Origin of the sequence: Streptomyces sp. NPDC006134 (genome assembly GCF_040628835.1) — a bacterium.
Lineage (GTDB): Bacteria > Actinomycetota > Actinomycetes > Streptomycetales > Streptomycetaceae > Streptomyces.
Genome location: NZ_JBEXTV010000058.1, coordinates 1 through 41,280, shown reverse-complemented (window position 1 = coordinate 41,280; position 41,280 = coordinate 1). Strand labels below are relative to the sequence as shown.

27 protein-coding genes and 1 pseudogene are annotated in these 41,280 nt (G+C 73.6%); 12 read left to right on the top strand and 16 right to left on the bottom strand.

Annotation, left to right across the window (positions count from 1 at the left end; genetic code table 11):
* Nucleotides 1–207 precede the first annotated feature (207 nt).
* Both ABZ340_RS29665 and ABZ340_RS29660 read left to right on the top strand, forming a co-directional pair.
* Nucleotides 208–1,092 carry a hypothetical protein gene (locus ABZ340_RS29665; RefSeq protein WP_358784926.1) on the top strand — a complete coding sequence of 295 codons (885 nt, stop codon included), beginning with the start codon at nucleotides 208–210 and terminating at the stop codon, nucleotides 1,090–1,092.
* A gap of 86 nt (nucleotides 1,093–1,178) precedes the next feature.
* Entirely contained in the window at nucleotides 1,179–5,816 is a 4,638-nt protein-coding gene (locus tag ABZ340_RS29660; RefSeq protein ID WP_358784925.1) for a hypothetical protein, read from the top strand.
* 35 nt (nucleotides 5,817–5,851) lie between these two features.
* Here ABZ340_RS29660 and ABZ340_RS29655 read toward each other — a convergent pair whose 3' ends face one another.
* The 9 genes from ABZ340_RS29655 to ABZ340_RS29615 form a co-directional block, all read right to left on the bottom strand.
* On the bottom strand, nucleotides 5,852–7,420 hold the full coding sequence (locus tag ABZ340_RS29655) for a GMC oxidoreductase (RefSeq protein ID WP_358784924.1): 1,569 nt from the start codon (nucleotides 7,418–7,420) through the stop codon (nucleotides 5,852–5,854).
* A gap of 16 nt (nucleotides 7,421–7,436) precedes the next feature.
* On the bottom strand, nucleotides 7,437–9,173 hold the full coding sequence (locus ABZ340_RS29650; protein ID WP_358784923.1) for an amino acid permease: 1,737 nt from the start codon (nucleotides 9,171–9,173) through the stop codon (nucleotides 7,437–7,439).
* Between the two features lie 81 nt (nucleotides 9,174–9,254).
* Nucleotides 9,255–10,721, bottom strand: coding sequence for an aldehyde dehydrogenase family protein (locus tag ABZ340_RS29645; protein WP_358784922.1), 1,467 nt, complete (start codon nucleotides 10,719–10,721; stop codon nucleotides 9,255–9,257).
* The gene (locus ABZ340_RS29640) at nucleotides 10,714–11,868 is read right to left on the bottom strand and encodes an aromatic ring-hydroxylating dioxygenase subunit alpha (protein ID WP_358784921.1); all 1,155 of its coding nucleotides are present in this window, start codon (nucleotides 11,866–11,868) and stop codon (nucleotides 10,714–10,716) included. Before ABZ340_RS29640 ends, ABZ340_RS29645 begins: the two co-directional genes overlap by 8 nt.
* An 83-nt stretch (nucleotides 11,869–11,951) precedes the next feature.
* On the bottom strand, nucleotides 11,952–13,106 hold the full coding sequence (gene solA, locus ABZ340_RS29635; protein WP_358784920.1) for an N-methyl-L-tryptophan oxidase: 1,155 nt from the start codon (nucleotides 13,104–13,106) through the stop codon (nucleotides 11,952–11,954).
* A 10-nt stretch (nucleotides 13,107–13,116) separates the two neighbouring features.
* Nucleotides 13,117–15,600 carry an FAD-dependent oxidoreductase gene (locus tag ABZ340_RS29630; protein WP_358784919.1) on the bottom strand — a complete coding sequence of 828 codons (2,484 nt, stop codon included), beginning with the start codon at nucleotides 15,598–15,600 and terminating at the stop codon, nucleotides 13,117–13,119.
* A gap of 56 nt (nucleotides 15,601–15,656) precedes the next feature.
* The gene (locus tag ABZ340_RS29625; RefSeq protein WP_358784918.1) at nucleotides 15,657–16,130 is read right to left on the bottom strand and encodes an MBL fold metallo-hydrolase; all 474 of its coding nucleotides are present in this window, start codon (nucleotides 16,128–16,130) and stop codon (nucleotides 15,657–15,659) included.
* Nucleotides 16,127–17,212 carry an S-(hydroxymethyl)mycothiol dehydrogenase gene (locus ABZ340_RS29620; RefSeq protein ID WP_358784917.1) on the bottom strand — a complete coding sequence of 362 codons (1,086 nt, stop codon included), beginning with the start codon at nucleotides 17,210–17,212 and terminating at the stop codon, nucleotides 16,127–16,129. Before ABZ340_RS29620 ends, ABZ340_RS29625 begins: the two co-directional genes overlap by 4 nt.
* 468 nt (nucleotides 17,213–17,680) lie before the next feature.
* The gene (locus ABZ340_RS29615; RefSeq protein ID WP_358784916.1) at nucleotides 17,681–18,514 is read right to left on the bottom strand and encodes an IclR family transcriptional regulator; all 834 of its coding nucleotides are present in this window, start codon (nucleotides 18,512–18,514) and stop codon (nucleotides 17,681–17,683) included.
* 377 nt (nucleotides 18,515–18,891) lie between these two features.
* On the opposite strand from ABZ340_RS29615, the gene ABZ340_RS29610 reads away from it, so the two are divergent.
* Nucleotides 18,892–19,215, top strand: a complete 324-nt coding sequence (locus ABZ340_RS29610) for a bifunctional 3-phenylpropionate/cinnamic acid dioxygenase ferredoxin subunit (protein WP_358784915.1) — start codon at nucleotides 18,892–18,894, stop codon at nucleotides 19,213–19,215.
* Between the two features lie 109 nt (nucleotides 19,216–19,324).
* On the top strand, nucleotides 19,325–20,509 hold the full coding sequence (locus tag ABZ340_RS29605; protein ID WP_358784914.1) for an FAD-dependent oxidoreductase: 1,185 nt from the start codon (nucleotides 19,325–19,327) through the stop codon (nucleotides 20,507–20,509).
* Between the two features lie 218 nt (nucleotides 20,510–20,727).
* Here ABZ340_RS29605 and ABZ340_RS29600 read toward each other — a convergent pair whose 3' ends face one another.
* Nucleotides 20,728–21,354, bottom strand: a complete 627-nt coding sequence (locus ABZ340_RS29600) for a hypothetical protein (protein ID WP_358784913.1) — start codon at nucleotides 21,352–21,354, stop codon at nucleotides 20,728–20,730.
* Between the two features lie 463 nt (nucleotides 21,355–21,817).
* Between ABZ340_RS29600 and ABZ340_RS29595 the strand changes: the two genes are divergently transcribed.
* From ABZ340_RS29595 to ABZ340_RS29580, 4 genes are all read left to right on the top strand, one after another.
* On the top strand, nucleotides 21,818–24,562 hold the full coding sequence (locus ABZ340_RS29595; RefSeq protein WP_358784912.1) for a nitrate- and nitrite sensing domain-containing protein: 2,745 nt from the start codon (nucleotides 21,818–21,820) through the stop codon (nucleotides 24,560–24,562).
* The gene (locus tag ABZ340_RS29590; RefSeq protein ID WP_358784911.1) at nucleotides 24,559–24,993 is read left to right on the top strand and encodes a roadblock/LC7 domain-containing protein; all 435 of its coding nucleotides are present in this window, start codon (nucleotides 24,559–24,561) and stop codon (nucleotides 24,991–24,993) included. The genes ABZ340_RS29595 and ABZ340_RS29590 overlap by 4 nt, the downstream gene beginning before the upstream one ends.
* A 9-nt stretch (nucleotides 24,994–25,002) precedes the next feature.
* Complete coding sequence (locus tag ABZ340_RS29585; RefSeq protein ID WP_358784910.1) at nucleotides 25,003–25,398, top strand: DUF742 domain-containing protein; 396 nt, start codon at nucleotides 25,003–25,005, stop codon at nucleotides 25,396–25,398.
* Between the two features lie 280 nt (nucleotides 25,399–25,678).
* Nucleotides 25,679–26,284: an ATP/GTP-binding protein gene (locus ABZ340_RS29580; protein ID WP_358784909.1), complete on the top strand. Its 606-nt coding sequence runs from the start codon at nucleotides 25,679–25,681 to the stop codon at nucleotides 26,282–26,284.
* A gap of 144 nt (nucleotides 26,285–26,428) precedes the next feature.
* On the opposite strand, the gene glpK is transcribed toward ABZ340_RS29580, so the two are convergent.
* From glpK to ABZ340_RS29565, 3 genes and pseudogenes are all read right to left on the bottom strand, one after another.
* Nucleotides 26,429–27,931, bottom strand: coding sequence for a glycerol kinase GlpK (gene glpK / locus ABZ340_RS29575; protein WP_358784908.1), 1,503 nt, complete (start codon nucleotides 27,929–27,931; stop codon nucleotides 26,429–26,431).
* Nucleotides 27,932–28,045: 114 nt separating this feature from the next.
* Nucleotides 28,046–28,821: pseudogene (locus tag ABZ340_RS29570) on the bottom strand (MIP/aquaporin family protein).
* Between the two features lie 464 nt (nucleotides 28,822–29,285).
* Nucleotides 29,286–31,076, bottom strand: coding sequence for an EAL domain-containing protein (locus tag ABZ340_RS29565; RefSeq protein WP_358784907.1), 1,791 nt, complete (start codon nucleotides 31,074–31,076; stop codon nucleotides 29,286–29,288).
* 148 nt (nucleotides 31,077–31,224) lie between these two features.
* Between ABZ340_RS29565 and ABZ340_RS29560 the strand changes: the two genes are divergently transcribed.
* Complete coding sequence (locus ABZ340_RS29560; RefSeq protein ID WP_358784906.1) at nucleotides 31,225–32,127, top strand: M15 family metallopeptidase; 903 nt, start codon at nucleotides 31,225–31,227, stop codon at nucleotides 32,125–32,127.
* 182 nt (nucleotides 32,128–32,309) lie between these two features.
* On the top strand, nucleotides 32,310–32,858 hold the full coding sequence (locus tag ABZ340_RS29555) for an NUDIX domain-containing protein (RefSeq protein ID WP_358784905.1): 549 nt from the start codon (nucleotides 32,310–32,312) through the stop codon (nucleotides 32,856–32,858).
* Here ABZ340_RS29555 and ABZ340_RS29550 read toward each other — a convergent pair.
* The gene (locus ABZ340_RS29550; RefSeq protein WP_358784904.1) at nucleotides 32,849–35,263 is read right to left on the bottom strand and encodes a TIM-barrel domain-containing protein; all 2,415 of its coding nucleotides are present in this window, start codon (nucleotides 35,261–35,263) and stop codon (nucleotides 32,849–32,851) included. The genes ABZ340_RS29555 and ABZ340_RS29550 overlap by 10 nt on opposite strands.
* Nucleotides 35,264–35,475: 212 nt before the next feature.
* Between ABZ340_RS29550 and ABZ340_RS29545 the strand changes: the two genes are divergently transcribed.
* On the top strand, nucleotides 35,476–37,452 hold the full coding sequence (locus ABZ340_RS29545; protein ID WP_358784903.1) for an acetoacetate--CoA ligase: 1,977 nt from the start codon (nucleotides 35,476–35,478) through the stop codon (nucleotides 37,450–37,452).
* Between the two features lie 121 nt (nucleotides 37,453–37,573).
* Nucleotides 37,574–38,470 (top strand): hypothetical protein, encoded by an 897-nt coding sequence (locus ABZ340_RS29540; RefSeq protein WP_358784902.1) that lies wholly within the window; start codon nucleotides 37,574–37,576, stop codon nucleotides 38,468–38,470.
* A gap of 91 nt (nucleotides 38,471–38,561) precedes the next feature.
* Here ABZ340_RS29540 and ptsP read toward each other — a convergent pair whose 3' ends face one another.
* Together ptsP and ABZ340_RS29530 are read right to left on the bottom strand one after the other, a co-directional pair.
* The gene (ptsP, locus tag ABZ340_RS29535; protein ID WP_358784937.1) at nucleotides 38,562–40,232 is read right to left on the bottom strand and encodes a phosphoenolpyruvate--protein phosphotransferase; all 1,671 of its coding nucleotides are present in this window, start codon (nucleotides 40,230–40,232) and stop codon (nucleotides 38,562–38,564) included.
* Between the two features lie 77 nt (nucleotides 40,233–40,309).
* Nucleotides 40,310–40,759, bottom strand: a complete 450-nt coding sequence (locus tag ABZ340_RS29530) for a PTS glucose transporter subunit IIA (protein WP_358784901.1) — start codon at nucleotides 40,757–40,759, stop codon at nucleotides 40,310–40,312.
* Nucleotides 40,760–41,280 lie beyond the last annotated feature (521 nt).

Genomic DNA, 41,280 nt, shown 5'->3' with positions numbered 1-41,280 from the left:
GGCCGGAACACACCCGCGTCCCCCGCACCGGGCCGGAACACACCCGCGTCCCCCGCACCGGGCCGGAACACACCCGCGTCCCCCGCACCGGGCCGGAACACACCCGCGTCCCCCGCACCGGGCCGGGGCGCACCCGCGTCCCCCGTACCGGGCCGGGGCGCATCCGCACCACCCGCACGAGCACCACCGCAGCAAGGAGCACCGACCGTGACCGAGCACGTCGACCGGAGCGAGCCGGAGACCGGTGCCGCCGCACCGGCGTCCGCGGCGGTCACGCCCGCCGACGCCGCCGACGCGGCCCGGCTCGTCGCCTTCGGCCTCCAGCCCAAGTTGCTGCCCGCCCGCGACCAGGAGTACGCCGACCTGCTGCGCCGCTACCGCGAGGACCCGCCCTTCGCCCGCCTCGCCGACGCCGTGGCCGCCGGCCTCGGGCTGGTCGTGCTGGAGGTGTCCCCGCGCGCGGGCATGGCGGTGACCGCCGCCGAGGACTCGGTGTTCGCCGTCCGCATGGGCGACTACGCGCGTCGCGCCGCCGCCGACTCCGGCGACCGCTTCCTGCACGGACTGGCCCATCTCGCCGTCGCCGCCCTGGCGTTCCCCCGCCCCGAGGACCTCGCCGACGACGGCTACATCGGGCGCGTCACCGTCAACGGCGTCGACGCCTTCGTGCGCCAGGCGTGCCGGCGTCTGGAGGAGCGGGCCGCGGAGCAGGGCGAGAACACCGACCCGGCCACCGACGCGCCGGGACTGGAGGCCGCCTGGCGGATCTGGGCCAGACGCAGCGCGACCGGCGCCACCAAGGACGCCCGCAGACTCCCGGGCTCCACCACCGGCATCGTCGGCAAGGCCGTCGCCTTCCTCACCGACTCCGGGTTCCTCCAGCGCACCGGCGACGACAACGGCGGCACGTACCGCACCACGGCCCGCTACCAGCTCCAGGTGCGCGACATGGCGGGCAGCGCCGCCATGGCCGAGCTGCTGGAGCTGGGCGTCGTCCCGGTCACCGACGGTACGCCGACGCTGCTGCCCGCCGAGGAGAGCGACGACCTGGAGCTGGTGGCCGACGCCGGGCTGCCGTTCCACTCGTCCTGAGCCGCCGGCCCGTTGCGAACCACCTGGTCGCCGGCCCTTTACGAACCACCTGACTGAGCACGACCGAAGACTGACGAGAGTCCGCCATGTACGAGCTGTCCCGGGTCCGCCTCTACTCCATCGGGCCCGCCGGTGCGCGCTACGCCGACACCGTGCTTGACCTGCGGGGCGTGGGAGAGCCCGTGCCCGACCCCGCGCCCACGCAGGCGGAGTTCTTCGAGGAGGAGCCCGTCGGCCCGCCGCGCAGGCCCGCGCCCGCCGGCGTGCTCTTCCTGGAGAACGGCGGCGGCAAGTCCGTCCTGCTGAAGCTGATCTTCTCCGTGATGCTGCCGGGCCACCGCAACACCCTCGGCGGCGCCAGCTCCGGCGTGCTGCGCAAGTTCCTGCTCGCCGACGACTGCGGGCACGTCGCGCTGGAGTGGCAGCATGTGCAGACCGGCGAGTGCGTCGTCGTCGGCAAGGTCAGCGAGTGGCGCGGACGCCAGGTCTCCAACGACCCGCGGAAGTTCGCCGAGGCCTGGTACTCCTTCCGGCCCGGCCCCGGACTCACCCTGGACAACCTGCCCGTCGCCGAGTCCACCGCCGTACGGCCGCCCGTGGAGGGCCAGTCGGGGGCGCAGGGGCGACGGCGCACCATGAAGGGCTTCCGGGACGCCCTGACGGAGGCCGGGAAGGCGTACCCGCACCTGGAGGTGCACTGGGAGGAGATCCACGAGCGCTGGACCGAGCACCTCGGCGAGCTCGGCCTGGACCCCGAACTCTTCCGCTACCAGCGGGAGATGAACGCCGACGAGGGCGAGGCCGCGGGCCTGTTCGCGGTGAAGAAGGACTCCGACTTCACCGACCTGCTGCTGCGCGCCGTCACCGACACCCGTGACACCGACGGGCTCGCCGACCTGGTCAGCGGCTTCGGCAACAAGCTGGGCCGGCGCGCCGAGCTGATCGCCGAGCGGGACTTCACCGCCGGGTCCGTGGACCTGCTCGGCCGGATCGTCGAGGCCGCCGACGCCCGCACGCGCGCGCGGGACGTCCACACCGCCGCCGAGCGCCGCACGCGGACCCTGGCCCGCCGGCTCTCCGCGCGCGGGGTGCGGGAGCGGGCCCGGGCCGCCGACCTCGCCCAGCGGGTCACCGCCGCCGCGTACGCCGTCACCCACGCCGAGTCGGCCCGCGAGCGCAGCGCGCTGATCGCCGCCGAACTCGCCTACCGGCACGCCTCCCTGGCGCTCACCGCCGCCGAGAAGGCCGCCGCCGCGCAGAAGCGCGAACTCGCCGACGCCCGTACGCTGCACGCCGCCTGGCAGGCCGCCGAGGCGGTCCTGCGCCACCGCGCCGCCGCCGACCGCGTCGCCCGCGTGTCCGCCGCGATCCGCGAGGCCGAGCGGGACGCCGCCCCCGCGCTCGCCGCACGCGCCCAGGCCGCCGTCGACCTCGTGCGCGCCCTGCACGCGGCGGCCGGGAAGGCCGAGACGCAGGCCAACGAGGAGGAGGAGCGCTCTGCGGCCCTCCAGGAGGCCGGCGACGCCGCCTACCGCGACTCCACCGCCGCCGCCACCGAGGCGCAGCGGGCCCGCAGCGAGGCCGGGCACCTGCGGCAGCGGCTGGCGGAGGTCGAGCAGGAGACCGCCGAGGCCGTGCGCGCCGGCTGGCTGGACGACAGCGCGCCCGACGCCGACCCGGCCCGCGCCGCCCTCGCCGCCAGCGACGCCGAGAAGAGCACCGTCGAAGCCTGGGACACGGCCCGCGAGGCGGCCCGCCGGGCCACCGAGCACGCGCGCGAGGCCGCCGCCGCCGAGACCCGCGCCGAACTGACGGCCGCCCGCGCGGCCGACGCGGCCACCGCCGCCGCCCGCGCCCTGGAGGCCGAGCGGCGCACCGCCGAGGCGCTGGCGGCGGAGGAGCGGATCGCCGACCTGCTCGGCCTGGCCTCCGGCACCCGCCCGGGCATCCCGCAGCCCCGGCGGGGCCGGGACGGGGACGGCACGGCGGCCGCGGCGCCGGGGCCCGGCGCCGCCGCCCTCACCGCCGAGGAACTCGACCGGTTCGCCGACGAGCTGCGCGAACTGCTCGACGACGCCGTCTCCTCCGCCGAGCGGCAGCTGTTCGACCTGCGCACCGCCGCCGCCGACGACGCCCGCATCCTCGGCGCGCTCGGCGACGGCGGGCTGCTGCCGCCCGGTCCCGACGTGCTGGCCACCGTGGAGTTCCTCGGCGAGCACGGCATCCCCGCGCTGCCCGGCTGGCGCTACCTCGCCCAGTCCGTCGACCCCGCCGACCACGCGCGCGTGCTGGCCGCCCGCCCGGAGCTGGTCGACGGCGTCATCATCACCGACCCCGACTCGCACGCCCGCGCCCGCGAGGCCCTCGGCGACGCGGCCCTGCTGCCCCGCTCGGCCGTCGCCGTCGGCACGGCCGCCGCGCTGCTGGCTCCCACCCCGGCCCCCGGCGCCGACACCGGCGAGGTGTTCCTCGTCCCGCCGAACCCCGCCATGCACGACGAGCACGCCGCCGACGAGGAGCGGCAGGCGCTGCGCGCGCGGGCGACCCGCCGCGACGAGGAGATCCGCACCCTCGCCGCACGGCTCGGCAAGGACCGGGAGCTGGCCGCCCGGCTCGCCTCCTGGCGCGCCGGATGCCCCGCCGGACGCCTCGCCGAGCTGGCCCGGGCGGCCGAGGAGGCACGGGCCTTCGCCGAGGAGACCGAGGCCGAGCTGGCCGAGGCACGGACCGCGCGGGCCGAGGCGGAGGAGGCCGCCGCCGAGGCCGTGCGGGTGCGCGACGAACGGCAGGAGGCCGCGCAGAAGGCCCGCCGCGCCGCCGACGCCCTCGCCGGGCTCGCCTTCCGGCTGCGGGAGCGGGCCGGCTGGCAGGCCCGGCTGCGCGAGCTCGCCGACGAGGCGGCCGAGGCGGAGGCCCGCGCCCAGGTCTGCCTGGAGCGGGCCCGCGCCGCCGACGAGGACCGCCGCGCCGCCCAGCGCGCCGCCGACGACGCCCGCCGCACCGCGCGTGCGCTGCGCGCCGAGCGCTCCGAGATCGCGGGCGCCCCCGACGACGTACCCGAGGACGGCACCGAGGCGCCGAAGGCGTCCCTGCCCGCGCTCCGCGAGGCGTACCGGGCCGCGTCCCAGGTGTACGAGAAGGTCGGCGTCGGCGCCGATCTGCGCGCCGAGCAGGCCCGCGCGGAGAGCGACGAGAGCGCGGCCCGCGCGGAGCTGGACCGGCTCAGCAACAAGGTCCGCACCCGCGCGGAACAGCTCCTGGAGTCCCCCGACGGCTCCGACGGGCCCAGCCGGCAGGCCGCCGCCGCCCGCGCGGAGGAGCTGGTGCAGCTGCTGGAGACGCGGATGTCCAGCGCGAGCGAGCAGCTCGGGCGGCTGCGCGGCGAGGCCGAGCGGCACGCGCCCGAGGACGGCGAGGCGCACACCGAGCTGCCCGAGGAGCTGGTCCCGCGCGACGCCGAGCACGCCCAGGCCCTGCTGCGCACCGCGACGGCCGAACTGGCCTCCCGCACCGAGGCGCTGGCCCAGGCCCGCGAGGCCCACGCCGAACTGCTGGAGGCCCACCGCGCCGCCGAGGACGCGGCGGGCGGCTTCGACGAGATCGCCGCCATGCTCCGCGACCTGCTGCGCGAACAGGCCGCCGAGGAGGAGCAGGAGGAGCCCGAGCCCTACCCGGGCACCCTGGAGGAGGCCCGGCAGTCCGCCGCCGAGGCCCGCCGGTCGCTGCGCGGCTGCGCCGCCGACCTGTCCGCCGCCGACGCCGCCGTCCGCGAGGCCAGCGACGTCCTGGTCCGGCACGCCAACTCCACGCGCTACGAGCAGGTCCGCACCCCGGCCCGGCAGCAGATCCGCGAACTGCCCGCCTCCGCGCTGCCCGAGCACGCCCGCAAGTGGGCCGACGCCTTCGCGCCCCGCCTCAGGGTCCTCACCGACGAGCTGGCGCAGCTGGAGCGGAACCGGGACTCGATCGTGGACCGCCTGCGCGGGCTGGTCGAGTCGGCGCTCGCCACCCTGCGGTCCGCGCAGCGGCTCTCCCGCCTGCCCGAAGGGCTCGGGGAGTGGTCGGGGCAGGAGTTCCTGCGCATCCGCTTCGAGGAACCCGACCAGGCCACGCTGACCGAGCGGCTCGGCGAGGTCGTCGACGAGGCGACCCGCGCGGCCGTGAAGAAGAACTCCGACCTGCGGCGCGACGGCATGTCCCTGCTGCTGCGCGGCGTGGCGGCGGCCTTGCAGCCCAAGGGTGTCGCCGTGGAGATCCTCAAGCCGGACGCCGTGCTGCGCGCCGAGCGCGTGCCCGTCGGGCAGATGGGCGACGTGTTCTCCGGCGGCCAGCTGCTCACCGCGGCCATCGCCCTGTACTGCACGATGGCCGCCCTGCGCTCCAACGACCGGGGCCGGGACAAGCACCGGCACGCCGGCACGCTGTTCCTCGACAACCCCATCGGCCGCGCCAACGCGACGTACCTGCTGGAGCTCCAGCGGGCCGTCTCCGACGCGCTCGGCGTGCAGCTGCTGTACACCACCGGCCTGTTCGACACCACCGCGCTCGCCGAGTTCCCGCTCGTCATCCGGCTGCGCAACGACGCCGACCTCCGGGCCGGCCTGAAGTACATCAGCGTGGAGGAACACCTCCGGCCGGGACTGCCGCAGCAGACCCCGGCCGGGGAGGGGGACGCCGTGCACAGCGAGATCACGGCGACGCGCATGTTCAAACGGCCCGCCTAGAAGGTCTTCATCGATCTTCTAGCGGACGGCCGGGATCAGCCCGCCCGGCGCTCCGCCCGGATCAGGTCCGCGCACTTCTCGCCGATCGCCATGGTGGTGATGCACGGGTTGACGGTGACCAGATCCGGCATCACCGACCCGTCGGCGACCCTGAGTCCCTCGACCCCCTTGACCCGCAGCCGCGCGTCGAGCGGGGCCGAGGGGTCGTCGTCCGCGCCCATCTTCACCGTGCAGGCCGGGTGGTAGACGGTGTTGTGGGTCTTGCGGACGTAGTCGAGCAGTTCGTCGTCGCCCCGCACGTCCGGGCCCGGCGCCAGCTCGGCGCCCGCCCAGCCGCTCAGCGCGGGCTGCGCGGCGATCCGGCGGGCCAGCCGCAGCCCGTACGTCATCACCCGCACGTCGTGCTCGTGGGTGAAGTACCGCGGGTCCACCTTCGGCTTGTCCCGGTGGTCCCGGGTGCGCAGCCGCACCGTGCCGCGGGACTTGGCGCGGGTCACGTTCGGCGTGAGGCAGAAGGCGTTCTCGGAGGTGGGGTAGCCGTGCCGGACGGTGTTCATGTCGAACGGCACCGACCCGTAGTGGAACATCAGGTCCGGCCGGTCCAGGCCCGGCTCGGTGTCGTAGAAGACGCCCGCCTCCCACCACTGGCTGGACGTGGTGGTCATCGGCTGCTTCGCCTCCCACATGACGACGCCCTCGGGGTGGTCCTGGAGGTTCCCGCCCACGCCGGGGGAGTCGACGGCCACCTCGACGCCGACCTCCCGAAGGTGCGCCGCCGGGCCGATGCCGGACAGCATCAGCAGCTTCGGCGAGTCGATCGCGCCGCACGAGACGATCACCTCGCGCCGGGCCCGTACCGTCCGGGCGCGGATCAGGCCGGGGCCCAGGTACTCGGCGCCCGCGCAGCGCCGCCCCTCCAGGACGAGCCGCTTGGCCCGCACCCCGGTCCGCACCTCCAGGTTGGGCCGCTTGCCCAGCACCGGGTGCAGGTAGGCGACGGAGGACGACTGGCGGATGTTGTTCTCGTCGGCGTTGATCTGGAACCAGTTGGCGCCGCGGATCACCGTCTCGCCGGTGTTGAAGGGGGTCGTCGGGATGCCCGCCTGCGCGCACGCCTTCAGCAGGGCCGCCCCGCACGGGTCGCCGCTCTTGAGGGTACGCAGCTTCACCGGGCCGGTGCGGCCGTGGTGGTCGCCGGGGGCGTCGTTGGACTCCAGCCGCCGGTACAGCGGGAACAGGTCGGCGGCGCTCCAGCCCGTACAGCCCTTCGCCGCCCAGTCGTCGAGGTCCTCGGCCGGCGCCCAGAAGGCGATGCAGGAGTTGTGGGAGGAGCAGCCGCCCAGCACCTTCGCGCGCGCGTGCCGCAGGAAGCTGTTGCCGCCGGCCTGCGGCTCCACCGGGTAGTCCCAGTCGTAGCCGGACTCCAGCAGGCCCATCCAGCGCTCCAGCCGCAGTACGTCGTCGTCGCCGACGTCGCTGGGCCCCGCCTCCAGCACGCACACCGTGACGGCCGGGTCCTCCGACAGCCGGGCCGCCACCACGTTGCCCGCGGTGCCGCCGCCGACCACCACGTAGTCGAACTCGTCGGACTCGTCGATGCCCATGAGCAGGTGACCTCCTTCAGTCGGCCGCGGGGGCGGCGAGGGGAGCGGCCGGGGCGGACCCGGACCCGGATGCGACCTCGGATCCGGACGCGGCATCGGTCGCGGACGTGGCTTCGGATCCGGACGTGGCCTCGGACTCGGACCCGGACCCGGACCCGGTCCGCAGACGGTGCTCGGCGAGGACGCCGGTCCGGTGCCGCTGGACGAACCAGTAGTAGGCGAAGCCGCCGCCCGCGATGACGGCCACGAACAGCACCGCGCCCCAGCGCAGGTACCAGTGGTGGGGCGCGGTGGCGTTGTAGACGGCGGCGCGCGGCCAGATCAGGTTGAGCGTCATGGCCGCGCCCCACAGCACGGCGAGGGCGTTGACGGGCAGCCCCCAGCGGCCCAGCGAGAACCTGCCCTCGCCGGCCGGCCGCCACCGGCCGTGCAGCCGGGCCGCCAGCATCGGCACGGTCACGCCGAGGTAGGCGAGGTAGATCATGATGATGCCGATGCTGGTGACGACGGTGAAGATCTGCGGCTGGCGGATGTTGACCACCAGGATCGCCAGCGCCAGCACCCCGATGACCACGGCCGGCACGACCGGGGTCCGGAAACGGGGGCTGACCCGGGCCAGCAGCGAGGACGCGGGCAGGTTGTTGTCCCGCGCCATCGCGAACGCCAGCCGGATCGCCGCCGTGTGCACGGCCAGCGCGCACACCGTGACCGCGATCAGCACGCACCACAGCATCGCCTTGCCGGCGGTCGGGCCGAGCACGTCCAGGACGACGTACTGCAGCCCGTCCGTGGAGAGTTTCCCGCCCTTCAGGCTGGAGACGCTCATCAGCGCCAACAGCAGGATCAGCCCGCCCAGGACGAACGAGGCGACGATGGCCCGCAGGATCGCGCGCGGCGCGTTGCGGGACGGGTCGAGGGACTCCTCGCCGAGGGAGGACGCGGTGTCGAAGCCGTACATGACGTACGCGGACGCCAGCGAGGCCACGAGGAACGCGCCGAGGTAGCCGGAGGAGTGCCCCGCCCCCGTCCCTTGCGTGTCCATGACCACCTGGGGGCCGCGGGTGGCGTGCGCCGCCAGCAGCACGATCAGGACGACGGCGGCGATCAGCTCGATGAAGACGCCCGCCGTGTTGATCCGGGCCATCAGCCTGACGCCGAAGGCGTTGACGAGCGTGGTGAACAGGATCAGCACCGCCGCCAGGACCACCGCGTTGGCCGCCACGTCGTACGTGCCGGTGCCGTCCCCCACGAACTGGAAGAACGGCGATATCCGCGGCAGCGTCAGCTGATAGGCGAGCGCCACCGCCGAGATCGACACGATCGAGGCGACCAGCATCATCCAGCCCGCCAGCCAGCCCAGATGCGGATTGCCCACCTTCTTCGACCAGTTGTAGACCGACCCCGCCACGGGATGGCGGGCGGCCAGCTCCGCGAAGCACAGGGCGACCGTGAACTGGCCGGCGAAGACCATCGGCCACGACCACCAGTAGGCGGGGCCGCCGCTGCCGTAGCCGAAGTAGAACAGCTGGAACGTGCCGGTCAGGATCGAGATGTAGCTGATCCCGGCGGCGAAGGTGTGGAAGGTGCCGAGGGAACGCTTCAGTTCCGGTTTGTAGCCGAACTCGGCGAGCTCGGCGTCGTCGTGACGGCGCGGACCGGGTGACTGCTGCAATTGCTGGGGTTGCTGGGGTTGTCGGAGGCGTTGTGGTTGCTGGGGTCGCTGAGGGTCCTGGGGTTGCTCGGTCGTCGTCATGAGCGGGCTCCTGGTGACCTCGGGAGCGGGGAGGAGGGAGGGGGGAGGGAGACGGCGGGGACGAGGGAGCCGGAGGCGGGGTCAGGTGAACCAGCCCTGCGGCCCGGGGCGGGTGTTGCGCCAGATGTGCTTCGTCTCGCGGTACTCCGCCAGCCCCGCGGGCCCCAGCTCCCGCCCGACACCGGACTGCTTGAAGCCGCCCCACTCGGCCTGCGGGACGTAGGGGTGGTAGTCGTTGATCCACACCGTGCCGAGCCGCAGCCCGGCCGCGACCCGCGCCGCCCTGGCCTCGTCGCCCGTCCACACGGCGCCGGCGAGTCCGTAGACCGTGTCGTTGGCGAGGCGCACGGCCTCGTCCTCGCCCGTGAACCGCTCGACGGTCAGCACCGGGCCGAACGACTCCTCCCGCACCACCGACATCCCGGACGCGCACTCGTCCAGCACGGTCGGCAGGTAGTAGAACCCCTCGTCCAGGCCGGGACCGGCGGGCCGTGCCCCGCCGCAGCGCAGCACCGCGCCCTCCGCCAGGCCCCGGGCGACGTACGCCTCGACCCTGGCCCGGTGCGCCGCCGAGATCAGCGGGCCGGTCTGCGCCCGCTCGTCGAACGGCCCGCCCAGCCGGATCCGCCGCGCCCGCCGGACGATCTCGTCCACGAACCGGTCGTGCAGCGCGTCCTCCACCAGCAGCCGCGCCCCGGCCGAGCACACCTGCCCGGAGTGCAGGAACACGGCGGTCAGCGCCATGTCGACGGCCGCGTCGAAGTCGGCGTCGGCGAAGACGACGTTGGGGTTCTTGCCGCCGAGTTCCAGGGCGACTTTCTTCACCGTCTTGGCCGCGGCGGCCATCAGGCGGCGCCCGGTGTGCAGGCCGCCGGTGAAGGAGAGCAGGTCGACGTCCGGGTGGTCGGCGAGCGGGGCGCCCGCCTGGGGGCCGGGGCCGAGGACCAGGTTGCCGGCCCCGGGCGGCAGCCCGGCCTCCGCCAGCAGCCGCATGAGGTGGATCGCGGTGTGCGGGGTCAGCTCGCTCGGCTTCAGCACGAAGGTGTCGCCCGCGGCGAGTGCGGGCGCGACCTTCCAGGCAGCCTGGAGGAGGGGGTAGTTCCAGGGGGTGATGAGCGCGCACACGCCGGCCGGCTCGTGTACCACCCGGCTGTCGACGCCGTCGATGCCGGTGTCGACGACCCGCCCGGTCCCGGTGGCGGCGAGGTGCCCGAACCAACGGAAGCAGCGCGCGACATCGTCGATGTCGTACGCGCTCTCCACCAGCCGTTTGCCCGTGTCGAGCGACTCGGCGCGGGCGAGTGTGTCCTTGTCCCGCAGCAGGAGACCGGCGACGCGCAGCAGCAGGTCACCGCGTTCGGCGGGGGAGGTGCGGGGCCAGGGGCCGGTGTCGAAGGCGCGGCGGGCGGCGGCGATCGCCTCCACCGTGTCCTTGCCGCCCGCCTCGTCCACCACCCCCACCAGGGAGCCGTCGGCGGGGCAGCGGATCTCGCGCGTGCGCGCGTCCAGGGCGCCGCGCCACTCGCCGTCGAAGAACAGGTCAGGCACAGCTGCCCCCTGCCTCGCGCCGCGGCCTGACGCCGAGGCTGCCGAGCAGCCACGCGTGGAACGATCCGATGTGGTGCTCGGTGGGCACCAGCACACCGCCCCTGCGGTACGCGCGGGAGGACATCGCCGGCTGGGTGCGCTCGCACGCCTCGAAGTCCTGGCTGTTCACCCGGTGGAACAGCTCCACCGACTTCGACACGTCCGCCCCGGACGCCACGACCTCCGGCGCGTACAGCCAGTCGCACTCCACCGCCGTGCGGTCCTCGGCGAGCGGGAACATGCGGTGCAGGATCACGTGGTCGGGCACGAGGTTGACGAACACCGCCGGCTTCACCGTGATCGCGTAGTAGCGGCGGTCCTGGTCGTCGGCGACCTCCGGCAGCCGGCCGAAGCCCTCGCTGCCGTCGACCGTGAAGCCCTTGACGTCCTCGCCGAACTCGGCTCCGTGGCCCACGTAGTACTGGGCGGCGTAGCCGTCGGTGAACTCCGGGAGCACGTCGGTCAGTTCCGGGTGGATCGTCGCGCAGTGGTAGCACTCCATGAAGTTCTCGACGATCAGCTTCCAGTTCGCCTTCACGTCGTACGTGATGCGGCGGCCCAGGGCGAGCTTCTCGGTGCCGTAGTGCTCGATCGCGGCCGGGTCGCCGAGGCGCTCGACGGCGGCGCCGGCCACCGTCTCCTCGAAGGAGGGCGGCTCCGGGGCCAGGCACACCCAGGCGTAGCCGAGCCACTCCCGCAGGGCGACCGTGACCAGGCCGTACTCCACGCGGTCGACATCGGGCATCTTGGTCAGGCCGGGCGCGGCGATCAGCCTGCCGTCCAGGTCGTACGTCCACGCGTGGTACGGGCACTGGAGGGTGCGGCGGATCTCGCCGGACTCCTCCAGGCACAGCCGGGCCCCGCGGTGGCGGCAGACGTTGAGGAAGGCGCGCAGCGCGCCCGTGCGGCCGCGGGTGACGATGACGTTCTCACGGCCGACCTGGACGGTGCGGAAGGCACCGGGCTTGTCCAGGTCGGCGCTGCGGACGGCACAGAACCACATCGACTCGAAGATGTGCTCCTGTTCCTGCCGGAAGATCTCCGGGTCGGTGTAGTAGTGCCCGGGCAGGGTGGCGATCAGGCTGGGGGAGGCGGGGGTCGTCGTCACGGCGGGCTCCTCGGGAGGACGAGCGTGCTGTGTGTACGGGGAGGACGAGCGTGCTGTGTGTACGGGGAGGGGGAGCGGGCGGCTCAGGCGGGTGCCGTGGCGAGGCGGGCCGGGTCGAACAGCCCGATCGGGTGGGCGGTGGAGCCGGTCAGGGCCAGATCGGCGAGGATCTCCCCGACGACGGGCACGAACTTGAAGCCGTGCCCGGAGAATCCGCAGGCCACGGTGACCGAGTCGGGGTGCGCGGGGTGGCGGGCGATGACGAAGTGCTCGTCCGGGGTGTTGGAGTACATGCAGGTCGCGGCCTTGAGGAAGGTGCCGGGCAGGTCCGGTACGCAGCCGGACATGTGCTCGGCCATGGCCCTGACCTCGTGGTCGTGCACGGTCCGGTCGATGGTCTCCGGGGTGGTGACCCGGCCCCTGCGGAAGAAGGCGACCTTGGCGCCGAGGTCCGGCCCGTCGATGGCCGGGAAGCCGTACACCTGGGTGCCGCCGGCGTCCTCCCAGATGTAGACGGGGTGGCGCTCGGGCAGGAACGGGCCGACCCCGCCCGTCGGCTGGAACCAGTACATGACCTGTCGTTCGATGGTGAACGGCACCCCCAGGTCGGCGAGCAGCCGCGGCGCCCAGGCGCCGGGGCAGATCACCAGCCGGCCCGCGGTGTACGTGTCCTCGGCGGTGTGCACGCGCACACCGTCCCGGTACGGCTCCCAGCGGGTCATGGGCTCGTCGAAGTGCAGGTCGGCACCCTGCCGGGTGGCGAGCTGGAGGTGGGCGGCGACCGTGTTCTCGGGGCGCAGGAGACCGGCCTTCTCCTCGTACAGCGCGACCTCGTCGTCCCGCGGCGCCAGGGTCGGGAAGCGGCGGCGGATCTCCTTGGCGTCCAGCATCTCGTGCGGCAGGTCCCACTGCCGGGCCGAGCGCAGCGAGCCGGACACGGTCCGCGAGCCGGGGCGGCCGACCATCACGCCGCCGCACAGCAGGGCGATCTCCCGGCCGGTGGCCCGCGCCAGGTCGTCGTACAGCTCGTAGGCGCGCAGCAGCAGCGGTACGTACGCCGGGTCCTCGAAGTACGACTGGCGGGTGATGCGGGAGCCGCCGTGGCTGGAGCCGTGCCGGTGCACCGGGCCGAACTTCTCCAGGCCCAGGACGCGGGCGCCGCGCGCGGACAGGTGGTGGGCGGCGGCGCTGCCCATGCCGCCGAGACCGATGACGACGACGTCGTAGGTGGGGGACACGCGGGGCCTCCTAGCGGCGGATGCGGGTCGTCTTCGGGTCGAACAAAGGCTCGTCGGCGACCGTGGCGGGGACCTTCTCGCCGAAGTACTCGACGTGCACGCCGGTCCCGGTGGCCAGTCCGGCCGGCAGCCAGGCGTAGGCGACGCAGCGGCCGAGCGTGTAGCCGTACGAGGCGCTGGTCACATAACCGGCCGGGGAGCCGTCGACGTACACGGGCTCCTTGCCGAGGACGACGGCGGCCGGGTCGTCCAGGAGCAGCGGGGTCAGCCGTCGCTTCCGGGTGCCGGCCCGCCGTTCGAGCGCCGCCCTGCCGACGAAGTCGCCCTTGTCCATGCGGACGGCGAAGGCGACGCCCGCCTCGAACGGGTCGTGCTCGTCGGTCATGTCGGTGCCCCAGGCGCGGTAGCCCTTCTCCAGGCGCAGCGAGTTGAAGGCGGACCGCCCGGCGGCGGCCACGCCGTGCTCCCGGCCGGCCTCCCACAGCGTGTCCCAGAGCCTGAGTCCCAGGTCGGCGGTGGTGTACAGCTCCCAGCCCAGCTCGCCCACGTAGGACAGGCGCATCGCCGTCACCGGGACGTGCCCGATGTACGTCTCCCTGGCGCGGAAGTAGCCGAACGCCTCGTGGGAGAAGTCGTCGGCGGCCAGCGGCCGGACGAGGTCGCGGGCCAGCGGCCCCCAGACGCCGATGCAGCAGGTGCCGGAGGTGATGTCCCGGATGTGCACGTCGTCCGGGGCGTGCCGCAGCAGGTGGCCGAGGTCGGCGGGGGAGTTGGCGCCCACCTGGAAGCGGTCGGGGGCGAGCCGGGCCACGGTGAGGTCGGAGCGGATGCCGCCGGTCTCGTCGAGGAGGAGGGTGTAGGTGACCGCGCCGGGCTTCTTGCGGAGGTTGTTGGTGGTCATGCGGTCGAGGAAGGCGAGGGCGCCCGGGCCGGTGACCTCCAGGCGGCGCAGGGGGGTCATGTCGTACAGGGCGACCCGCTCGCGCGTCGCCTTCGCCTCCGCCGCCGCGACGGGGGACCAGTGGCGGGCCGACCAGGCGTCGCGGGCGGGGAGCGGGCCGAGGGCGTCGACGAGCGGGGCGTTCGCCTCGTACCAGTGCGGGCGCTCCCAGCCGCCGCCCTCCAGGAAGTACGCGCCGAGCTGCTGCTGGCGGGCGTGGAAGGGGCTGACGCGCAGCGGACGGGGGTGTTCCGGCGGCTGGAGGGGGTGGAGGACGTCGTAGATCTCGACGAACTGCCGCGCGCCGCGTTCCCGGACGTACGCCGGTGAACGCTGCGCGTCCTCGAACCGCGTGAGGTCGCACTCGTGCACGTCCAGGGACGGCCGCCCGTCGACCATCCACTCGGCGACGGCCCTCGCCACGCCGGCGGAGTGCGTGACCCAGACGGCCTCGGCCAGCCAGAAGCCCCGGAGCGCCGAGGACTCGCCGAGGACCGGCATGCCGTCCGGGGTGAAGGAGAAGACGCCATTGAAGCCCTCCTCGACGGCGGAGCCGCGCAGGGCCGGGAGCAGGCGGCGGCAGTCCTCCCAGCTCGGGGCCCAGTCCTCCGCGGTGAAGGGGTAGGAGGACGGCATGTCCATCCGCCGGGCGCGGGCCTCGTCGTACGGCGGCACCGCGAACGGGTCGACGGGGAGAGGACGGTGGGCGTACGAGCCGATGCCGATGCGGTCGCCGTGCTCACGGAAGTACAGGTCGCGGTCCTGGAAGCGGAGGATGGGCTTCGATGCCTCCGCGGTGGCGCCGCGCAGCTCGGGGAGCGGGGCCGTCTTCGCGTACTGGTGGGCGAGCGGCTGCAGGGGGACGTCCACGCCGGCCATGCGGCCGATGACCGGGCCCCAGAAGCCGGCCGCCGAGACGACGTGGTCGGCGGGGAAGGCGCCCTGGTCGGTGACCACGCCGGTGACCCGGCCGCCCTCCCGCTCGATGCCGGTGACGGTGTGACGGTCCAGGAAGCGGGCGCCGCGTGCGACGGCCCGGTCCCTCTGGGCACGGCACGCGAGCAGGGCGCGGGCCAGACCGTCGTCGGGGGTGTGGAAGCCGCCGAGGACCACCGACTCGTCGATCAGCGGCCACAGTTCCTTGCAGCGCGCGGCGCTGACGACCTCGCCGCGCACGCCCCAGGAGGCGGCCCAGCCCGCCTTGCGGCGCAGGTCGGCGAGGCGCTCGGGGGTGGTGGCCAGCTCCAGACCGCCGACCGGGGCGAAGCAGCGGACACCGTCCGCCTCCAGGGCGGCGAACTTCTCGACGGTGTACCGGGCGAACGCGGTGAGGGTCCGGGACGGGCTGGTCTGGAAGACGAGTCCGGGGGCGTGCGAGGTGGAGCCGCCGGGAGCGGGCAGCGGCCCCTGTTCGAGGACGGTGACGTCGTTCCAGCCGCGGGCGGTCAGCTCGTCGGCGAGCGAGCAGCCGACGATGCCGGCGCCGATGACGACCACGCGGGGAGAGTGAGGGGAACGGGAGGCCGGGGACCGGTGTTCGGGGGTGCTGGACATGCCCCTCCTTGCCGGGGTGGGTGCTCGGACTTGCCGGGGTGGGTGCTCGCAGTGAGTCAGGGGCGGGCCGGGGTGGCGGGTCGGGGAGCGGGCACGTACGGCCGCTCGGCGGCGGTCGTGGTGTCCCGGCCGTGCCCGGTGTGCACGACCGTGCCGCCGGGCAGGGTGAGCAGCCGGGAGCGCAGGGACGCCTCGAGGGCGGCGCGGTCCGAGCAGGAGCGCTCCGTCGCGCCGGGGCCGCCGTGGACGAGGGTGCCGTCGGTGAACACCGCGTTCAGGAAGGGGGCGTGGAGCGGGCGGCTGCCCCAGGTGTGGCCGGGGGTGTGGATCACCCGGGGGCCGATGCCGGCGGTGGCACCGGTGCCGGCGGTGGTACCGGTGTCGGCGGTGGTACCGGTACCTGCGGTGTCTTCAGTGGGGCCCGGGGTGTCTTCAGCGGTGCCTGCGGTGTCTTCAGTGGTGCCTGCGGTGTCTTCAGTGGTGCCCGAGATGTCATCACCGATGCCCGCAGCGCCACCACCGGTGCTCACAGCACCACCACCGAGCGGAGCACCTCGCCCCGGTGCATCTTGGCGAACGCCTCCTCCACCTGGTCCAGCGCGATCGTCTCCGTCACGAAGGCGTTGAGGTCCAGCAGCCCGTACAGGTACTGGTCGATGAGGAACGGGAAGTCCCGGCTCGGCAGACAGTCCCCGTACCAGGACGACTTGACGGCGCCGCCCCGCGAGAACACGTCGATCAGCGGCAGCTCGACCTTCATCTCCGGGGAGGGCACGCCCACCTGGACCAGCACACCCGCGTGGTCGCGCATGTAGAAAGCCTGCTTGAACGTCTCCGGGCGGCCGACCGCGTCGATCGCGATGTCCACGCCATGACCGTCGGTCAGCGCTCGGACGGCCTTTACCGGGTCCGTACCGCGGGAGTTGACGGTGTGGGTGGCACCGAACTTCTCCGCCTGGTCCAGCTTCCGGTCGTCGACGTCGACGGCGATCACCTTCATGGCGCCGTTCAGGCAGGCCCCGGCGATCGCCGCGTTGCCGACGCCGCCGCAGCCGATGACGGCGACCGAGTCGCCGCGGCCGACGTTGCCGGTGTTGACCGCGGCGCCGTAGCCGGCCATCACCCCGCAGCCGATCAGACCCGCGGCCTCCGGACGGGCGGCCGGGTCGACCTTCACCGCCTGACCCGCTGCGACCAGCGTCTTCTCGGCGAAGGCGCCGATGCCGAGGGCGTTGGCGAGCGGGGTGCCGTCCGCCAGGGTCATCGGCTGGGCGGCGTTGCGGGAGTCGAAGCAGTACCAGGGGCGGCCCCGGCGACAGGAACGGCAGCTTCCGCAGGGCGCGCGCCAGGCCAGCACCACGTAGTCGCCGGGCGCCAGGTCCGTGACCCCCTCGCCGACCGCCTCGACCGTGCCGGCCGCCTCGTGGCCCAGCAGGAACGGGAAGTCGTCCGTGATCGCCCCCTGGCGGTAGTGCAGATCCGTATGACAGACCCCGCATGCCTGCACGGTGACGAGTACCTCTCCGGGCCCCGGGTCGGGGACGACGATCGTCTGCACCTCGACGGGTGCTCCCTGGGCGACAGCGACTACGGCACGGACCTCATGTGGCACGTCCAAGCTCCTCTGCTGTTGCGCAATGCACGATGGGTTGCGCGATGAGGAACATAGTGAGAACGCCGTCAAGCGGCCGTCAAGAGGCGCGCGTCAACCCTCGGCAAAAGGAACGGGAGGAGGGAAACACGCCGGACACACAGCGGCGCCGGACACACAGCGGCGCCGGACACACAGCGGCGCCGGACACACAGCGGCGCCGGACCGGGCGCATGCCGGTCCCGCACCGGCCCCGACCCGTCGGCCGTTCCCCTGCGGCGGGTGAGCGCCGGGGACTGCTGCGGCTCGTGCGGTGAGCGGGCGTCAAAGCCCGCCGGTCCGCAGGGCGGGTGGGCGTCGGAGCCCGCCGTGGTCCGTACGGCGGGTGGACATCAGGGGGCCGTGGTCCGTACGGCGGGTGGACGTCAGGGGAGGGGGCCCGTACGGCGGGTGGACGTCAGGGGAGGGGGCCCGTACGGCGAGTGGCCGTCAGAGTCCGCCGTACCCCATGCGGCGGGAGAGCTCCGCGCCAGCCGCCACCGTGCGCTTGGCCAGCTCCGGCAGCCGGTCGGGCGTCAGCCGGTACACCGGCCCCGACACGCTGATCGCGGCGATCACCTTGCCGTCGTGCGCGCGGACGGGCGCCGCCACCGCCGTCAGGCCCACCTCCAGCTCCTCCAGCGTGGCGGCGTACCCCTGCTCGACCACGGCCTCCAGCTCGCCGCGGAGCACCGAGGCGCCCGTGACGGTGCGTTCGGTGAACCGGTGCAGCGGGCGGGCGAGCAGGCCCTCGCGCAGGGTGGGCGGCAGATGCGCGAGCAGCACCTTCCCGCTGGAGGTGGCGTGCAAGGGGGTGCGGCGGCCGAGCCAGTTCTGCGCCGTGACGGACGCGGTGCCGCGTGCCTGCATGATGTTGACCGCCGCGTCGTCGTCGAGCACCGCGATGTTCACCGTCTCGCCGAGCTCGTCGGCGAGTTCCCGGCAGACCGGGACGCCCTCCTGGGAGATGTCCAGCCGCACGGCCGCCGCCCCGGCCAGGCGCAGTACGCCGGCCCCCAGGTAGTACTTGCCGCGGTCCTTGGCCTGGGCCACCAGGCCGCGGTTCTCCAGGACGCCGAGCAGCCGGAACGCCGTGGACTTGTGCACCCCCAGCTCGTCGGCGATCTCGGTGACGCCCGCCTCGCCGTGCCGGGCGAGGATCTCCAGCACACTCACGGCGCGGTCCACCGACTGGACCGCGCTCGCCGCGCCTCTGCCGCCGGTCCTGGCCGGGTTCTCCGCGCGCTGCTCACCGCGGTCGGACTGCTTCTGGGTGCGGGACATGGCTCGACTCTCACCACCTGTCGGCCCGGTTCGGGCCGCATCTGCGGGAAACCCTTGACGCGACGGTCACCCCGCCCGGATTCTGTTGCGCACGGCGCGGTTCCATGCGCCATGCGAAACACCATGTTACCGAAGCGTTCGGATCCCGGAAGGGGAAGATCCCGCAGCCAGGCCCCGGACGCGGGCCTCGAACGCGGAACCCGGATGCGGGCCCCGGACACGGAGACCGGACGTGGGGACCGGACGTGGGCCCGGATATGGCCCGCGGCACCACCCCACCACGTTTCACCGCATCACCCCGCCACCATTCCCTGAACGTCCTGCCTGCCTGGACCACACGGGTCCGGACCACGTGTCCCGGACCGAGAGGGGGGACCGTGATTCCCGTCTGCCGCCTCGAAGACCTCCCCGAGGGCGAATCCGTCCGCCTCGAGACGACCCCGCCCGTCGCCGTGTTCCGCACCGACGACGGCGAGCTGTATGCCATCGACGACACCTGCACCCACCAGGACGCCTCCCTCTCCGAGGGCTGGCTGGAGGGCTGCCTGGTCGAATGCCCGCTGCACGCCGCCTCGTTCGACCTCCGCACCGGCCGGCCGACCTGCCTCCCGGCCCGCCGCCCCGTCCGTACCCACCGCGTCACCGTCGACGACGGCGTGATCCACGTCCACCTCACCGCCGAGGAGGGAACGGCCGCATGAACACCCCGGCATCCCGTCCCGCTCCGGCGGTCCGCCCGGCGGACCACACCCGTGCCGTCCGAGCCGACCGTGCCGCCCATGCCGTTCACTCCGTGAGGAGCCGCACCCCATGAGGACCGTGACCGTCGTCGGCGCCTCCCTCGCCGGCCTGTACGCCGCCCGGGAACTGCGCGCCCAGGGCTACGACGGACGGCTGGTGATCGTCGGGGACGAGCCCCACCTCCCGTACGACCGTCCGCCCCTGTCCAAGGAGTTCCTCACCGGCCGCGCCGACGAGACGCAACTCGCCCTCACCGACGCCGAGGAGGCCGCAGCGCTGGACGCCGAGTGGCTTCTCGGCGTCCGCGCCCGCGGCCTCGACGCCCGGGGCCGCACCGTGCTGCTCGGCGACGGCCGCACCGTCTCCACCGACGGCGTCGTCATCGCCACCGGAGCCTCGGCCCGCCGCCTGCCCGGCGACAGCCTCGCCGGCGTCCATACGCTGCGTACCCTCGACGACGCCCGTGCCCTGCGGGAGGAACTCACGCGTGGCCCGCGCCGGGTCGTCGTCATCGGCGGCGGTTTCATCGGTGCCGAGACCGCGTCGTCCTGCGCCGCGCTCGGCCACGCCGTGACCGTCGTCGAGGCAGCCGCCCTGCCCCTCGTGCCCCACCTGGGCGCCGAGATGGCCGCGGTCTGCGCCGCCCTGCACCGACGCGGCGGCACCGGCCTGATCACCGGCACCGGCGTCGCCGGACTGCGCGGCACGGTCGCGGTCACCGGCGTGGAGCTCACCGACGGCCGGATCCTCCCCGCGGACGTCGTGGTCGTCGGCATCGGCGCCACCCCCAACACCGCCTGGCTGGCGGGCTCGGCGCTCGCCCTGCACGACGGCGTCCTGTGCGACGACGGCTGTGTGACGGCCCTGGCGCAGGTGGTCGCCGTCGGCGACGTCGCCCGCGTCGGCGGTACCCGCGCCGAGCACTGGACCGCCGCCACGGAGCAGCCCCGGGCCGCCGTGGCCAACCTGCTCGCCGGACGCACGGTCGCGACCGCGCGGACGGTGCCGTATTTCTGGTCCGACCAGTACGGCGCGCGCCTCCAGTTCGCCGGCCGGCGCGAGGACGGCGACTCCGTCCGCATCGCCGAGGGCGGCATCGCCGACGGTGCTCCCGCCGAGGGTGGCTTCCTCGCCCGCTACGAGCGGGGCGGCCGTACGACCGCCGTCCTCTCCGTGGACCGGCCGCACGCCTTCATGCGGGCCCGGCGCGAACTCGCCCGTGCGGCGGACGGGGTGCAGCCGGCGCCGCTGTGACCGGCGCCGGGCGGCCGGCCCACGCCGCGCGGGACGAGGCCGGCCACCACCCCACGAGGGCTTGCCGCCCTGCGGGTCATGCCCTTCCGGTCATGTCCCCGTCGATCGTGCATTGCGGGTCGTGCCCTTCCGGTCATGTTCCCGTCGATCGTGCATTGCGGGTCATGCCCCCGTCGGTCATGCCCTTCCGGATGCCCGCTCCTCGAACGCACCGGTCCTCAGGGATGCGACAACTGCCCGGCACCGCCCTGCCGCCGTATCCGTTCCTTGGCCCGCTCGTCGGCCCTCGCCCGGCGCCGGACCCTGCGCCGCTCGCGCCGCAGGGCCCGTGCCGTGCTGCTCGGCGTCGACACCACCCCGTGACGCTGGTTCCAGACCTGGCGGGTCACCCAGACGTCGAGCACCCCCCACGTGGCCACCACCGTGCTGGCCACACTGCTGATCACCATGGGGAACGCCAGCCACGAACCGGCCAGCGTGCACAGGAACGCCACCATCGCCTGAATCAGTGTCACGGCGATGACGAGCACCGCCCGCACGGCCGCTGTACGCACCGGGTCCGGCAGCCGGCGCCGCCGGGCCGGTTCCTCCACCCACAGAGGCCGGTAGGCCGGCTGCTGCCGCGCCTCGGCTCCGCTCCCATCGGCCCCGACGCCTCCATCGGCCCCGACGCCCCCATCGACCTCGCCGCCCCCGCCGGCCCCGCCCGCGTGCGCCACTACCCGCCCGGCCGCTCCGCGCCCGCCCGCCGGTATGCCGTGCTCCGGTGCCCCGGGGCCCGGCCGTGCCGTCGGATGCGCCGTCCCGCCGTCCCCCGGCGTCTCGCGCCGCTCCGCCGTCCCCATCAACGTGTCACTCCCCACCGCCACCAGACCGCCTGCCCCGTTCCGGATGACCCGGTTTCCCAGTGGCTGCCCGGCTTACGCCGCTCTACGCCGCCCGGACGCGGGACACGGCTTCCCTGACCGATTCCGCTCCCTGGTCCACGGACCGGACGGCCCGTGGACGGCCCATGGATTAGGACGAACGGTGCCTCTTCAAGATTCCCGCGCCTCCCCGCGGATTCCCGGCAGGCGAAGCGATCCGGCCAAAGCCCCTTCCCCGCCGGCACTTCGCCGCCGTATCCGCTGCCCGCATGCCGGGAGACAATCTCCCGCAATGGCCGGACAACGTCTCATTTCGTCTCGCCGGTGCGGAAGTTCGGCCTCCGGAAGGGTCTTCGAGTTATCTGTGTGACGGTAGTAGGCTCGCGCCGTTTGTTGACGCACATGCGTACCCCTGTCGGTGGGGGTCGAGCTGGGGGAGGCCATGCGCTTTCGCGGGACGTCGATCCGCCGGAAGATCGTGGCGCTGCTGCTCGTGCCGCTGATGTCCCTGACCGCCATCTGGGCCTTCGCCACCGTGCTCACGGGACGCGAGGCGAGCCGGCTGTTCGACGTGTCGTCCGTCGTGGAGAAGATCGGTTACCCCGTCGAGGACACCGTCCGCGTCCTGCAGCAGGAACGCCGCCAGACCCTCGTCTACCTGGCCGACCCGCGCGCCTCCGACGGCCTCACCGCCCTGCGCCGCAGCCGTACCGCCACCGACCGGGCCGTGGCCGAGGTCCGCGAGAACGCGGGGACACCCGACGTACGCGACGCGCTGAGCCGGGGTGAGGACGACCGGCTGACCGCCGTCCTGGACGCCTTCCGCGGCATCGAGTCCCTGCGCCGTACCGTCGAGGACGGCACCGTCGACCGCGCCCAGGCCCTCGTCCTCTACAACCGCCTGGTCGACTCGTGCCAGATCCTGCTCGCCGACCTCCACGTCGTCGACAACGTCGAGCTGGACAAGCAGTACCGCGCGCTCGTCAACATCTCCCGCGCGCGCGAACTGCTCTCCCGAGAGGACGCCCTCCTGGGGTCCGCCCTGGTCTCCGGCCGGCTGACCCGCGCCGAGATCCGGGACGTCTCCGACCTCGTGGCCCAGCGCACCCAGATGTACGAGCTCAACCTGCCGCTGCTGCCCGCCGCCGAGCGCGGCCGTTACGAGCGCTTCTGGAAGAACGCCGCCTCCGCGCCGCTGCGCGTGGCCGAGGAGGCGGCCGTCTCCTCGGCCGCCTCCTCCGGGACCGGCCTGCCCAGTGGCGTCACCGCCCGGAGCTGGGACACCGCCGCCGGGAAGGTGCTCGACGAGCTGGGCGCCCTCGACGACCGGGCCGCCGACCGCTACCAGGGCCGCGTCCGCCCGGTCGCGATGGCCGTCATCGCCAAGGCGGTCGTCGCCGGCGTCCTCGGGCTGCTGGCCGTGCTGGTCTCCCTCTTCCTGTCCGTCCGCGTCGGCCGCGGCCTCATCCGCGATCTCAGGCAGCTGCGCCTGGAGGCCCACGAGGCGTCCGGCGTACGCCTGCCCAGCGTCATGCGCCGCCTCTCCGCCGGCGAACAGGTCGACGTGGAGACCGAGGTGCCCCGGCTGGAGTACGCCAAGAACGAGATCGGCGAGGTCGGCCAGGCCCTCAACACCCTCCAGCGCGCCGCCGTCGAAGCCGCCGTCAAACAGGCCGAGCTGCGCGCCGGCGTCTCCGAGGTCTTCGTCAACCTCGCCCGCCGCAGCCAGGTCCTGCTCCACAAGCAGCTCACCCTGCTCGACACCATGGAACGCAGGACCGAGGACACCGGTGAACTCGCCGACCTCTTCCGCCTCGACCACCTGACCACCCGCATGCGCCGGCACGCCGAGGGGCTCGTCATCCTCTCCGGTGCCGCCCCCTCCCGGCAGTGGCGCAAACCCATCCAGCTCATGGACGTGGTCCGGGCCGCCGTCGCCGAGGTCGAGGACTACGAGCGCATCGAGGTCCGCCGGCTGCCCCGGATCGCCGTCACCGGCCCGGCCGTCGCGGACCTCACCCATCTCGTGGCCGAACTCCTGGAGAACGCGACCGTGTTCTCGCCTCCGCACACCGCCGTGCAGGTCGTGGGCGAACGGGTCGCCAACGGCTTCACCCTGGAGATCCACGACCGTGGCCTCGGCATGACGGCCGACGCCCTCCTCGACGCCAACCTCCGGCTCGCCGAGACACCGGAGTTCGAGCTGTCCGACACCGACCGGCTCGGCCTGTTCGTGGTCAGCCGGCTCGCGCAGCGGCAGAACGTCCGGGTCTCCCTCCAGCCCTCCCCGTACGGAGGCACCACCGCCGTCGTCTTCCTCCCCGACGCGCTGCTCACGGACGACGCCCCGGACACCAACGGCACCGGCTTCCGCCTCGACCGGCCCCAGCGGGCGAAGAAGCACGAACCGGAGGAACGGCGCCGCGCCCTTACCCAGGTACCCGCGCACCTGCCCGGCCCGCCCGCCTCCCTCCTGGACGGGCCCGTCGAACTGGAGGCGCCGGTCGACCTGGACGCCCTCGCCGACTTCCCGGGCGCGCTCGGCGACGAGGACGGCGAACGCGGCGGGCTGTTCCGCCCACGTCCCTCCCGCGCGCCCGCGAAGGCCGACCCGGGACACCGCCCCGGCGATCCGGACCGCGGAACCACCGGTCCGGAGGGCTCCAAGGGGTCCAACTCCAAGGAGACCAAGGAGACCAAGGAGGCCAAGGAGGCCAAGGGGCCCAAGAGGTCCAAGGACACCGAGGGCACCGACGCCCGGCCCGGCCCGGACGGGACCGAGGCCCGGCCCGGCCCGGTGGACCACCCGGCCGGCCCGGTCCCGCTGCCCCGCCGCCGTACGCCCAAGCTGGTCAGCTCCCACGGCCGCCCGGTGCCCGACCGCACCCGGCGGGCGAGACCCGGCGAGGCTCCTCCGGCGGGCGCGGGCGCGGGCGCGGACCGGCCGGAACCGGTCCCGCTGCCCCGCCGCGTCCGGCAGGCCAGCCTGGCCCCCCAGCTCAGACAGGAGCCCGAGCGGCCCGCCGAGGACCCTGCGGACCCGGCCGAACGGGACGCCGAGGAAGTACGCAGCCGTATGGCCGCGCTCCAGCGCGGCTGGCGACGCGGCCGCGAGGAGGACGCCGCGGGCGACGACGCCCACAGCGGCACAGCACCACACCGAACGACAAAGGGGGACGGTCGATGACCGCACCGAAGGCGACCGGCCACACCGCGACCGCCAAGGGAGAGCTGAACTGGCTCCTCGACGACCTGGTGGACCGCGTCGCGAGCATCCGCAAGGCCGTCGTCCTGTCCGGCGACGGCCTGCCGACGGGGGTGTCCAAGGATCTGACCCGGGAGGACAGCGAGCACCTCGCCGCCGTGGCGTCCGGCTTCCACAGCCTCGCCAAGGGCGTGGGGCGTCACTTCGAGGCGGGCAGCGTCCGGCAGACGGTCGTCGAACTCGACGACGCCTTCCTGTTCGTCACCGCGGCCGGGGACGGCAGCTGCCTCGCCGTCCTGTCCGACGCCGACTCGGACATCGGCCAGGTCGCCTACGAGATGACCCTCCTCGTCAAGCGGGTCGGTGTCCATCTGGGCACCGCCCCGCGCACCGATCTGCCCTCGGGCGGGTAGTGGGATGACATGAGCGCAGACGGTCAGGGAAGAAGCCACTGGTTCGACGACGAGGCCGGACCGGTCGTCCGCCCGTATGCCATGACCCGCGGCCGCACCACCAGTGCGGCCCAGCACCGCCTCGACCTCATCGCGTTGGTCGTCGCCGACCCCCGCGCCGGCGACCCGGAGGCGGACGCGACCCTGTCCCCGGAACACGTGGACATCGTCGGACTGTGCCACGACGCCCCGCAGTCGGTCGCCGAACTCGCCGCCGAGCTCGACCTGCCCGTCGGCGTCGTACGGGTCCTCATAGGGGACCTCGTGGACGCGGAGTTCGTCCGGGTGACGCGGCCCGTGCCCCCGGCCGAACTGCCGGACGAGAGCATTCTGCGTGATGTGATCGACGGCCTCCGGGCACTGTGAACGGCGCGGCCGTGGACGAAACCGCGGGCACGGCAGCCGTGGGCACCCTGGCGACGCCCGGCGACGCCCCGGCGGCGAACTCCCGGCGGCGAACTCCCGGTGGCGGACTCCCGGCGGCGAACTCCCGGTGGCGGACTCCCGGTGGCGGACTCCCGGCGGCGAACTCCCGGTGGCGGACTCCCGGTGGCGGACTCCCGGCGGCGAACTCCCGGTGGCGGAGGACCCGTTCCTCCGCCACCGGCCCCGTCCAGTACCGAGCAGGAGAAGAGAGAAGAGACCGATGATCTTCGGGCGTTCCCAGCGTGGCAAGCCCCCGGTCGAGCCCGTCACGCTCAAGATCCTGGTGGCCGGCGGCTTCGGCGTGGGCAAGACCACCCTCGTCGGCGCGGTCAGCGAGATCCGGCCGCTGCGCACCGAGGAACTGCTCACCGAGGCCGGGCGCCCCCTGGACGACCTCAGCGGAGTGGAAGGCAAGCGCACCACCACCGTCGCCATGGACTTCGGGCGCATCACCCTGCGCGAGGACCTGGTGCTCTACCTCTTCGGCACACCGGGCCAGGAGCGGTTCTGGTTCATGTGGGACGAACTCGCCGAGGGCGCGCTCGGCGCCGTCGTCCTCGCCGACACCCGCCGCCTGGAGGACTGCTTCGCGGCCGTCGACTACTTCGAACGCCGCTCCCTGCCGTTCCTCGTCGGCGTCAACTGCTTCGACGGAGCGGCCCGTTACCCCGCGGAGGACATCCGCCGGGCCCTCGACCTCGACCCCGGCGTTCCCGTGGTGATGTGCGACGCCCGTGAGCGGGAGTCGGTCAAGGAGGTCCTGGTCGGCGTCGTCCAGCACGCCATGGCGACCGCCGCCGGCCGCCGCACCACCGCCACCGTCTGACGCACGGGCACGACCCGCACCCGTCCGGCCGTACCCCGCCGCCCGGGGCACGGACCGCAACGAAAAAGGACACCCCACGAAGGACACCCCACGAAGGACACCCCACGAAGGACACCCCACGAAGGACACCCCACGCGCGCGTGCCTACGCGTCCTCCTCTCCCTCCTCCACCCAGCCGAAGCTCTTCTCCACGGCCCTGCGCCAGTTGCGGTACTCCCGGTCCCGTACGGAGGCCCCCATCGCCGGCGTCCACTCGGCGTCCCGCTGCCGGTGCGACCCGAGCTCGCCGAGGCCGTTCCCCATGCCCGTGGCCAGCCCGGCCGCGTAGGCGGCGCCCAGGCAGGTCGTCTCGGAGACCCTGGGCCGGATGACGGGCACACCCAGCACGTCCGCCTGGTGCTGCATGAGCAGGTTGTTCCTCGTCATGCCCCCGTCGACCTTCAGCACCGTGATCCGCACCCCGGAGTCCTGGTACATGGCGTCCACGGCCTCCCGCGTCTGCCGGCTGGTGGCCTCCAGCACCGCGCGCGCGAGGTGCGCCTTCGTCACGTACCGGGTGAGCCCGGTGACGACACCGCGCGCGTCCGAGCGCCAGTACGGCGCGAACAGACCCGAGAACGCGGGCACGATGTACGCCCCGCCGTTGTCCGCCACGCTCGCCGCCAGCGGTTCGATCTCGTCGGCGCTGCGGATGATGCCGAGCTGGTCGCGGAACCACTGCACGAGCGCGCCCGTGAGGGCGATCGACCCCTCCAGGCAGTAGACGGGCGCCTCGTCACCGATCTTGTAGCCCACCGTCGTCAGCAGGCCGCTCTTCGACGGCACGGGCCGGCTCCCCGTGTTGAGCAGCAGGAAACTGCCCGTGCCGTACGTGTTCTTCGCCGTGCCCATGCCGTAACAGGCATGCCCGAACACGGCGGCCTGCCGGTCGCCCGGCGCGGAGGCGACGGGCACGCCGGAGAGCTGCCCGACGGCGGTGCCGTACACCTCGGCGGAGGACCTGATCTCGGGCAGGACGGACGCGTCCCACCGGAGCGTTCGCAGGCTCATCAGCAGGGTGCGGGAGGCGTTGGTGACATCGGTGACGTGCCGCCCGCCGTCCGGACCGCCGGTGAGGTTCCAGATCAGCCAGGAGCCGAGGGTGCCGAAGGCGATCTCCCCGCGCCAGGCACGCGCCCTCAGCCCCGGCACGTTGTCGAGCAGCCAGGCGGCCTTGGGACCGGAGAAGTAACTGGCGAGCGGCAGCCCGGTCTGTTCGCGGAAGCGGTCCTGCCCGTCCGCGCCCCCCAGCTGCCTGCACAGGGACGCGACTGCGTGTCCTGCCACACGGTCGCGTTGTGCACTGTGCACCGGCTTGCCCGTGGCGCGGTCCCACAGGACCGTCGTCTCCCGCTGGTTGGTGATGCCCAGCGCGCCGAGCTGCTCGGCCCGCAGCCCCGCCTTGGCGAGTGCCCCGGCCACCACGGCCTGCACCTTGGACCAGATCTCGGCGGCGTCGTGCTCCACCCAGCCGGGCTTGGGGAAGATCTGGCGGTGCTCGCGCTGGTCGACGGCGACGACGGCGCCGTTCCGGTCGAAGACGATGCAGCGGCTGGAGGTGGTGCCCTGGTCGATCGCGGCGACGTACTGGGCGTCGTTGCCCGGCATGGCCACCCCTTGGTCTGGATTCCGGAAGGCGGTCGAGACGGTCGAGACGATTGAGACGATCGATCCGATCACCTCGGCCGAGGCGACGAGGCGACGAGGCGACGAGGCGTCCGCTCAGAAGGCCGCGTTGCAGAGGAGGCCCGCGAGCGCCCCGCCGATCAGCGGGCCGGCGACCGGGACCCAGGCGTAGCCCCAGTCGGAGGTCCCCTTGTCGGGGATCGGCAGGAACGTGTGCACGAGGCGCGGGCCGAGGTCACGGGCCGGGTTGACGGCGTAGCCGGCCGGCCCGCCGAGGGAGAGGCCGATGCCGACCACGAGCAGCGAGACGATCAGCACCTGCGTCCCGGGCTCGCCGAGCCCCTCGGTCAGTCCGAAGGCGAGGACCGGCAGCACCAGCCCGACCGTTGCGATGATCTCCGTGACCAGGTTGGCGACCGGGTTCCGGATCTCCGGGACCGTCGAGAAGATGCCGAGCGTGGGAACCGGCTCGTCCGCCGTCCCCTCAGCACTCCCCTCCCCGCCGCCGCCTCCGCCGCCCCCGTCTCGCGCACGTTGGCCTGGAACTGGGCGAAGTACGTCAGGCGGCACAGCCCCGCCCCGAGCACCGCACCGGCCGTCTGACCCAGCAGATAGACCCAGACCTTGCCCCACTCCCCGGTCTCGACGGCGATGCCGAGGGTGACGGCGGGATCGAGATGCCCGCCGGACAGGGGAGCGGCGGTGTACGCCCCCGCCAGGACGCCGAACCCCCAGCCGAACGCGATCACCACCCACCCCGAGGCCCGCGCTTTGGAGTGGCGCAGGGTGACGGCGGCGCAGACGCCCGTGCCGAGGAGAATCAGGATCGCCGTACCGATGGTCTCGCCGACGAAAATGTCTCCGTTGCCCATGGCGGCTCCCAGCCCGGGCCCAGGACGACCGGCCCCGGCCCTCCAGTGCTGCAGGGTGCGTTTCCCACGGCGGTTTCCGCCGGGGGAGGGGAGGTCCCGAGCCCCGCCCGGCGTCCGTGACGAGCGTGCCGTCGCAGCCGAACCGTCCGTGGGGGAACGGCCCTTGCCACAGCGGGACCCGCCCGGCGCAGTACCGGAATACGACGAGATGTACGGCGATGTCGGCTGACACCGGAAGTGTTCATCGGTGCCCAGGGACCGTCAAGGACGCCGACGGCAATGGTTACGGGCCACCCGGCCGCACGCCGGCCGCACGCCGGCCCTCGCCGGGCGCACGCCGACGCCGCCTCGCGGCACGGCCCGTTCGTCCCCCCTACCCATCCACCCACCCTGCCGTCAGGAACGGCGCGCCGCCCGCCCTGTCCGCTCGACCACCCGCCAGGAACGGCGCGCCGCCGTCCCGTTCACTCCTGCGCGATCTCCGTCACCGCGCACCCGGCCGTCTCCGTCACCGCATGCCCCGCCCGCCCCGGCCCCGGAACCGTCTCCGGCCCCGGAACCGTCTCCGGCCCCGGAACCGCCTCCGGGCCCGTCTCCGTCTCCGGCGCCGCACCACGGCGGACCTCGTGCCCCGGCACCCCGGCCCGGCCCACCACCCAACTGGCCCCGTGAAGCCCCTTCGCGGCTTTCTTCAGCGGCGCCAGACAGGCGGCCGCCTGCCGATGGTCCGCCACGCTGCCCGGCGCGCACAGAACCGTCGCCAGCGACAGCGTCACGGACTTGCCACCGGCCGACCAGGACACGTCCAGCACCGAGGCGGCCAGCGGGGCCAGCCCCTCCGGATCGGTGAGCACCAGGAAGTCGTCCCCGCCGATGTGCCCCACACACGTCGCACCGGCCGGCGTTCTCCCACCCACCGTCCGCCCGCCCGCCACCGACCCGTCCGCCACCCGCTGCAGCACCCGCCCGACCCCCCGGATCAGCTCGTCGCCCGCCGCGAAACCGGACCCATCGTTGACCTGCTTGAAGTGGTCCACGTCCAGCCAGCTCAGCGCGAACGCCCGCCCCTCCGCGATCCGCCGGTCCACCTCGCCGGTGATCGCGTCCGACCCGGGCAGCCGCGTCAGCGGATTCAGCCCCGCGGCCTCCTCCACCCGGCTCTCGGCCAGCGCCCGTACGAGGTCCGCGAGCCGTACGACACCCACGCACCGTCCGCCCTCGTCGACGACGGCCACATCGTCCGACGTGCGGTCCCGCCCGCCGACCGCCACCACGTCCAGCACCTCCCACGCGGTCGCGTCGAGCCCCACCGTCCGTGGCGGATCACCGAGCTTGGCGGCCGGCCGGTCGGCGTACAGGGCGTGCCCGTAGCGCCCCGACATCGACAGCAGGAACCGGGAGCGGTGCACCGACCGCACCGGCACCCCGGCCCGGTCCACCAGCAGCACGCCGGACACCTCCGGCGTCCCGGTCAGCAGCGCCCGCACCTGGCCCGCGGACGCGGTCGCGGGCAGCAGCGCGGCGGGCCGCACGAACTCCCGCACCGACGGCCCGGGCCGGGACGCCGGCGGGAAACCGAGGGACCGGGGCGCCGGAACGTACACATCCGTCGCGGGCAGCCGCGCCGGCGGCGCCAGCAGCTCCCCCTGGGCCAGCTGAGCCCCGGCCGCCCGTGCGGCCGCGCACTGCGCCTCGGTCTCCACCCCCTCCACGGCCAGCAGCGCCCCCAGCTCGTCGCAGAGCGTCCGCATCGCCCGTACCGCCGCCGGCCGGGCGAGCAGCGACGCGTCGAGTTTCACCAGCTCCGGCGCCATGTCGGTGAGCAGCCGCAGCGGCGCGTCCCCGTCCCCGACCCCGTCCGCGCAGATGCGGAATCCCTGACTCCGTAGCGTGGACACCGCCTCCAGCAAGGCAGCTCGCGGCACATGCGTGTACGGCGGGCAGACGTCGACCGTCACCTCCCACGGCATGCGCCCCGTCTCCCGGACGGCGTCGCGCAGCGCCGGCACCCCGCCGAGGTCGGCCAGCGTGCCGGCGAACACGTTGACGTGCAGCGGCAGCAGCGTCTCCCGGTGCACCGCCGCCCGGACCGCCGCCCCCGCCAGTCTTCCGTCGAGCCCGGGATCGCGGCGGGCCTCGGCGAGGACGTCCCCGGTCTCCGGGCGGGCGAGTATCTCCAGTGCCGCGACTCCGCCGGTCGTCAGGTTGACCACTGGTTGGAAGGCGAAGCGGAGAGTGTCCGTCCAGGAGTGCACGGGAGCATGATGGCGGTGCCGGCGCCCGCCCAGGCGCAGTTCACGAGACGTTCACGCAGGGTTCCGGTCCGGTCCCCGCAGATACCGGACCGGCACCCGTCCCGCAGCGCTTCCCCTGCCCGCCCCACGCCTGATAGATGAAGAGAGCATGACACGACTCCCGATCACGGTACGCGGCCTGACCACCGCATTCGCGACCCTGCTCACCCTGGCCGCCGCCGCTCCCACCACCGACGCTTCCCCCGCGCCCGCCGCCGCGTCCCCCGCCCTCGCCGCCGATCCCACCACCCCCGCCTCCCTCACCCCCACCCAGAAGACACCGGGCCCCAAGGCGCCGAAGGACTTCGTCAGCCTGAGCAGCGTGGACCCGACGATCCTCCAGGAGATCCGTTACTTCACCCGGCACAACTTCGTCGGCGAGCGCATCGACGGCTACCGCCGGCCCCTCTGCCTCCTCACCCGTCCCGCCGCAGAGGCCCTCCACCGGGCCCAGCTCCGCCTCCTGCCCGAGGGCTACAGCCTCAAGGTGTACGACTGCTACCGCCCGCAACGCGCCGTCGATCACTTCGTCCGCTGGGCGAAGGACCTCGACGACCAGACCATGAAGGGCGAGTTCTACCCGAAGGTCGACAAGACCCGCCTCTTCGCGGACGGCTACATCGCGGAGAAGTCCGGCCACAGCCGCGGCTCGACGGTGGACCTGACCCTCGTCCGGCTCCCGGCGAAGCCGACCCGCCCGTACCGCCCCGGGCAACCGCTCGTGCCGTGCTACGCGCCCCAGGACGAGCGCTTCCCCGACAACTCCGTCGACATGGGCACGGGCTTCGACTGCTTCGACACCCTCTCGCACACCCTCGACCCGCGCGTCCAGGGCGAACAGCGAGCCAACCGCCTGCTGCTCAAGACCACCCTGGAGGACGCCGGCTTCGTCAACCTGGCCGAGGAGTGGTGGCACTACACCTACAAGCCCGAGCCCTACCCGGACACCTACTTCGACTTCCCCGTCTCCACGAAGTCCCTCACCCCACCCGCCGAACCACTGAACCGCTGAACCACCACACAACCGGACCACCCGCCCACCCCCGCAATCACCCGCCCACTCCCGCAATCACCCGCCCACTCCCGCAATCACCCACCCACCTCCGCAATCACCCACCCGCTCCCGCAATCACCCGCCCGCCCCTGCAACCACCCACCGAAGCCGCCCTCTTCCCCCCCGATACAGTCCGCCACGTGTCAGCCCCACACCCCACCCACTACTCCCGTCCCTCCCACCCCACCCCGGGCAGCCACTGTTCGAGCTGCGGATCGCCCTACGGACAGGGCGCCTCCGGCTGGCCCCGCACCTGCCCGGCCTGCGGCACCACGGCCTACCGCAACCCCCTGCCGGTCGCGGTCGCCCTCCAGCCGGTCCACGACGCACACGGCACCGCCCTGGTCGTCATCACCCGGACCGTGGCCCCCGCGCGCGGGGGCGTCGCCCTGCCCGGCGGCTACCTCGACGACCGCGAGGACTGGCGGCAGGCCGTCGTCCGCGAACTCCGGGAGGAGACGGGCATCGACGCGGAGAGCGGCGACGTACGGCTCGCCGACGCGATGAGCTCACCCGACGGCCACCTGCTGCTGTTCGGTCTCCTCCCGCAGCGCCCGGCCGACGGCCTCCCGCCCTTCTCCGCCACGGACGAGACCGACGGCCGGCACCTGCTGCGAGCCCCGGAGGAACTCGCCTTCCCCCTGCACACCCTGGCCGTACGGGCCTGGTTCGAGGGCCGCTACACCTGACCCCGGCCCTCCGCGACCCCCCGCACCCGCACCGGATACGGCGGCTCACCCGGAGCGCCCTCACTCTTCCGGTCCGCTTTCCGGTCCCCCTCCCGTTCCCCTTCCCGCTCGACGACCAGCCGCCGGCCCTCCCACCGCACGGCATAACGCTCGACCTCCGGCTCCTCCCAGCCGTCGCCCGCGTCCGGCACGACCAGCCCGCCTCCGCCCCGCCCCGGGGCGGGCGCCCACACCTCCAGCTCCAGCCCTCCGTCGTCCCCCCGCACCGGAAGGACGGCACCCGCGCGCGCGAACACCGGAATCTGCCCCAAGGGCGCGTCGACCACCACCTGCGCCGGCCCCTCGTACGCCCGTTCCGTCACCGTGTCGTACCAGCGCCCCCGCGGCAGCCGCACCGCACGCCGTTCGACCCCCGGCTCCAGCACCGGCGCCACCAGCAGACAGTCGCCCAGCAGGAAGGCGTCCTCGCAGTCCCGCAACGCCCGGTCCTCCGGCGCCGACCACCACACCGGCCGCACATAGGGCGCCCCGGTGCGCCGCGCCAGGTGCGCCAGCGTCACGAAGTACGGCAGCAGCCGCCGCCGCTCGACGAGCGCCTCACGCGCGTGCTCCAGCACCCGGGGACCGAACTCCCAGGGCTCCCTGCGCCCCGCCCGCAGACCCGCGTGCGTCCGGAACAGCGGCAGATACGCGCCCAGCTGGAACCACCGCAGATACAGCTCGGGCGACGGACTCCCGTCGAACCCGCCCACGTCCGGCCCGGAGTACGGCACCCCGCACAACCCCAGCCCCAGCACCAGCGCCAGCGACGCCCGCAGCCCCGGCCACCCCGTGGCCACGTCACCGGACCAGGTACCGCCGTAGCGCTGCAGGCCCGCCCACCCGGAACGCGAGAACACGAACGGCCGTACCTCCGGTGCCAGCTTCCGCAGCCCCTCGTACCCCGCCCTCGCCATGCACAGCGCGTACACGTTGTGCGCCTCGCGATGGTCACCGCCCCGGCCCTCCAGCTCGTGCCGGGCCGACCGCGGCAGCGTCGGCTCCCCGAACGCCGCGAACGACGTCGGCTCGTTCATGTCGTGCCAGAACCCCGCGAACCCCTGCCCGAGCCGCTCCGCGTACAGACCGCCCCACCACTCCCGCACCCGCGGGGCCGTGAAATCCGGGAAGACCGCCTCGCCCGGCCACACCACCCCGCGCACCACCCGCCCCGCCGCGTCCCGCACGAACGCGTCCTCGGCCGTCCCGCCGTCGTACACGGCGTCACCCGGCGCCGCCTTCACCGCCGGGTCGACGACCGACACCAGCCGGATGCCCTCCTGCCCCAGCTCCTCCGCGAGCACGGGCAGCTTGGGAAACCGCTTCTCGTCGACGGTGAACACCCGGTGCTCGTCGTAGTGGTCGATGTCCAGGTGCACCGCGTCGAGCGGCAGCCCCCGCTCCCGGTACCCCGCGACGATCCGCCGGACCTCCTCCTCGCGGCCGAACCCCCACCGCGCGTGATGATGACCGAGCGCCCACGCGGGCGGCACCGCGGGCGCCCCGGTGAGCGAGGCCCACGTCAGCAGCACGCGCGCGGGGGTGCCCACCATCACCCAGCAGCGCAGCGGACCGCCGTCCATCCGCAGCACACTCGCCCCCGGCCGGTCGTGCCCGGACCCGGCGCCCTCCTCACCCTCCCGCAACACCACCGTCCCGTCCCACGTGTTGTCGTGGAACACCAGATGCGTGCCGGCGTCGGCCACCACCACCTGCACCGGCATGGTGAGGTACAGCGGATCGTCGCCGGGCCGGAACGCCGCCCCGGGGTCGGTGTTCCACAGCCGGTACGTCCCCTCCCGCAGCCGCGGCCCCGCCGCCCGCCCCCCGAGCCCGAAGAACCGCGCATCCGCCGCCACCTCCGACCGCTGCACCCAGCGCGCCGCGCCCCCGCCCACCGGCTCCCACCAGCGCGGCGGCAGCTCACGGCGCAGCACCACACCCCCGGGCGTCCGCACCTCGATCGCGCCCTGCCGCGACACGCCCACGGTCACCCGCTCCGCCACCACCCGCCAGCCTCCGGCCGTGTCCGGCTCCAGCGCCACCCGCGGATCCGGCTCCGGACACCGGCCCGCCAGCGCGTACGACGGCTCCGGACCGGCCCCGTCCCACCCCCAGAACACCGCCCCGTTCACCGCCACGAAGATCCGCAGCTCCGACCGCCCGAACCGGATGACACCACCTCCCGGCCCGGACTCCACCTCCGTCACACACCCCGGCACGCGCGCCCGCTCGGCCCCCGGCCGCGGCAGCCCGGCGGCGTCGGCACGCCTCCTGCGCCACGCCGCCCGCACGGTACGCAACCTCTGAGCCGCCCCCACAGAACCAACCGCCTTCACCGAACGCACCAGGTCACGACCGTCCATGCTGCTCAGCCTGCCATTGGCCCCGCCCCCCACAGGCGTCGTTCAACTGCCGTTCACCCGTGCCAGGACCACATCTTCACGACACGGACCATGTGTGGCGGACCCTGGTGCAGACCTCGCTCGCGTGGCATCGTCCTGTCAGCCGCGTCACGCGCACACCCCAGCCCGTGCGCGGAGGACGCACACGACGCGCACAGTCCGGGAGCCGCCCCATGACGACCGAGAACCCCCAGCCGCTCTGGCAGCCCGACCCCGACCGCATCGCCCGCGCACGGATCACCCGATTCCAGGCATGGGCCGCCGAGCACCACGGCGCCCCCGCCGAGGGCGGCTACCCGGCCCTGCACCGCTGGTCCGTCGACGAACTCGACACGTTCTGGAAAGCCGTCACCGAGTGGTTCGACGTCCGCTTCTCCACCCCCTACGCGCGCGTGCTCGGCGACCGCGCGATGCCCGGCGCCCAGTGGTTCCCCGGCGCCACCCTCAACTACGCCGAACACGCCCTGCGCGCCACCGCCACCCGCGCGGACGAACCGGCCCTCCTGTACGTCGACGAGACCCACGAGCCCCGCCCGGTCACCTGGGCCGAGCTGAACCGCCAGGTCGGCTCCCTCGCCGCCGCGCTCCGAGACCTCGGCGTACGGCCCGGAGACCGCGTCAGCGGCTACCTCCCCAACATCCCCCAGGCCGTGGTCGCCCTCCTCGCCACGGCCGCCGTCGGCGGCGTGTGGACCTCCTGCGCCCCCGACTTCGGCGCCCGCAGCGTCCTGGACCGCTTCCAGCAGGTCGAACCCGTCGTCCTGTTCACCGTCGACGGCTACCGCTACGGCGGCAAGGAGCACGACCGCCGCGCCACCGTCGCCGAACTCCGCCGCGAACTGCCCACCCTGCGCGCCGTGGTCCACATCCCGCTCCTCGGCACCGACACCCCCGAAGGCGCTCTCGACTGGGCGTCCCTGACCTCCGCCGACACCGAGCCCGTCTTCGAGCAGGTCCCCTTCGGCCACCCCCTGTGGATCCTGTACTCCTCCGGCACCACCGGCCTGCCCAAGGCCATCGTCCAGTCCCAGGGCGGCATCCTGGTCGAGCACCTCAAACAGCTCGGCCTGCACTGCGACCTCGGCCCCGGCGACCGCTTCTTCTGGTACACGTCGACGGGCTGGATGATGTGGAACTTCCTCGTCTCCGGCCTGCTCACCGGCACCACGATCGTCCTGTACGACGGCAGCCCCGGCCACCCCGACACCGGTGCCCAGTGGCGCGTCGCCGAACGCACCCGCACCACCCTCTTCGGCACCTCGGCCGCCTACGTCATGGCCTGCCGCAAGGCGGACCTGCACCCCGCCCGCGACCACGACCTCTCCACCGTCCAGTGCGTCGCCACCACCGGCTCACCCCTGCCGCCCGACGGCTTCCGCTGGCTCCACGACGAGGTCGCCCGCGGCGGGGCCGACCTGTGGATCGCCTCCGTCAGCGGCGGCACGGACGTCTGCTCCTGCTTCGCCGGAGCCGTCCCCACCCTCCCCGTGTACACCGGCGAGCTCCAGGCCCCCTGCCTGGGCACCGACCTCCAGTCCTGGGACCCCGGCGGCACACCCCTCACCGACGAGGTCGGCGAACTCGTCGTCACCAACCCCATGCCGTCCATGCCGATCCACTTCTGGAACGACCCCGACGGCAGCCGCTACCACGACAGTTACTTCGCCGTCTACCCCGGCGTCTGGCGCCACGGCGACTGGATCACCGTCACCTCCCGCGGCTCCGTCGTCATCCACGGCCGCTCCGACTCCACCCTCAACCGCCAGGGCGTCCGCATGGGCTCGGCCGACATCTACGAAGCCGTCGAACGCCTCCCCGAGATCAAGGAATCCCTCGTCATCGGCGTCGAACAGCCCGACGGCGGCTACTGGATGCCCCTCTTCGTCCACCTGGCCCCCGGAGCCACTCTGGACGAGACCCTCCGCGACCGCGTCAAACGGACCATCCGCGACCAGCTCTCCCCCCGCCACGTCCCCGACGAGATCATCGAGGTCCCCGGCATCCCGCACACCCTCACCGGCAAGCGCATCGAGGTCCCGGTCAAACGCCTCCTGCAGGGCACCCCCCTGGAGAAGGCGGTCAACCCCGGCTCCGTCGACAACCTCGACCTCCTCCACCACTTCGAAGCCCTCGCCCGCAAACGCGCCTGACCGAACCGCCCCCGGGGAGCCGGCCGGCCACCGCCCCACCGGCCGGCTCCCGCCGTCACTGTCAGTGCCGTCGATTACTGTGAGTGAGCATTGATCGACCGTGCACGCACAGGGGGAAGACATGGCGCACACCGACCGGACCCAGACGATGCGACGCGTCCTGCGCCGCGAGATCGCCGGCACCATCGGCCTGCTCACCGACGAGCACGACTTCCGCGCCATGCGGCGCTACCGCACCTTCGCCTTCGACGACCACGCGGTCTACCTCGACCACGTGGAAACCCTGCTCAGGGCCCGAGCCGCCGAGGGCACCCACACCACCGTCGCCCTCTTCGACCCCGAGGAGTACGCCGACTTCTGCGCGGCCACGGGCCTCGACCCCGACACCCCCTCCAGCCGCACCCGCTTCACCGCCGAACTCGCGGCCACCGGCCCCACCGTCCCCTACGACGGCCGGCCCCTCACCGACCTGCTCCCCGACCTCATCGACGAAGCCGTCCGCCAGGCCACCCGCGAGTACGCGACCACCCTCCTGGCCCGCCTCGGCACCTGCGCCTCCTGCGGCGAAGACATCGGCCGCGCCGCCTTCGCCCGGGCCTCCCACCTCCTCCTCCGCATCCTCGACACGGCCCCGCCCGGCACCCACCACCTGGTCTGCAGCGTCTCCACCGCACCCGAGACCCTCGTCTCCGCCCTGCACGCCCCCGAGAACACCGACGGCGCCACGGAACTGGACGAGACCGAAGCCCTCGAATTCACCGCCGTCCTCGCCCTGGGCCTGGCCACCCACACCCCCGGCGGCCTCGTCATGCGCACCACCGCCCCCGGCACCCCCGACCGCGTCTGCGGCTGGCGCCTGCGCGGCTACGGCCTCGAACCCCTCACCGCCGGCGAGGTCTTCGACGCCTACTGCACCGACATCGAATCCGGCGACCTCATCTCCCCGGAGTCCAACGTCGACTACTGCGAGCCGCCCGACCTCGGAGACGACCACCCGGGACCGGGCCACCACCACTGAACGCCGCAGGGGCGCCCCACCCACGGGTGGAGCGCCCCTGCGAAACAGCCACGCAGCCGAGACGGGCGGCCCCGCGCTGCCGGTTGCTCGCCTACTCGCCGGACAGCACCGCCTGGGCCGCGCCTCGCGCCTCCTCGGCACTGTCCGCCGCCCGGGCCGCCGCGGCGGCCCGCTCGCACTGCGCCAGCGTGTACTTCGCCAGCGTCGCCCGGACGTAAGGAATCGACGCGGCACCCATCGACAGGGAGGTGACGCCCAGACCGGTCAGCACACAGGCGAGCAGCGGATCGGACGCGGCCTCACCGCAGACACCACAGCTCTTGCCCTCGGCCTTCGCCGCCTCCGCGGACAGCGCGACCAGGTCGAGCAGCGCAGGCTGCCACGGATCCTGCAGCCGGGACACCGCACCCACCTGACGGTCGGCGGCGAAGGTGTACTGCGCGAGGTCGTTCGTCCCCAGCGACAGGAACTCCACCTCCTGCAGGATCGACCGCGCCCGCAGCGCCGCGGACGGGATCTCCACCATCGCACCGACCTTCGCCCGCAGCCCCGCCGCACGGCACGCGTCCGCGAAGGCCTTGGCATCGGCCCGGTCCGCCACCATCGGGGCCATGACCTCGAGGTGGACCGGCAGCCCCTCCGCCGCCTTCGCCAGCGCCGTCAGCTGGGTGCGCAGGACCTCGGGATGGTCGAGCAGCGTCCGCAGCCCGCGCACGCCCAGCGCCGGGTTCGGCTCGTCGGCAGGCGTCAGGAAGTCCAGCGGCTTGTCCGCGCCCGCGTCCAGCACCCGCACCACGACACGGCCCTCGGGGAACGCCTCCAGCACCTGCCGGTAGGCCGCGACCTGCTTCTCCTCCGACGGCGCGTTCCTGCTGTCGTCGAGGAAGAGGAACTCGGTACGGAACAGACCGACACCCTCGGCACCGGCCTCCACGGCGGCGGCCACGTCGGCCGGGCCACCGATGTTGGCCAGCAGCGGCACCTTGTGCCCGTCGGAGGTGGCCCCCGGCCCGGTCGCCGCGGCCAGCGCGGCCTTGCGCTGGGCCGCCTCCGCCTCCATCCGCGCCTTCCGCTCCTCGCTCGGATCCACGAAGATCTCACCACTGCTGCCGTCCACGGCGATCACCGTGCCCTCGGCGAGCTCGCAGGCCCCCGGCAGCGCCACGACCGCCGGCACTCCCAGCGCCCGCGCCAGAATCGCGCTGTGACTGGTCGGCCCGCCCTCCTCGGTGACGAAGCCGAGCACCAGCGCCGGGTCCAGCAGCGCCGTGTCGGCAGGCGCCAGATCCCGCGCGATGAGGACGTACGGCTTGTCGCTGTCCGGAACACCCGGCATCGGCACCCCGAGCAACCGGGCGACGATACGGTTCCGCACGTCGTCCAGGTCGGCCACCCGGCCGGCCAGGTACTCGCCTGCACCGGCCAGCAGGGCCCGGTAGGCGGCGAAGGCGTCGTACACCGCGCGCTCGGCCGTGCTGCCGACCGCGATCCGCCGCTCCACGTCCGCCATCAGCTCGGGATCCTGCGCCATCATGGCCTGCGCCTCGAGCACCGCCTGGGCTTCGCCGCCGGCGAGATTGCCGCGCGCCATCAGATCGGCCGCCACAGCCTCCACGGCCTGGCGGGCGCGCCCCTGCTCACGCTCCGCCTCCTCCGCCGGGATCTGCTTGGCGGGCGGTTCGAGCACCGCCGTTCCCATGTGCCGAACCTCGCCGATGGCCACTCCGTGGCTCACGCCGACGCCTCGCAGCGTTGCTTCCATCTCACCCGTCTCCGATAGTGCGGCGGGTTCGCCGCCGCGGTGGTTGTCCTGCTCGCCGTCGCCGGACGGCACCGACGTCACTCCCAGGCGAAGAGACTGTCGCCGGCCTTCACGTCGCCGTCCTCACGGAGACCGGAGAGAGCCTCGGCCGTGGCCTCCAGGGCCACCACCGGGCACACCGGGGACTTGCCTGCGGCCTCGACCGCGGCGGGGTTCCAGCGCACGACACTCTGACCGCGCTTCACGGTGTCCCCCTTGTTCACGAGCAGCTCGAAGCCCTCGCCGTTGAGCTGCACCGTGTCGATGCCGAGGTGGGTGAGCACACCGTGTCCCTGCTCGTCCACCACGACGAAGGCGTGCGGATGGAGAGAAACGATGACCCCGTCCACGGGCGAGACGGCCTCGGAGGGTTCACGCACGGGATCGATCGCCGTGCCCGGGCCGACCATGGCCCCGGAGAAGACCGGATCCGGCACTGCCGCCAGTCCGATGGCGCGTCCGGTGAGTGGGGACGTCACGGTGGTCATGGGGAGCCTCCCAGGGGTGGAGAGATTCATATGGGCCGTCACTGCCTGTATCGGACGGCACGCTGAGCAGCAGGGTATGTCATAGGTAGTACCGGTTCGCACGGGAATCACCGATTAGAGGTCTAGACCACACCTCACAGCGATTTGCGCCTGCTCGGCGGCCCCGTGTACAGTCGTAACTCCTGCTGGGGGCTGAGCGGCGCCGACCGAGTGCCCACGCTCCGGCAGTACCAACTCATCCGCAGATCCTATCTTGGGATCGCCTTCCGCTTGCTCGCGGGACGGTGGTCAGAGAGCCGGGAAAACGCTGGTAGAGTTGGAGACACCGAAGGGAAGCGCCCGGAGGAAAGCCCGAGAGGGTGAGTACGAAGGAAGCGTCCGTTCCTTGAGAACTCAACAGCGTGCCAAAAGTCAACGCCAGATATATTGATACCCCGTCTCCGGCATCCGCCGGGACGTGGTTCCTTTGAAATAAACACAGCGAGGACGCTGTGAACCACTGGATTATTCCTCCGGTGGTT

Bases quoted from the DNA above. Each gene is read 5' to 3' on its own strand.
- ABZ340_RS29660 (WP_358784925.1), top strand. From the start codon at position 1,179: ATGTACGAGCTGTCCCGGGTCCGCCTCTACTCCATCGGGCCCGCCGGT.
- ABZ340_RS29655 (WP_358784924.1), bottom strand. From the start codon at position 7,420: ATGGGCATCGACGAGTCCGACGAGTTCGACTACGTGGTGGTCGGCGGC.
- ABZ340_RS29650 (WP_358784923.1), bottom strand. From the start codon at position 9,173: ATGACGACGACCGAGCAACCCCAGGACCCTCAGCGACCCCAGCAACCA.
- ABZ340_RS29630 (WP_358784919.1), bottom strand. From the start codon at position 15,600: ATGTCCAGCACCCCCGAACACCGGTCCCCGGCCTCCCGTTCCCCTCAC.
- ABZ340_RS29615 (WP_358784916.1), bottom strand. From the start codon at position 18,514: ATGTCCCGCACCCAGAAGCAGTCCGACCGCGGTGAGCAGCGCGCGGAG.
- ABZ340_RS29605 (WP_358784914.1), top strand. From the start codon at position 19,325: ATGAGGACCGTGACCGTCGTCGGCGCCTCCCTCGCCGGCCTGTACGCC.
- ABZ340_RS29600 (WP_358784913.1), bottom strand. From the start codon at position 21,354: ATGGGGACGGCGGAGCGGCGCGAGACGCCGGGGGACGGCGGGACGGCG.
- ABZ340_RS29595 (WP_358784912.1), top strand. From the start codon at position 21,818: ATGCGCTTTCGCGGGACGTCGATCCGCCGGAAGATCGTGGCGCTGCTG.
- ABZ340_RS29590 (WP_358784911.1), top strand. From the start codon at position 24,559: ATGACCGCACCGAAGGCGACCGGCCACACCGCGACCGCCAAGGGAGAG.
- ABZ340_RS29585 (WP_358784910.1), top strand. From the start codon at position 25,003: ATGAGCGCAGACGGTCAGGGAAGAAGCCACTGGTTCGACGACGAGGCC.
- ABZ340_RS29580 (WP_358784909.1), top strand. From the start codon at position 25,679: ATGATCTTCGGGCGTTCCCAGCGTGGCAAGCCCCCGGTCGAGCCCGTC.
- glpK (WP_358784908.1), bottom strand. From the start codon at position 27,931: ATGCCGGGCAACGACGCCCAGTACGTCGCCGCGATCGACCAGGGCACC.
- ABZ340_RS29560 (WP_358784906.1), top strand. From the start codon at position 31,225: ATGACACGACTCCCGATCACGGTACGCGGCCTGACCACCGCATTCGCG.
- ABZ340_RS29550 (WP_358784904.1), bottom strand. From the start codon at position 35,263: ATGGACGGTCGTGACCTGGTGCGTTCGGTGAAGGCGGTTGGTTCTGTG.
- ABZ340_RS29545 (WP_358784903.1), top strand. From the start codon at position 35,476: ATGACGACCGAGAACCCCCAGCCGCTCTGGCAGCCCGACCCCGACCGC.
- ABZ340_RS29540 (WP_358784902.1), top strand. From the start codon at position 37,574: ATGGCGCACACCGACCGGACCCAGACGATGCGACGCGTCCTGCGCCGC.
- ptsP (WP_358784937.1), bottom strand. From the start codon at position 40,232: ATGGAAGCAACGCTGCGAGGCGTCGGCGTGAGCCACGGAGTGGCCATC.
- ABZ340_RS29530 (WP_358784901.1), bottom strand. From the start codon at position 40,759: ATGACCACCGTGACGTCCCCACTCACCGGACGCGCCATCGGACTGGCG.